We start from the raw sequence: 42,267 nt of genomic DNA on the forward strand, positions 1-42,267 counted from the left end.
ACAGTTGTTCCCTCGGGGACTATGGACATAAATGCGCTCGTAATAAGCGGATCGGACCCGGGGGCGGTACCCGGCGTCTCCACCAAACATCCTTCATTTGGGGATCATGGGGACGAAATAGGATCGACGAACGTCTAAAGGGGTTAGCTTTGTCTCGGCTGTCTGCCACCGTTACCGGCGAAAACTGTACAATTGCAAATGACAATCGTGCTCCGGCAATGGCAGTTGCAGCGTAAGCTGTAAATGTCGCCGAAACTAACTCCTTAGGTTTAGCGACCTAAGGCGGGGTTCGCAGGTACCTGGCAACAGAAACCTGCACTACCTCCCCCCCTAATTAGCTCGCTCTTGGCGCCTTCGGCATATCGCGGAACAAGCAGAAAAATCCGGACGTCGCGTCACTTGATAATGGCCCGCAAAAGTTCATCGAATTTTGACGGTCACCGGCCACAAAAGTACTTATCTAAGAAAGTACTCACATGACTAAAATTGAAATTCTGCAAAGCTGGTATGACGAGGTTTGGAGCAAGGGAAATCTCAACGTCATCGACCATTTGCTTGTCCCGGATATCACGGCCAACGGTGTGCTCACCTCGATTGGACTGACACGAGAAGAGTTCCGCGATCTTGTGGTTGCAGTTCGCGGCCTCTTGCAATCGATCGATGTGACCCTGAAGCAAACTGTTGAACAGGGCGATTGGTTGGCAGCCTTGACCGAGATTAACGCAAAAAGAGATGACAACGGTGAGCCGGTTTCGATTTCAAGCCAGGTTATGGTGCGATTTGAAGGAACCAGATTGGCAGAAACCCACTATCAATTCGACTTTTTCACTATGTTTGAACAGCTTGGACAACTGCCAACAGATTCACTGCCGATTTGTTTGACGGGCCAGCGTCTCGTTTGGAAGTAATGACCGGAGCTTGACAGGCCCGTTGAAAAAGCGTTGTGTCACCGCCATGGGGTTTTCGCGACCGCCCCGTGAGGCTTAGGCCCAAGGTTCGCATCCATTGCTCCGTTTACGGAAAGGATGCCCCATGGCTACTGCATACTCGGAAATTTCACCCACCCAATTGATGCGCCTAATCGGCACACCAGAGGCTCCGGTTTTGATTGATGTCCTCAGTGATGACGACTTCACCCTAGACCCAAGACTGATCCCGTCGGCCCGACGTCACCACCCAGATCAAATCCTGCATTTGTTACCCGAGTTGGCCGGGCGTCGTGTTGTTGTAATTTGCCAGAAGGGCAAGAAACTCTCGCATGGGGCTGCAGCGTTATTGCGCAACCATGGCATCGCGGCAGAGGTTCTTGCTGGTGGCAACTGGGCCTGGCGCGATGCCGGGCTACCGCTGGTGCCTGTGGCCAGCCTGCCCCAGCCGCACAGCGGTGGCCTTTGGGTCACCCGCCACCGACCCAAGATCGACCGTATCGCCTGCCCCTGGCTGATCCGCCGCTTTGTCGACCCCAAGGCCCAATTCCTGTTTGTTCCACCAGCAGAAGTCACCGCGGTGGCAGAGAAATTCAACGCGACACCGTTTGACATTGAAAACACGTTTTGGAGCCATCGTGGTCCGTCGTGCAGTTTTGACGTGATGATGACAGAGTTTGGCCTAACCACACCTGCCCTATCCCGTCTTGCCGCCGTCATTCGTGCCGCCGACACCAACAAGCCGGAACTGGCCCCTCAGGCGGCTGGGTTGCTTGCCCTGTCGGTAGGCCTGTCACGGCAATACAAGAATGACATCGACCAGCTTGAGGCAGCAATGCCCCTGTATGACGCGTTTTATCGTTGGGCGCGCGATGCGCATGACGAGGGACATGACTGGCCAGCGGTGAAAAACTAATGCGCCCTTCGATGAGTGAAATGGTCCGCGTCTTTGGACGCATCGGCCTGCTGAGCTTTGGTGGGCCAGCGGCACAAATTGCGGTGATGCATCGCGAATTGGTTGAGGATCGCCCCTGGCTGAGCGAGCCTGGTTTCCTGCGCGCGCTGTCGTTTTGCATGCTGCTGCCCGGCCCCGAGGCAATGCAGCTTGCCACCTATGCGGGGTGGCGGTTGCGAGGCATCCCTGGCGGGCTATTGGCGGGGCTGTTATTTGTCATACCCGGCGCTCTGATCATCAGCATTCTGGTTGGGTTTTACGCTGTCTATGGTGAACTTGAGCTTGTTCAGGCAGGCTTTCTTGGCATCAAAGCCTCGGTGGTAATCATAGTTCTTCTGGCGTTGCGTAAACTAGCTCGCAAGGCGCTGCACGGCATCAGTGCATGGGTGCTAGCGGGCCTAGGGTTTGTTGGTCTGTTTGCCTTGAACCTGCCGTTTCCACTGATCGTGCTTGGGGCCGGTCTTTATGGATTGCTGCGCGGCGGCGCGGGCGCTGAACCCGAAGGGACGCCCAAGCAGCTGAATGTTTCTTTTGCGGGACGGCAGATTCTGACCTGGGGCGGGCTTTGGATGCTGCCATTGATCGCCCTTAGCCTGTCAGGCGCAACGTTTCTGGCCAATATCGGGTGGTTCTTTGCTAAACTGGCTGTCGTTACATTTGGCGGCGCCTATGCCGTCCTGGCCTACATGACCCAAACCGTGGTTGAGAATTATCACTGGATCTCGACCGAACAAATGATTGACGCCCTCGGCTTGGCCGAAACGACACCCGGCCCGCTGATCCTGGTCACCCAATTTGTCGCCATGTTGGCCGGCTTACAGGCCCAAGGCCCCGCGCTTGGGCTTGCGGCTGGGCTGGTTGCGCTCTGGGCCACCTTCATGCCCTGCTTTCTTTGGATCTTTCTAGCAGCCCCATATGTCGAGCAAATATCCTCACACCCTCGGTTAGGTGCAGCGTTGAAGGCCATCACCGCTTCGGTTGTTGGGGTTATCCTGAACCTGTCGGTCTGGTTCGCGATGCATGTGCTGTTCACAAAGGTCGAGCGTGTTGACCACCAATTGCTATCGATTGCTGTCCCTGTCAGGGCCAGCCTAGACCCTGTGGCACTCGGTTTGGTTTGCCTCGCCGCGGTCGCAACCCAGATTACCCGCGGTAGCATGATGCTGACCCTGTTCCTAATGGCACTGGCTGGAATCGGCACGACCTTACTGCCGGGTGTTGGATAAGTCGTCGACTAATCAAAGAGCAATGCAGCATAGAGCCCGAAGGATAATCACAAATTCTATGCTGCTGCTCTTTTGTTTCTGACCGAATCCCCTATGATTAAGGCAAGGGCTAAAAGGGTGATGATATGTCCCGCGACATCGACTACGGAAATCTTATGCATACAGCCATGCGCGGTCTGATCCGGACCGTGCTGTTGGATATTGCCGATAAGGGGCTTCCTGGAAATCACCATTTTTTCATTACCTTCGATACCGACCACCCCGACGCTGAATTGGCCGATTGGTTGTCTGACCGTTACCCCGGTGAGATGACGGTAGTGATGCAGCATTGGTTTGATAACCTTGAGGTTGGCGACGACGGCTTTGCCATTACGCTAAACTTTGGCGATGCACCCGAGCCGCTTTATATCCCTTATGATGCGATCAAGACCTTTGTTGATCCATCGGTGGAATTTGGTCTGCGTTTCGAATCCGCTGAAGAAGAAGCGGATGAGGAATCAGCCGCAGTGGTGGATGAACTGATCAGCGAAACTCAGGAAGATGCAAAGCCGGACGCGGATGTCGTGTCATTGGATAGCTTCCGCAAATAGAATTCAGTCGCAGAACTATTTCTCTATTTCAGAATCGCACCAAATACGCCGAATCGGCGTTACTGGCGCGCCAAGAATGTCGAAATAAATCTGGTTGGGATGCCATTTCGGTGCGAGTTGAATTCCAGCTGCAGCCCACCGTCTACCAACGTGCGATCATATTGCTGCATCTCGTAGTCACCGTTCGGGGCCACAAACAATGAGAATACCGTTAGTGTGTCGCCTGTGATCCGGCTCCAAACATAGGGCTCCCCCTTCATCGGATCCAATTGCTCAGTGTGCCCAAAAACGTTGCGCTTCATTGCTGCCGCATACACCCCGTCACGGCCCGAAGGCTGAAACTCAATCTCATATGACTTTGCCTTGCGCCGGCCGTCACTCTTTTGGGTGGTCGACGTCCACTTCACGCGGTAGCCATCACTGGTTTCGCCAATGACAACGCTCATGTCTCGAGGTGAGATTTCCCCGGAACGTGTCTCTACATCCGCGCTCCCGGAATACTCGCCCACAAATCGCGAAATATCGGCCAGTGCAGCTTGCCCTGACATGACAACTGCCGCTGCCATGGCGAAAACACCCAGCAGCTTTCTGCGGGAAAACGAGTTCGGATTGCAGAGTTTGTCCACGGGACCTCCTTAGGGCGAGATGCTGCTAGCTCTGCCACTGTAACCTTCCACAGCCGACAAACAATGCCTTAGCGAAAAATTGAACGGCCCTGCCCTCTATACCTTGGGTCACGATCGTCTATGCTGCGCGCAACTGGCCAATTGCACCTATCACACGCACAGGCTAAACGGCATACAATCGCATACCTGACGGAGTAAACGGATGTCCGAGACCCGCACCGAAACAGACAGCTTTGGCCCACTAGAGGTCCCCGCAGACAAGTACTGGGGCGCCCAGACCCAGCGTTCGATCATGAACTTCCCCATCGGTTGGGAGAAGCAGCCCGTCGCCATCGTGCGCGCGCTGGGTGTGATCAAACAAGCCTGCGCCATGGCCAACAAAGAATCCGGAAAGATGGAGGCCGAGATCGCAGATGCGGTTATCCAGGCAGCTGGCGAAGTCTTTGAGGGCAAGTTCGACGACAACTTCCCACTTGTTGTTTGGCAGACCGGTTCCGGGACCCAGTCGAATATGAACTCGAACGAAGTGATCGCAAACCGAGCGATTGAAATCTTGGGGGGTGTTATTGGCTCCAAAGAGCCGGTGCATCCGAACGATCACTGCAACATGGGTCAGTCGTCAAACGACACCTTCCCAACTGCTATGCACATCGCAGCTGCGATGACAGTGCGCGACGTGCTGATGCCCGGCCTGAACAAGCTGCTGGCCGGACTGGAAGCGAAGTCCGACGAGTTCAAAGACATCATCAAAATTGGCCGCACCCATACACAGGATGCAACGCCACTGACACTGGGTCAGGAATTTGGCGGCTATGCTCACCAGGTCCGCATGGGCATTCAGCGCATCGAAGCCGCCTTGCCCGGTATTTATGAGCTAGCGCAAGGCGGTACAGCCGTCGGCACCGGCCTGAACACTCAGCACGGTTGGAGCGAGAAAGTCGCCGCCAACATGGGTGAAATCACCGGCCTGCCTTTTGTCACTGCACCGAACAAGTTCGAAGCTCTGGCCGCACATGACGCTATGGTCTTTATGTCCGGCGCTTTGGCTACCGTTGCCGGTTCGATGTACAAAATCGCCAACGACATCCGTTTCTTGGGCTCTGGCCCACGTTCGGGTCTGGGAGAGCTGATCCTGCCTGAGAATGAGCCGGGTTCGTCGATCATGCCCGGTAAAGTGAACCCAACTCAGGCCGAAGCTATGACCCAAGTTGCTGCCCACGTCATGGGTAACAACGCTGCGATGACTTTTGCTGGCTCGCAAGGCCACTTTGAGCTGAACGTTTATAACCCGATGATGTCCTACAACCTGCTGCAATCCATGCAATTGTTGGGTGACGTCGCCGACAGCTTCACCGAGCGTATGCTGAACGGCATCAAGGCCAATGAGCCACGCATCGACAAGCTGATGAAAGAAAGCCTGATGCTGGTTACAGCTCTGGCCCCAACCATCGGCTATGACAACGCCACCAAGGTGGCCAAGACTGCGCACAAAAATGGCACCACGCTCAAGGAAGAGGCTATTGCCCTCGGCTTTGTTGACGAAGCGACCTTTGACGCTGTTGTCCGCCCCGAGCAGATGGTCGGACCCAAAGACTGATGGCTGAACCGGTCAACCTGAACCGGTTCAAGAAACAAAAAGCGCGGGCCGAGAAAAAGGCCCGCGCTGACCAAAACGCCATCAAACATGGGCGCAGCAAGGCTGAAAAGCAACTGGATCGCTCCACACTTGATAAAGCTAAGCGTGATCTTGATGGACACCAAAGCGACACATGAACAACCGCCCTCGCAAACATTCGCTAACCCTGCGCGGACATCGTACTTCGGTGTCGCTAGAGGATGAGTTCTGGTCAACATTTCGAAAAATCGCCGCAGAGGATGGACGCCCAATCAATGATCTGGCAGCCGAGATCGACGAGTCCCGTGGCACAGATTGCGGCCTTGCGTCGGCAATTCGATTGTTTGTGCTCAGACGTTTAACGGCGAGCTAGCCTAGGACGATCTACGGCTCAGTTTTAGCCAAATTCCATCTTTGGATCTGACCGTTAAGTGAGCCACAGGCACCGGCTCATGCCCCGCGACAAGCTCTACCTTGAAATTGCGAAGCAACATCGACAGGATCAGCGGTCCTTCGACCATCGCGAACCCGGCCCCGGTACAGACCCGAGCGCCGGCCGAAAACGGAATGAACGCATCCCGTTGACAGGCCTTACCATTTTCAGTTCCCCAGCGTTCAGGATCAAATCCATCCGGGTTGTCCCATAGCCTGTCATGACGATGCAGATGCCATGGGCTGACCACAAGTTGTGAGCCCTTTGGCACCTCCCTATCTCGAAAATGTTCCGGGCAGGTTGCCTGCCGGACCATCATAGGAACAGGTGGATACAGCCGCAGGGCCTCGCGAAATACATCCCGGCATATACGCAACTTGGACATCACTGCAAAAGATTGATCCTCAAGTGCCTCTGCCTCGTCAGCAACCTTGTCCTGCCATTCCGGATAAAGCGCCAACAAATACAACGTCCAGGCCAACGCCGACGCGCTGGTCTCATGGCCGGCCAGAAAGAAGATCGCCACCTGATCAACCATTTCTTCCGTAGTGAAGCGCTCGCTCGTAACAGGGTCGGACGTAGTCATAATTTTAGTCGCCAGATCGTCGGGCGCATCGTCGGTTTCAATCATCTGCATGCGTTCGGCGGTCAACCGTGTGATTAGTCGTCGAATTTCTGCCGCATCCCGTTTGGTCGACTTTTTGAAAAACCGCGGCATCCAACGTGGGACAGGAATGAAAGCGGCCAAATTCAGGATTGGCTGGCTTCGCTGATAATCCCTGAAACGAGTAAAGACCTGAGACGCGATTTCGTGCTCGATCGGGATTGAAAACAAGGTTCGGAAGATGACATCTGCAGCGGCATGGCTGGTGTGGGCCTCAATCTCGATAGGCTTATCCAGCTGCCCCTGCAAACGCAGCACCGACGCCTCAGCCGCGTCCCACATTGCTGGAAAGGCATCCTTTAACCGTCCCCCCTCAAACGCGGGGTCAATGATCCGGCGCTGGCGCTTCCAGGTGTCACCATTGGTCAGAAAAACTGAGTTCCCCAACAATGGTCGCAACCCTTCAGCGATGCGATTGGATTTCGGGAAATCATCAGGCCGGTTCTTCAGAACCTCTTTGACCAGATCAGGCTGATTGATCATGAAAGAGCGGAAAAATGGAGTACGAAATTCAGCCATCCAGGCGTGGTACAAGCGTGCAGGCTGTGCAGACAGGATGTCTTGGCGAAACAGGCGAAGATAGCGCCAAAGCGAGACTTTTCCCCGTCGGGATGGTGGTTTAGGTGGGATCATGTCGCGGATACCGCTGTATATTTGGAGACTGCTTGATCAATCCGCGACTGTGACGGTTTGCGATCACGATATCTCTCCTGCAGTGTTACCGGGCCAGCAGTGATTTGAAAATAGTCATAGTCTCCAGGCTGATCAAAGGCGCAAAGATACTGGAAATGCAGGCGAAAAAAGCGCCAGCGTAGCTCGGCCCAGCGTTGCGGACTTAACGTCTGAGTGAATGCAGCTGAGAACACCAAAGGCCAGAGTTTTCCGTCAGCTCCTACCCCGCTGACACTAACCGGATCGCATAGCGCAAAGGCGCAACCGTCACCGGGCGCGGTAACATCAACCCATGCCAATTCATCCCGCTGCGACAGGAATTTCAAATCGCCGCGCAACCGGTACGCCTTTGGCAGAAAGGAAACCATCGGGACCACCTGCCCTAAGCTCAGAAAACCGAGCGTCGGGTGGTCATCCGGCAGCCCCGTCCGGATCATGTCTGACAATACCGACACAGCGATATGAGCCCCAGAGGAATGGCCAACAACCAGCACCTCATCCAGTTGATCGTCATTCAGTGCAGTCCGAATTAATACCGTGAACTCAGCTATACGCCCTTCCAAATCCGGCGAATAGGCCCCCTTGGAAGAGGCTGAATAGGCGTAATCATGCATGAGGTAGTAGGCAAAAAACTTGCCATCCAGTTTCTTGAACCAGCGCAAAACCCCGACACCAAGCAACAGGCCAAGCAATAAGCTTATCGATTGAACAAAAAAGCCAGAGACTGAGAAAAGACCTGCCACGCCGATACACGCCCACGCAGTTCCCCAGACTAACAAACCCGCTAACAACGCCTGTGCAAGCAACATCCCAATGGGATATAATGCTGCAATAACAGGACCTTTACGGAGCGTCATCAACCGACCCAACGCTCCGGTTGAGATATAGATCCAAGCTGTTTGAATCAGTTGCAGGTAGGTCGCCAGTATCGAGTTTTCCATGCTATCGCGAACGATATCGGACCAGACAAGCACATCGACGTCAGTCGTTGTTTTAGCATCCTCGATAGTGGAATGCACCCGCCATCCATAGGAACCCGTTTTCACAGTCTTGGCAGCAAGCTCAATTTCATAGCCAGAAATCTCAGCCTGCGCAGCGCTTTCCTTGCGGTAGAGTTCACGATACCGACGTGGCGGTATTGGGTCGTATCCAGGGATATAAAAAACCCGACGCCGGTGCACTCTAGTGCCTTGCGACTTGTTTTCAATGTTCCCCAAAACCTTGCCCTTTTATTTACTGGGCCTACCGTAGCGTTTCATTCTGGCAAGAGTAAGACCCTGCATCTAAAGAAAAAGGGGCCCGAAGGCCCCTATTCCCTAGCCTAGGCTAGCTAGTGCCGGAAAGGTCTCAAGAAGCCACCAAGAGAAGGTGGAGAACAACCCGGTAACCAGCATCACACCAACGAACAGCAGCAAGCCACCCATGAGCTTTTCTATCAGCCCCATATGACGTTTCATTTTTCCCATCAGAACCATAGACCGGCTGAGGAATATGGCGGCTAGAAGGAAGGGAACACCAAGCCCAAGCGCGTAGATTCCGAGCAGGATTGTTCCTCTGGCGACGGAAGCTTCGGAAGCTGCAAGTGAAAGAATAGCCCCCAATTGCGGGCCAATGCAGGGGGTCCAGCCAAAGGCAAAAGCAAGACCCAGAACATAGGCCCCAACTGCGGATCCACCGGACTGACCTGCCTCCATTCTCATCTCGCGGTCCAAGATCGGAATGCGGAAAACCGACAGAAAATGCAGGCCAAAGATGATCACCACCACGCCTGAGACTTGCGCGAAAAGCTCTTGATTTTGCAGGACAAATGCCCCGAAAACTGAAGCCGTAAAGCCCAGCAGCAAGAACACGGTGGATAGACCCATGATAAAGAACAGGGCAGCCAGAATCGCCTTGCGACGGGCGGCGCCGGGGTTCTGCATATCTCCTATTGAAACGCCGCTCATATAGGCCAGATAGGGGGGCACAATGGGCAGCACACAGGGGGAAAGGAAGCTGATCAAGCCGGCAACCAGCGCGACGAGCATGGCAGGGAGTAGGCCTGCATCGATGATTTCTATACCAAACATATCTCTGCCTTAACGCACCTGTTTTCAAAGGTCACGAGGACATCCGGTCACAACCCTGTGGACAGGATGAAATTTCCGTCATATCTGACAGTTATGAATGAAATTAGCGAAACAGTGGATGCCATTGGCCTGTTGTGCCCCCTGCCCGTTCTAAAGGCCCGTAAGCGGCTGAAGCCACTGCCATCAGGCGCGGTTCTTCAGTTATTGGCTGACGACCCTGCAGCGGTGATTGACGTACCACATTTCTGTAATGAGGCCGGCCACACGTTGGTCGAGATTACCGAAGCTGACGGCCATCAGGTCTATTTGGTCCGCAAGGGCGGCTGAGCCCACCACAGGGGCCCTACAACGTCTGACATCCCCCAAAAGTGCCGGTGATAACTGTGCACCACCTGTGCACCGGGTTCGCGCCGATTTGTTGGAAATGGGATAAAAACGTTTCGCGCGCGAAACAACCTAACGATCTATTAAAAATGATCCGCGGATCCGGCAGGCCAGTTTAAAGCAAAAACGCCGGGGTTTTCCCCGGCGTTTAAAACTTGTTCTAGTTACCCAGCGACCACCAGCCGCGCCGCTTGGGCTTTGGCGGCTGTTCAGGCTCTGGCGCAACCTCTTCGGCTGCTACCAGTTCTGGCTCGGCCTCTGACTTTTCGGCTTCGGGTTCAGCGGCAGTCTCTGGTTCAGCTGCTTCAGGCGCTGCGGCTTCGGCGACTTCCGGTACCGGTTCCGCCTCTGCATCCGCAGTTGGGGCAACCTCTTCTACTTGCACAGCCACTTCAACAGTTTCAGGAGCGGATTTAGCCACGACCTCAGGCTGTTCAGCGACTGGTGCTTCGGCGGTTTCCTCTGCAGCAGTTTCAGGAGCAACCTCAGTTACTGGCTCCGCGTCTGTGGGTGCTGCTGCGTCGGCGGCGGCAGGCTGTTCCGCTTCTGCTGTGTCGATCACAACAACGGTATCAGTCTGTGTTTCTGCAGTGTCGATTATGACAACAGCATCAGCCTGCGTTTCGGCAGTGTCGATGATAACAACGGAATCTGTTGGTGCTTCAGTCGAGGCCACATCATCCGATGTATCAGTTTTAGGCTTACTGTTACGTGAGCGTGAACGAGTGCGTGTCCGCTTTGGCTTTTTCACTTCCTCGGCAGGTTGCTCATCTTCAGCCGCAGGTTCGCCTTCAGCTTCCCCCTCGGTTGTAGTGGCGGCATCCGCAGTACCCTCGGCACCTTCTTCAGAAGTAGCTTCAGCCCCATTTTCACCATTCTCGGACTTGTTTGACCGGCGACGACGACGACGACGCTTGCGCTTGGGCTTTGCCTCACCCTCTTCAGGTGTTGTCGCCTCGGCAGCACTCGAATCTGCGTCCTCGTCACTGGCTTCAGCCTCATCAGCATCCACCTGATCCATCAACGAGGTGTCAACAGACACCACCGGACCAGCTGAAACCGATACGACACGGGTGGCCGTCTTGAACTTCTCCATTGTGAAGTCAGGGCTGACCAGATGCGGGTCACCTTCGATGCGAACCGACAGACCGTAACGGGCTTCGATCTGAGCGATGTGCTCGCGTTTTTGGTTCATCAGGAAGTTGGCGATGCTGACTGGGCAACGAATCAAAACTTCACGTGATCGGTTGCGTGTGCCTTCTTCCTCGATCTGGCGCAGAATGGTCAGCGCCATGTTATCGTCAGAACGGATCAGACCAGTGCCGTGGCAGGATGGGCAAGGTTGAGTTGTCGCCTCGAGCATGCCCGGACGCAGACGCTGTCGGCTCATTTCCATCAGGCCAAAGCCCGAGATGCGACCAATCTGGATGCGGGCGCGGTCGGTCTTCAACTTGTCTTTGATGCGCTTTTCAACAGCGTTGTTGTTCTTACGCTCGTCCATGTCGATGAAGTCGATAACGATCAGACCAGCAAGGTCACGCAGGCGCAACTGACGGGCAACCTCTTCGGCGGCTTCCAGGTTGGTTTTGGTCGCGGTGTCTTCGATCGAGCCTTCTTTGGTGGCCCGACCCGAGTTCACGTCGATGGCAACCAGGGCCTCGGTGACGTCGATCACGATATAGCCGCCAGACTTCAGCTGGACGGTAGGGTTGAACATGCCACCCAGATAGCTTTCGACCTGATAGCGGGCGAACAGCGGCAGGGTTTCATTGTACCGTTTCACGTTTTTGGCGTGCGACGGCATGATCATTTTCATGAAGTCTTTGGCGATGCGGTAGCCGCGTTCACCTTCGACAAACACCTCGTCTATCTCGCGATTATAAAGATCGCGGATCGAACGTTTGATCAGGTCGCCTTCTTCATAGATACGGGCTGGCGCAATCGATTTCAGCGTCAGTTCGCGGATCTGCTCCCAAAGGCGTTGCAGGTATTCATAATCGCGTTTGATTTCGGCCTTGGTGCGTTTGGCACCAGCGGTGCGCACAATAAGGCCCGCGCCAGTTGGCACGTCGATTTCGTTGGCGATTTCTTTTAGTTTCTTACGGTCAGCAGCGTTAGTGATTTTACGAGAAATCCCACCACCGCGCGCGGTGTTAGGCATCAGTACACAGTAACGGCCAGCCAGCGAAAGGTATGTGGTCAGAGCAGCACCTTTGTTGCCGCGCTCTTCTTTGACGACCTGAACCAGCAGAACCTGGCGAACCTTGATGACTTCCTGGATCTTGTAACGCTTTGGACGTGGTTTACGACGTGGGCGAATGTCTTCGCTGTCGTCTTCGTCTGCTACAGATTCGATAGAGCTGTCTTTTGAAGTCGCGTCTGCGCGCTTTTCTTCTTCATCGGCTTCGTCGTCGCCTGCTTCTTTGGCTTCGGTGGGTTCAGCGTCAGCTTCCACTGCAACATCGGCAGTCGCAGCTTCATCAGCGACAGCCTCTGCAACAGGTTCCTTTGCCGCCTCATCCTGAGGCTGCTCTTCAGTCGCTACTTCTTCAGCAGCGGCTTCAACTGCTTCAGCCTCGGGCTGCTCAGTCTCTGCTGTCTCAGCAGGAGCTTCGACCTCTGGCGCCTGTTCATCAGTTGGCTCTTCAACTGGTGTTTCAGCGACAGTCTCCATCGGAGAGCTGCCTTCAGCCGTGCCAAGTACATCCGCAGTTGTGGAGTCGGTCTCATCGCTGAGATCGATAGTTTCCATACCGGAGATTTCAGGGCTGGTGATCTCGACTTCTTTGGTCTCGACAGCATCCTTGGACTTTACGCCCTCAGCCTTGCTTCGGCTACGTGAACGGGAGCGACGCGGCTTGGACGGTTTATTGTCTTCCTCGTCATCCTTGGCACGCATTGCTTCGGCATAGAGGCGTTCTTCCTCCATCAGCGCTTCGCGGTCGGCGACCGGGATCTGATAGTAATCGGGATGAATCTCCGAAAACGCCAAAAAGCCATGGCGATTGCCGCCATATTCAACAAAAGCGGCCTGCAGTGAAGGTTCGACGCGTGTTACTTTTGCTAGATAGATATTACCAGCGAGCTGGCGTTTGTTCTCGGATTCAAAGTCGAACTCCTCAACCTTGTTTCCGTCGACCACCACAACCCGAGTTTCCTCGGCGTGGGTGGCATCAATAAGCATCTTCTTTGCCATGTTTCCTTAGTGCACCATGCCTGTGCGCGCTGGCTCCGGCCGTTACCGGGGGGGGCTGCGCGTTTTGGGTGGTGTCTTGTCAGGGCGATATCTGACGGCGCGCGACGGGACATGGTCGCGGAAAATCTTTCCGTCGGTCCTGTCTCTGTGCTCTGTGCCTGCGCGCGCGTCATCGCGGTTCTTCTCCGACAGGTGGGGGGTATCCCGAACCCTGCCCATTTTTTCCTGCCCCGAAAACTCTCCGGCTCAGGCGCTAAACTACCCCGGATCCCGGGGCCAATCGGTCTGTTTTCACCTTCTCGGATCGTGCCGGACAAAGACGAAAAACAGCGAAACTCATTTGTAGTGACAACATCCTATTGGTGGTGGTCACTTCCTGACAGCATACTGCCTGTGGATAGGTAATGACAATGGGCTTCTTTGACTCGCCCATGGAATTCACCTTCATTAGACGACCAATTCCGCCAAAAGGTTAAAAACAAGCGAATTTCATCGCTTGCCAGCCTGTTTTTTCATCACTTTTAACTGTCTGCGGCCCTAGAAGGGCCTGTGGAGTAATTTCCGCTAGAGATAATCGGACCGTTGCAAGCCGTATTTGGCCATTTTTTCATTCAACGTCCGGCGGGGAAGACACAACTCCTCCATCACCGATGCAATCGAGCCCTTGTGGCGGCGCATGGTGTTGTCGATCAGCATCCGCTCAAAGGCCTCAACGTATTCCTTTAACGGCTTACCTTCGGTTGTCATCACCGGCTGCATCTCTTCGTGGTCCGACATCAAAAGTGACGCAATGGTCCCGGATCCACGTCGCGCCTGCAACACGGCCCGCTCGGCGATATTGATCAACTGGCGGACATTACCCGGCCATGGAGCCTGCAATAATTGAGCCGCCTCCTGTGCTGATACCTTTGGGGCCTCGCAGCCGTATTCTTCCGAAAACTGCTCTGACAGACGCATGAACAGGGTCAGAATATCTTCGCCACGCTGGCGTAATGGCGGAACAGTAATCCGCAGGGCAGCAAGGCGATAGAACAGATCCGATCGCAACGCGTCTTCACAGGTTTTACCGGCTTCTTGCAGGTTGGAAATCGCAACGATGCGGGTTTCGCCTGGGGTTCCCTGCTCGTTGATCACGCTCAGCAGCTTGCCTTGAAGTGGTTCGGTCAGGGCATCAATATCTTCCAGAACCAGCGTTCCGCCACGTGCCTCTTCGATAGCGGGCAGTAGAGAATCTTCGGGCATCATCGGACCAAACAGGCGTTTTGACAGCGCCTCTTCCTCTAGCGCGGCGCAGCTCACCAGTACAAATTTCTTACCTGCCCTGCTGCCGACCGCATGCAGCGCGTGTGCCACCAAGGTTTTTCCGGTGCCGGTTTCACCGTCGATCATCACATGGCCGTCGGCCTGACCAAGGTCCAGAATATCTTCTTTCAGACGTTCCATAACCGGGCTGGCGCCAATCAGCTTTTTCATGATCTGAGTGCCGTCAGACAATTCACGGCGCAACACGCGGTTGTCGAGCACCAGACGGCGGGCCCCAGTGGCGCGCTTGGCGAGCTCTGACATGCGATCTGGATTGAAAGGTTTCTCAAGGAAATCAAAGGCCCCTACCCGCATTGCCTCGACCGCCATAGGTACATCGCCGTGACCTGTGATCATTATCACAGGCAAAGCACTGTCGCTTCCCATGAGTTTTTTTAGGAACTGCATTCCGTCCATGCCCGGCATTTTAATATCCGAGATAACGATGCCGGGGTAATCCGCACTCAGCACTTTCAGCGCATCTTCGGCGCTGGCAAAGGTTTCGGTATCGTAGCCTGACAGGGCCAACCACTGGCTGATTGACTGGCGCATGTCCTGCTCGTCGTCGACAATCGCGATTTTCATGGCCTGTGCCATAACGTATCCTTCCTCAAACACACCGCGCTTATTCAGCGGCTTCGACCCCATCCACCAAGATCGGCAATTGCATTTCAAACACTGCACCGCCGTTCTCGGCATTGCGGGCTGTCAATCTTCCACCAAGGTCGTTCACGATCCCCGACGAGATAGCAAGCCCAAGCCCGACACCATCCCCTGGCAGTTTAGTTGTATAAAACGGCTCAAATAGTTCGCCAAAATCCTTGATTCCCACTCCGTTGTCTCGCACTGCAAGAATTGCAGTCTCCCCGGCAGCAAGAATGATCTCAATCTCGGGGTCTACAACAGATTTGGTGGCGTCTAGTGCATTTCGCAAGAGGTTCACCATCACCTGTTCGATCCGCATCCGATCCCCCATCACGTAGACGGGCATGTCAGGCAACACGCGGGCAATCTTCACGTGACGCTGACGCAGCTGAGGCTCCATCATCGACAGGCTAGACGCAAGTGCATCGCCCATGTTTACTGGGTTCAACGTATCACCACCCTTACGTGCGTAAGACTTCAGCTGGCGCGTAATCGCGCCCATTCGTTCGATCAGGTCATCAATCCGACCAAAGGAAACCAAAGCCTCCTCTGGTCGGTTCCGACCCAACAATAATCGAGCACCAGCCAGATAGGTTTTCATGGCCGCCAATGGTTGGTTCAACTCGTGACTGACAGCTGCTGACATCTCCCCCAGCGCCGCCAGTTTTGAGCTCTGCGCCAGACTTTGCTCGGCCACAGCGAGCGTCTGCTGCACCCTTTCCCGTTCGGCGATTTCCCGCTGCAAGCGAGAGTTCAATACGCGAAGCTCCGCCGATTCCCGCTGAATCAAAGCCATGCGCAGCGCTGATCTACGACTCAGCGTGTAGAAACCTAGCGCCAAGAAAATCGCAAACCCCATGATCTCTAGCGCCAAAACGGCATTCACCCGTTCACGGATCGAGGCATAGGTGGTGTAAGATGTCATGTGCCAGCCACGAAACTGGATGCGGTTGGTAATTCGCATCACGGCCTCGCCCTGCAGATAGGCATCCGCAGGCAACACGGTCCAATCTGTTGTGGCACGGATTGCGCGCTGGATCGCGCCCTGTGGGGTTTGCTGGGTCAGGGCGTCGGCCTCGCTTAGGCCCCGCCAACGTGATTCTGTCGCAAGCACAATGGTGCCCGTACTGTCGCTGACCATGACCGCGTCAGAAATTCCGGCCCAGGCACGCTCGAACTTCTGCAGGTCGACCTCGACCACGATCACACCCAGAACTTCCGATGAATCCTCTATCCTGCGGGCATAGGTAAAACTATAGCCACCAGCCTCTCGCGGGATAACAGAGAACACGGTGGTATTGGCGCGAACAGCGTCCACAAAATAAGACGCGTTGCGGTGTCGTTCTCCCAGACGATGGCGATCAGTTGCCGCGACCGTGCGCCCATCCTGCGCCAACAGCATGATTGATGCGGCGCCGATTTCATCAACAAACGAAATCAGTCTTTGGGTAGACAGCGAGAAGTCACTAGACTGAAGCGCCGAGATCAGTGTCTGGTCCCGCGCCAAAAGTTGCGGAACGATGGCATTTTGTCGCAGCTCACTCAACAGGTTGCCGGAATATAGCGCCAAGCGAAGTTCGGCTTTGTTGCGCGTGGTCTGGGTGAACCGATTGGACAGCAATCGGTTGGTTTGCCACACCGTGACCGACACAACCACCAAAAGTAACGCCAGTGCCAGCCGTACCTTCCACGAGAACGTTCGGGACGGCTTTTTGGCCTGATTTTCCGGAGAAAGGGTATGCGGGGCACTCATAAGCGTAAATCTACGCCGAGTGCCCCGCCATCACAAGTCACGCAGTGGCAACGATTCCTGTCAATGCGCGGAACACTGCCACCCCATCGGTGCCGCCGTGGGCTTCGTCCACAGCCCGCTCTGGGTGGGGCATCATGCCCAGAACCCGGCGGTTGTCGGACAGGATGCCGGCAATATCACCAATTGAGCCATTGGGGTTGTCGCAATAGGTAAAGGCAACCCGATCTTCGCCCTGCAGCTTTGCAACTGTTTCAGCATCAGCAAAGTAGTTGCCGTCATGATGTGCAATCGGCACAGTCATCACGTCACCCACAGAATATTCTGATGTGAACACGCTGTCAGTGGTTGCAACCTTCAGGTCAACCGAACGGCAGATATACTTCAGCCCTGAATTACGCAGTAGCGCACCCGGCAAGACACCAGTTTCGGTCAGAACCTGAAAGCCGTTACAGATCCCGATCGCATAACCACCACGATCCGCGTGGTTCACAACAGCCTTACAAATCGGAGACTGGGCCGCAATCGCACCGCAGCGCAGATAATCGCCATAGGAAAATCCGCCTGGCACACCAACGATGTCTACTCCCGATGGAAGCTCGCTATCCTTGTGCCAGACCATCGAAACATCAAAGCCGGCCGCTTCAAAGGCAACCGCGAGATCGCGGTCGCAGTTTGAGCCCGGAAAGACAACAACCGCCGCCTTCATCACAGAATCTCGATGCTGTAGGATTCTATCACTGTGTTGGCCAACAGCTTTTCGCACATGTCAGTGACATCTGCCTCGCTGGAACCTTCAGCCAGGCTCAGGTCAATCACCTTACCCTGGCGAACACCATTCACCTTATCAAAGCCCATCGCCCCCAAGGCGTGGCGCACGGCCTCACCCTGTGGATCCAGAACTCCATTCTTCAGCATCACATGCACCCGTGCCTTCATCGCGTCATTCCTCGATTGCGGTGGCAAAGCCCTATGGACTTCTTTTTGCTAAAAATACTCAAAACCAGACGCCCACAGCGGGCGCCCGGATTATTAGTTGACCAGTGTCGGCTTGCCGCCCTGTGGCGGTGTGTTGGGCATCACGCCCAAGCGTCGTGCGACTTCGGAGTAGGCATCCGTCAGGCTGCCCAGGTCACGGCGGAACACATCTTTGTCCAGCTTGCGACCGGTTTCGATGTCCCAAAGGCGGCAGCTGTCCGGGCTGATCTCATCGGCAACGACCAAGCGCTGGAAGTCGCCTTCGAAAACACGACCAAATTCAATTTTGAAGTCGACCAGACGAATGCCAACACCCAGCATCACGCCAGACATGAAGTCATTCACCCGCAGGGTCATGCTGAGGATATCATCCATATCCTGCTGGCTGGCCCAGCCAAAGGCAGCGATGTGCTCTTCGCTGACCAAAGGATCACCCAGGGCGTCATCTTTGTAACAAAACTCGACAATCGGACGTGGCAGCTGTGTGCCTTCGTCGATTCCCAAACGCGTGCACAGGCTGCCAGCGGCAAAGTTGCGAACGATCACTTCCAGCGGTACGATTTCACAGGTGCGAACCAGTTGTTCGCGCATGTTCAAACGTTTCAGGAAATGGGTCGGGACACCAATTTGCCCCAAGCCTTCCATGAAGTATTCGCTCAGCAGGTTGTTCAGAACACCCTTGCCTTCGATGACATCCTTTTTCTCGGCGTTAAACGCGGTAGCATCGTCTTTGAAATACTGTACGATGGTGCCGGGCTCGGGGCCTTCATACAATGTTTTGGCTTTGCCTTCGTAGATTTTTTTGCGACGCGCCATGGACAGCCTTTCGAGTAAGCCTGGAGTGGATGAGTGAATCCTGTTTGTGCCGCCCTCATAGAGCAAGCCTGCCAGTGCCGCAAGCAACCCGCGCCCCTTGTACCAGCCGAACGCGATACTAATATCAGAACTATAGGAATTCTTTTATCAAAAAGGTGAAAACGGATGACTACATTTGACGACCGAGAACAGGCATTTGAGGCCAAGTTTGCCCATGACGAAGAAATGCAATTCAATGCACAGGCGCGTTGCAATAAATTGCTAGGCCTTTGGGCCGCGGAGAAAATGGGCAAATCAGGAACTCAGGCAGAAGACTACGCTAAGACTGTAGTCACCGCAGATATAGAAGAAGCAGACCACGAAGATGTCGTTCGTAAGTTGACTGCTGATCTGCAGGGCAACGTGACGTCTGAAGAAATCCGGAAAAAACGTGCTGTATTGCTGCCCGAAGCAAAGGCGCAGGTTCTCTCAGAAGCAGGCTAGATCAATCCGCGTTTGCCTCAGGATTTCTGTGGGAATGCAAAAATTGTTCTTGTTTTGGTGAAGCGTCTGAAGCGTTTTGTTTCAGGCTGGCCAAGATCACATCAGGCGTTTCACTGTTGCCACAGCTGGGTGAGGTCACAAAAGTACACCCTCTATTCAGTCACTTAGCGAGCACCCCCCAATCAGCATCCGGCTCACCGTGTCCGATGCCCGACCACTTCGCTAAACTGTTGCGCTGTATCTCATAATGAAGATGAGCAAAATGGATTTGCCTTGTCGCCCGTTGCATGACACAGGACAAGCAAGACAACTGAACCGTTGATGCGGTCCGGGGCTCTGCCCGGCGTTCACAGGATACCTGACATGACCAATACCTTTATTGACTTGCTCAACAGCAAAGATGTGCTGCTAGCCGACGGCGCCACTGGCACCAATCTTTTCAACATGGGCCTGCAATCGGGTGATTCTCCGGAATTGTGGAATGTTGATGAGCCGAACAAAATCAAAGCACTGTATCAAGGTTCTGTTGATGCGGGCAGCGACTTGTTTCTGACCAACACATTTGGCGGAACAGCTTCGCGACTGAAATTGCATGACGCCCAAGACCGTGTGCACGAGCTGAACAAAATTGGCGCCGAGCTTGGCCGTGAAGTTGCCGACAAATCAGATCGCAAGATTGCCGTGGCCGGTTCTGTTGGCCCAACCGGTGAAATCATGCAGCCGGTTGGAGAACTCAGCCATGCCTTGGCTGTTGAAATGTTCCACGAGCAGGCCGAAGGCCTAAAAGCTGGTGGCGTTGACGTTCTTTGGGTGGAAACCATTTCTGCTCCGGAAGAATTCATTGCTGCGGCCGAAGCTTTTGCTCTGGCCGGTATGCCATGGTGTGGCACCATGAGCTTTGACACAGCAGGCCGTACAATGATGGGCGTCACTTCGGCCGCACTGGCTGACTTGGTTGAAACCATTGAAAACAAGCCACTGGCCTTTGGTGCCAACTGCGGCACTGGGGCCTCGGATATTCTGCGCACAGTTCTGGGTTTTGCGGCTCAGGGAACCGAGCGACCAGTAATCTCTAAGGGTAACGCAGGCATCCCAAAATATGTCGACGGCCACATCCACTATGACGGCACACCTGCCCTGATGGCTGAATATGCGGTGATGGCTCGCAATAGCGGTGCCAAGATCATTGGCGGCTGCTGTGGCACCCTACCCGACCACCTGCGTGCCATGCGCGAAGCGCTTGATACCCAGCCACGTGGCGAGCGCCCGACCCTGGATCAGATCGTCGAAAAACTTGGCGGGTTCTCGTCAGCCAGTGATGGAACCGGTGACGACAGCGGCGCACCAAAGCGTGAGCGCCGCAGCCGCCGTCGCGGGTAATCAATCAAGGCAACCGTAGCGCATTTTTGTTGCGGTTGCTTTTGAGTATTTTAGGCAAAAAGAAGCACTGCCCCCCCAATTTATAGCGTTCTATTTTACGCCATCCTTTGCCGTGGGTGGCAGAGAAGAGGAGTGCACCAGCATCTTTACAGCAGCGACAGCTGATCCCCCACCTGCGGCGGGCAGGCAAACAGATCGCAGCGCAGATCAGGTGTTTTCTCTTGCAGTCCTAGTTTCTTGCACGCTGTCTTAAACCGATGCCCGATCATGCGGGCATATTCTCCCTCTCCGCGCATACGCTGACCCCAGCGGGGATCATAATCCCGCCCGCCATGCATTTCCCGCAGTCGCGCCATCACCTTGGCCGCCCTGCCCGGCTCGTGCTCTGCCAACCATTGCTGCCACAGGTCTGACACCTCGCGCGGCAACCGCAGCATGATCCAACTGGCTGCATCGGCGCCAGCCTCTGCGCCAGCCGCTAACAGCGCCTCGACCTCGTGGTCGGTCAATCCCGGTACTATCGGCGCAATCATTATCCGAACGGGAATGCCTGCATCACTGAGCCTTCGGATGGTCGCTAGTCGGCGGGCGGGCGCTGGCGCGCGGGGCTCCATCCGACGTGATAGACTGGGATCTAGCGTGGTCACCGAGACCCCAACCCGAACCAGCCCCTTAGCCGCCATAGGCGCCAGTATATCGATATCCCGTTCGATCATCGCGCCTTTTGTCACAATGGCCACCGGATGATTAAAGTCGCTCAGCACTTTCAAACAGGAGCGCACGACCTTCTGATCCCGCTCTATCGGTTGGTAAGGATCTGTGTTGGTCCCGATCGCCAGTGGAGCCACCCTGTACTTCTTCGCCCGCAGCTCTTGGCGCAGCAGATCTGCAGCATTTGGTCGCGCGATCAGTTTGGTTTCAAAATCCAACCCGGCAGATAGCCCAAGGTAGGCATGGGTCGGCCGTGCAAAACAATAAATGCAGCCGTGCTCACACCCGCGATAGGGATTAAGGGAGCGATCAAAAGGCAGATCAGGCGACCGGTTGTAACTGATAATCGACCGGGCCAATTCCTCGCGAACTTCGGTTGGAACATGCGTCGGCTCAGGCTCGGGGAACCAGCCATCGTCAACCCGCTCATACGACATCTCAAATCGCCCTGCACCGTTGCTAAGCGCGGCCCGTGCTGTGCGGCGTGTAGTTGTGGTTTGATCTTGTGTTTGCATGGTTGCACCATGGACCACCGATGAGAACAAATAAAGAACAAACTCAACAAACCGAAGATCTCCATGTGAAATCTTCATTATTATTTTGCTGTTTTTGGGCATATACGTCGGTTCACGCCATGGCAATGTCGCAAATATTGCAGTTCGCCTGCGACCTTTTGGCAAAAAGGGACAGGAACACGGCCACACCGGGGCAGCCCCCCGACCTAAGTCAAGGAAGACACCCATGTCAGAAGAAGAAGACATCATCCTGGCAGAACTGGACGATGAAGAACTTGTCCAGCAGATGTTTGACGACCTTTATGATGGTCTGCGCGAAGAAATCGAAGAAGGAGTGAACATCCTTCTGTCTCGTGACTGGGAACCTTACAAGGTCCTGACCGAGGCTCTGGTGGGTGGTATGACCATCGTCGGCGCCGACTTCCGCGACGGAATCCTGTTTGTGCCCGAAGTTTTGCTGGCGGCAAACGCGATGAAAGGTGGCATGGCCATCCTGAAACCGCTGTTGGCTGCAACGGGTGCGCCACAAGTCGGAAAGATGGTCATCGGGACCGTCAAGGGCGACATTCACGACATCGGCAAGAACCTTGTTTCGATGATGATGGAAGGCGCCGGTTTTGAAGTAGTGGATCTGGGGATCAACAATCCTGTCGAAAACTATCTCGAAGCACTCGAGCGCGAAAAAGCTGACATCCTTGGCATGTCCGCTCTGCTGACCACAACCATGCCCTACATGAAGGTCGTTATCGATACGATGGTCGAAAATGGGACACGCGATGACTACATCGTGCTGGTTGGCGGTGCGCCGCTGAATGACGAGTTTGGCAAGGCCATTGGTGCCGATAGCTACTGCCGCGATGCAGCCGTGGCCGTGGAAACGGCCAAGGACCTTGTCGCGCGCAAACACAACCAGATGAGCGCCTAACTTGGCGCGCCGGGGAAGAGCGGCACGCCTGCAGGGCCGTGTCGCTCTTCGCCCAAAATCCAGCGACTCAAAGCCCAGCGATCCGCTGGATGACGACGACCTGACGGAACAAGGCCTGGCCGCACCAGTCGCAAAGCCCGGCCGCATCCTGCTGATCGCCTGCGGGGCACTGGCGAGAGAGATTTTAGACATCAACGCTAGCAACCAGTTGTCTCACATGGACCTGACCTGCCTGCCCGCCAAGCTACACCTTTACCCAGACCAAATTCCTGACGCGGTTACTGCCGCGGTGATAAAACACCGTGCCAGCTATGATCAGATATTCGTGGTCTACGCTGATTGCGGCACAGGCGGCGCGCTAGAACGTGCCTGCGCTAAACTAGGGGTAGAGATGGTCGCAGGACCACACTGTTATTCTTTCTTCGAAGGCAACCAAGCCTTCGAAGAAAAGTCATCAGGCGGAGAAATCACCGCCTTCTACCTGACTGACTTCCTGGTCAGACAGTTCGACGCATTTATCTGGCGTCCGATGGGACTAGACAAAAATCCAGAACTGCGTGACATGATTTTTGGCAACTACACGACGCTGGTCTACCAATCCCAGATCAATGATCCCGCGATGGTAGAACGTGCGAAAAACTGCGCAAAACGCCTGGGCCTTGCCTTTGAACATCGCCATACCGGTTACGGCGATCTGGCGCCAACCCTGCGCAGTTGGGCCGGGTCCGCACCTTCATCTGGCTAAAAATATCCCGGGGTGAATTGGCCTTCGGCCAAGAGGGGCTGGCCCCTCCCATAAACCTTGGGACTTCTAGACTGCCTCGGCAGAAATCGCGCGAATCTTTTCGATCATCGATCGAACACCATTTGAGCGTTGCGCAGAAAGGTGATCATTCAGCCCCAGACGACCAAGCTCGCTCTGCGCATCAACCTGCCCAACGTCAACTACAGGCAGCCCGTTATATAAGGCCCGCAAAACGGCAACCAGACCGCGTACTATCATTGCGTCACTGTCACCGGTAAACGAAAATATCCCTTGGTCCACAGATGGGTGAAGCCACACCTGACTTGCGCAACCATGAACCTTGGTCGACGGCACCTTTAGTGCATCATCCATTGGCTCCATTGCCTTACCGAAATCAATGACATAACGATATCTATCTTCCCAATCCTCTAGGAATTCGAAATCCTCGACAATGTCCTCAAAGGCAGCGCTAGCCATGGTTTAAATCCGTTTTGTTGACGCAAGTGATCTCACTTCGACCTATGCTGAGTGATGTTTTTTTTCAACCGCTTTTCATCATGCTCGCAATCGGGTAATCCCTTGTAAGGACAATTCAAACGGACGGCTTCCATGCGCATTTCAATTGCAGTTCTATTGATCACCGGGATTACCCTTTCCGGGTGCAACAGTTGGCGGGGGTCTAAGGCGAACCCAAGCAACTGGTTCGGAAAGTCAAACAATACCGAGACATCGGATGTCGCGAATGCGGGTGAGATCAATCCTCTCATCCCAGAAAACGCCGACTCTGGCCTGTTTAGCAGTTCGAATGCTCCCGAAGAGGATTTCAGCGTTCCTGTAGCCAGTGTAACTGAGCTAAGAATTGAACGCACTCCTTCAGGCGCCATCATCTATGCAACTGGGCTGGCCAGCCGCCAAGGGGCCTTTGACGTCCGCCTAGACCTAAATGAAGACAGCGATGAAAACACGCTCGAATACAGTTTCCGAGCTGTTTATCCAGAGTATGCAACACCTGCCGGGACAGATTTTAGTCGAACCCTTCGAGTCGCACAAAGCCTGACCCATCAGGATTTGGCTGGCGTGAACCTGATCCGTGTTTCCAGTGAAAGCAATGCGCGCGAAACTCGTCGCTAAGCTGACTTGCATTCGAGCGCCCACTGGGCGCTCGCTTGGTTACTCAACCAGTCGTATCAGAGTTCGACGACCCTGACGGTCTGCCCCTTAGCCGCCAGCGCGATTTGACCGTCACACAGCCTGAGAGCATCAGCCCCAAAAACTTCTAGCCGCCATCCTGACAGGGCCGCGACGTCGCGCTGACCGGCTGCAATTGCATCCAGGTCAGAGCTCGGCGCAATCAGTTTGGCAGCGACACCGGCATTTTCAGTTTTGGATTTCAGCAGGACCCGCAACAAATCAGCCAGTGCGGGATTAACCTGCAGCTTTTCTTTGGTGCGGTCCGGTTTGGGCATTTTCTCTGCCGGGCAGTTCACACCACGAGCCACCGCTGCAAGGATACCTTCGGCAATCGCACCACGGCGGGCCTCGCGTAGCAATAGACGCGATCCGCCCAGATCAGATCCGGTTTTGGGCTTGGTCGAGGCCAGCTCTACAAGTGCGTCATCCTTGAACACCCGATTGCGCGGTACGTTGTTTGTCTGGGCGTAATCTTCGCGAAACGCCGCAAGCTCACGCACCAAAGCCAGGAATTTGGACGAATTGGTCCGCGTTTTGATACGGCGCCAGGCATCCTGTGGCTGAATGTCATAGGTGCCGGGATTGGTCAGCACTTGCAGCTCTTCAGTAACCCAGTGGCCTCGTCCGCTTTTCTCCAGCTCAGCCGCCAAATACTGATACACAACGCGCAGATGCGTGACATCCGCCAGCGCATAGTTCTTTTGCGCGTCAGTAAGTGGGCGACGTGACCAGTCGGTAAACCGAGAGCTCTTGTCGACACCCTCTTTAACAATCTTACGGACCAGTGTTTCATAACCGGCTTGATCGCCGAAGCCACAAACCATGGCCGCGACTTGCGTATCAAACAAAGGTTTGGGAAAGACTTTGGCATCGACCCAGAAAATTTCCAGGTCCTGGCGCGCAGCATGGAAGACTTTGACCACGGATTCGTCACGAAACAGGTCGTACAGCGGATCAAGTTCCAGGCCGTCTGCCAGAGGGTCAACCAGCACTGCGTTTTCATCGCCTTCACCTGGAAAGGCCAGCTGAACCAGACAGAGTTTGGAGTAATAAGTTCGTTCACGCAGGAACTCTGTATCCACCGTCACAAAGGGATGTTTTGCCGCTTCTAGGCAAAACTCTTTTAGCTCTTCGGTGGTGGTCAGAGTTTTCATAAATTGCGTCTTTTCTTGATGTTTTCCTGCATATCTCCCCCCTGATACGCGCTTGTGGGGAGCTTTGCAAACAGCCCCACAAGTTGCGTTGGCTTAGCCCAGAAAAACGGGGGTCCGGTCGCCTGCGGCATAGCGGCGCAAGACAGCTGGGTAAAGAATATGCTCCTGAGTGAGAACCCGTGCTGCTAGTGTTTCAGGGGTATCGTCCGCCAGAACAGGCACCTTGGCCTGACCTAGCAGTGGCCCGTCGTCCAGCACAGCTGTTACTTCGTGAACCGAACAACCATGCTCGGCGTCGCCCGCCTCTAGTGCGCGGGCGTGGGTGTGCAAACCAGTGTATTTGGGCAGCAACGATGGGTGAATGTTCAGCATCCGACCCTGAAATTGTGTCACAAAATCAGAGGTCAGCACCCGCATGAAACCTGCCAGACACACGATGTCAGCACCCGATTCCAGAATTGGCTTCACCAGCTCTGTCTCAAACGCCTGCCGGTCGCCTTTGAACGGGCGGTGATCGACAACAGCAGTTGCAACGCCAGCGTCAGCAGCTTTCTTCAGGCCGCCAGCGTCGGAGTTATTAGATAAAACAAGGCAGGGTCGCGCAGGATGATCGCCGGTCATGCTATTGACCAGCGTCATCATGTTGGAACCGCCACCCGATATCAGGATGGCGACCTTTTTGTGTCCGCTCACAGCAGTGAGCCCGAGTAGCGCATGCCAGCGCCTGAGGTGACGGTGCCAAGGCGCGACACGGTTTCGCCTTCGGCGGTCAGAAGTTCGGTCAGTGCGTCAGCCTTGTCTGCCGAAACAGACAGGATCATGCCAATTCCGCAGTTGAAGGTTTTCAGCATCTCGGATTCTTCGATGTTGCCTGTTTTGGCCATCCACTGGAACACACCGGGCAGTTCCCATGCGTTCAGGTCGATGTCGGCGCCCAGATCATCGGGCAACACGCGTGGCAGGTTTTCGGTCAGGCCACCGCCAGTGATATGGGCCAGTGCGTGAACGCCCCCTTCCCGCACTGCGGCTAGACAGGATTTCACGTATAGGCGTGTAGGGGTCAGCAGAACCTCACCCAGCTTGCCGTCGAAGAATGGGCAATCGTCGTCCCAGCCCAGACCGGACACTTCGACCAAGCGGCGTACCAGCGAGTAGCCGTTGGAGTGAACACCATCAGAAGCCAGCCCCAACAGCACGTCGCCCTCGGCCACGTCAGCAGGCAGCGCGGTGCCGCGTTCCATGGCACCAACCGAGAAACCAGCTAGATCGAAGTCACCTTTGGGGTACATGCCGGGCATTTCAGCGGTTTCGCCACCGATCAGCGCGCAGTTTGAACGTACACAACCCTCCGCGATGCCTTCGATGATGCGGGCAGCGGTTTCGGTTTCCAGCTTGCCGGTGGCAAAGTAGTCGAGGAAGAACAGCGGCTCAGCACCCTGACAGACCAGATCGTTGACACACATGGCAACCAGATCGATGCCGACGCCGTCAACCACACCGGTGTCGATGGCGATGCGTAGCTTGGTGCCTACACCGTCGGTGGCACCAACGAGGATTGGATCGCTATAACCAGCGTCTTTAAGATCAAACAGCGCGCCAAAGCCGCCTAGGCCGCTCATCACGCCCGAGCGGTTTGTGCGTTTGGCAGCCGGTTTGATCCGGTCTACCAGCGCGTTGCCTGCATCAATATCCACGCCTGCATCTGCATAGGTCAGGCCGTTTTTGCCAGTGGTCATCGCCGGGCTCCTTGGTATGAGTTGCGCAGCCTTTAACGCAACGTCTACCAGAATGAAATAAGCGATTCCGCCGCGCCCCTAAAACAAGGCGCGGCAGATGTTATTTTCGCCCTTTATAGGGCGTATTGCCAGGGAGCAGCCTGATAACGATAGGCATCGCCCTCACGATGCACACGGCCCAAGCCGGGAAAATCAATATGCGCACCGGTGACCAGCAGGTTGTCAGCCGCAGCCCGGTCCATCATCTTATGGCGGGTGTCGGCAGTTTGGGCTGGGTCCATATCATAGGCGATGGTCCAGTCTGGATGGGCAAACTGAAGCCCGGTCATATGGATAATATCGCCCCAGAACAGCAGTGAGGAAACACCTGAGTTCAGCATGAAACCGGTGTGACCGGGAGTGTGCCCCGGCAATGGCAGCGATGAGAACCCCGGTGCGACCTCTGCCTCGCCTTCGATCATTTTCAGACGGTTGCTGTAGGGTGACGTGGTATTTCGGGCCATATGAAAGAACGGCTGATTGCCCTCTGGTACGCCTGCCAGAATGGCATCATCATACCAGAAATCCCATTCTGCCTTGGCCACTGCCAGCTCAGCATTTTCAAAGACAGCGTTCCCCTCGGCATCAACCAGACCACCGCTGTGATCTGGGTGCATGTGGGTCAACAGCACAGTGTCAATATCCGCTGGCTTCACACCGGCAGCGGCAAGCCCTGCCCCCAAGTTGCCCAGCGTTGGCCCCATCAGTTGCGCGGTGCCTGCATCAATCAGCGTCAAGCGATCACCGGTATTGACCAAGTAGCCATTCACCGGAATTCGCACCGCATCATTTACGGTTGATTGTATATTCTGCGCCATTGCTGTGGCCGCTTTGTCCGCATCATATCCAGAGATGAGTTGGGTCCCCAGATCAATGTGACCGTCCAACAACGCGGTGACCTCGGCATCTCCGACAGTAAAGCGATAGACCCCCGGGACCTGTTGCCCTGCCTTGGGTGCTGAGGCGCTTGCCTGCTTGGCGGTGGCTGGAACGAGCGCAGCGGCGGCTGGAAGAGCGGCGGCGCCATACAAAAAGTTTCTGCGGTTGATTGTCATAATAGGCTCCAATACCTAGTTCTTGATCATCGTGGTGCAGGACAGGTAGTCAGCCACCCTGCGCGACAACAGCCACAGTTTGGCGATACCGGTTATTAGCAACGCTTATAGGATCAATATGGATCGTCTTGGACTATTGGAAACCTTCGCCAGTGCAATCGATGAAGGTAGCCTAAACAAAACCGCAAAGCGGCTTGGCATTACGCAATCGGCTGTTAGTCAGCAGATCAAACAACTGGAAACCCTGTTCGGCGAGCAGTTGCTGCATCGCAGTTCAAAGGGCGTGCAAACCACCCGTGCTGGGGAATTGGTGGCCAAACATGCACGGTCGATCCAAACCGGATATGAAGTGTTGCAGGCTGAAATGGCGGATATGAAGGACACGATTTCCGGCACCTTCCGCCTGAGTGTCAGCAATATTCTAGGCCGCGCGATCGTTGGCCCTTTGTCCATTGATCTGGATTCACCCTATCCCGATCTCAATATCGTAATGCGGTTAGAGGATCGGCTGGTTGATGTGGTACGCGAGGGTTATGACCTTGCCATTCGTACTGGCCGACTTGGTGACACGGATGGCTTTGGCCGCAAAATCGGAGCGCTGAGTACGGTTCTGTTTGCCAGCCCCGCCTATCTTGATGATATCGGACGCCCAGAGCTGCCCGAGGATCTGCAGCGCCTGAAACTGATCCAACATCACGAAGAGCCAACCCGCCGCCAGTTTTCGGTGTTCAGGGACGGCAAAGAGTACCGAACGCCAGTGAACATTGGTTTCACTGCCGATGACCCGGACCTCATTCAACAAGCGGTGAACAACTGCACAGGTTTCGCACGCGCGCCGCGCTTCCTGATTGCTGACCAACTGGCCGATGGTACATACGAACAGGTGCTGCCAAACTACTCGACAGCCGACAAACCAGTTTATGCGATCTACCCGACGCGTCATTCAGCCAGTCGCCGACATGAGGTTATCCTGCAAAGGGTTGTTGAGAAATTGGCGGTCTTGCAGGCAAAATATAAACAAGTTCAATCACCAACGTTGCAATCACCACTTGACCTCCCGCGAGCCATTGCCTAACCACCGGACTTGGCGGGCCTGTAGCTCAATTGGTTAGAGCAGAGCGCTCATAACGCTTTGGTTGGGGGTTCGAGTCCCTCCGGGCCTACCAAATTTCCGTCTAAATCGTTGTTATAAAGTAATAATTTCGAATAGGGCCAGCAGGAAATCATCGCCTAAAGACATCACTATACGGCCTTGGCCGAGCGAAAATTGCTCGCGACGGTGACCAATTTCATTTCGCCCAGCCCCTTGATATCATGGGTACCAAAATCGCCGAGGCGGAATTCATCAATCAGGTCATAGGTCATTTCTGTTGGGGCAACGATGGTCATCGGCTCGGCCATCATCTGCAAGCGCGAAGCCATGTTCACTGATGGGCCAAAGACATCATAGACATATTTCTGAATGCCGACGACGGACCCCACGACCGAGCCAGTTCCCAGACCGATACGTGCCTGCCATTTGTGCTGGTAGCTCTGGTTGCGCCGGTCTAGAAAACGCAGGAACCGTACTGCGCAATTTGCCACTGAACGGGCATGATCCGGTGTCGCGATTGGCATTCCAGAAACTGCCAAATAAGCATCACCAATTGTCTTGATCCGCTCGCAGCCAAACTGCTCTACAATTCGATCAAAGGCAGTGAAGATATCATTCAGTTCGCTCAGCGTTACTGTCGGGTCGGTGCAGGCCGCAAATTTGGTAAAGTCAATGAGATCCAGCATAACCACTGAGACGTTCTCGTAGAGCTGCGGTGTCACAACGCCAAAGGTTTTGAATTCTTCGTAGACCGAACGCGGCATTAGGTTCAGCAGCAGCCGCTCAACCCGTTCTTTTTCGCGTTCCAATTGGCGAGTATTACGTTCCACCATCGAGGAATAGCTGTCGATCATACCTTCCAGCTCTCGGACACGGGTGATGTTTTGACACTCCACCACAAGTAACGGCTCAAAGCCGTTTTTGGTTACCGAAATACTGACTGCAATCACTAGGGATCGGCGCTTTAGCTTGATCTGGACTTCGCCGTTAAAGGGTTGCCCGTTCTCCAGCACCGAAGCCAAGTTATCTTGATCTAACCCCTCGATGACTTCGGTCAGAGTACTGCCTGATACTGGTTCGCCGAACCATTTAGCAAAAGGTTCGTTGTAGAAGATGAACTCCATCCCTGGCATCCGCGCGATCGCCACACCGACCCCGATGGAGCGCAAGAGCTGCTCATTGATCTCTGCGATGCTCATGATCCAATGCTCACAATCATTTTTCTGCGGGCTTCAATTTCACCGATCACGGTCTCCACATCGTCCCGGGCCATGCCATGGTCCACCAATGTTCCAGCCAGAAGGCTCACCATCTCATCAAAATCCGCATGGCAGATCTCCAGTTGGCGGTGCACGCGATGCAGCTGGTCATCGCTAAAGGAAACCGGCCCACCAAGAAGTGATGAGATGAATTTGGTCTGATGGTCAATGAGTTGCGACAGATCCACATCGACGAAATAGTCGCCGATCTGATCAGAATCGAGAGCCTTATCGTAGAATGCCATTACAATCCTACTGACCGTTTTGAAGCCGCCGTATTTTTCGTAGATTGTTCCAGCCATTGCCACTCACCATCATCAAGTTGACAGAACTTGCCTTCATAGTAGGCCGATAAGCGGCTTCGGACAGTTATGGCCTATTCAAAGTTCCATGAAAGGGATGTTATTGGCGGAAATTTAGGTTGAACTAGAAGATTTCATTGTGCCGCTTCGAGCCCAGTATTCTGCTGAAATGGATTGCAGCTTTTCCGCGTATGCCAGTCCCCCTTTATTCACTATGTCTCGGAAGTCAGCATCTGGTTGCGAAAAGATCAGAGTCGAAGCAACCGAAGAGAAGGAATAGCGGGTGGGAACCACGATCTGCCTGCAAGCGAGATCGGTGGGAAAGTAATAAGAATGCAATTGATGGATGAACTTTTGAATTGGAGAAACTACCATTCACTGTGCGCATCACCAATGGTCGAATAGAGCCGACGAAATCACAGAAGCAGCAAACTCTCTCGAGCCATTACTGTGGTGCCAACTGACATCGGATGGCGCCAAAAATTCGCCACATACTGGCCTGTCTTCACATAAAGTGATTCTACATCGTTGATCTATTCACGACAACAAAAGTGACAATTCGCCCGCATCGTCACGCCTCTGTCAACAATCCCCTGCCAACCAGCCAAACCTAAGCTACTGTCAGAAAACACTTTTCATAAAAACGGCCCAATTATGTTCGTTTTCCCTAAAACTCGTGGCAACTTTATGGCAATTGTTAGTCAAGGATGGGGGCGTCCAATATTCTAGGGATAAGGTGTTCCAAGCTATGCGCTAGGGCACGCACCGGTTTTCGAAGCCTGTAGACAAATAATCCGCATGTTCGAAAGGTGCCTGCGATCACACAATACTGCAGTTTGTTGCCGGTAACGGAGCAAGCAACTTGCCTGATCCGCATCACACGGCTCGGAGAGTTTCTGCAGTGCGCGCGATCTCTTGAATATGGGTTGTTAATGAAGAGTAGGAAATAATTGATGTTTTGGAAGAGCACACACCTTTTTGCAGCCTGTATATTATTGCTTCCCAGCTTCGCCCAAAGCGCAACTGTTGTTCCTTTGACCACGGGAACGGACTGGAGTGAATTCAGGTTCGATATTGGCTTGGGCGGCGGCGAGTGGCGCGATACAAATGATATCCCTAAAGGCGGTGCTCCTGGGGTAGTATCATTTTCGGTAAATCTGCGTTCCGCCGCATATCTTCAGGTTACTGACGCATTCCTATCCGGCGATATTTTCGAAGTATTTTCAAATGGGAAGTCTCTTGGGCACACCTCCTCACCTGTTCGTAGCTTGGTCGATGACTACATAGGAGACGATTATTCAGCCGCCGTAACAAATGCTAGCTATAGTTCCGGCCAGTGGCTTCTTGAGGCAGGGACCCACACGATAACGGGCTTTGTCACCTCTCAACCACAAATGCGCGGGCGCGCAGCGCTTCGAGTCGTCGATGTATCAGCGGTTCCACTGCCAGGTGGCATGGTCCTCCTGCTGGGTGCAGGTGCAGCACTTGGTGCCGCACGCCGCCGTAAATCCAAAGCTAGGGGGGCAAACTCATGATTGCGTTTCAAAAAACAGCAACAGTTGCCTTTGCGCTTGTAGTGTCACTAGGAGCGGCAGACAGTGTGAGTGCGATAGAGAATTCGCAGGTTTGCAACGCTGGATATGCACGCCAAACGCTCAAATCGGGAGATTACACTCAACTGTGCGGCTGCACGGCTGTCTCTACGTCGTTTATCCGCAGAGTTCAGCGACATAGCGGATTTGAAGAGGTCCTGAGTGTCACATCAAGCAGCTGCCCCCCTTTGGCGGATGTCTTGACCAATATTGTCACCGCGACAACCAGACCTTTCCAAGGACCAGGCGGGCGGTCCTGTGACGAAAGTGACGGACCATGTGGCGAAGAAAGGGAGGTTTCCTATCCAACGCCGAACACAACAAGTTCGACACCAGAACCATCCGATCCATCGCCGGAACCGACCGACCCGTCACCTGAGCCAAATGATCCAACGCCGGAGCCAACTGAACCTGAATTGGACAACGGCTGGTAAAAAATGAGGGCAGTGCTAATTCGCACTGCCCTTTTGATTTTGCGGAACCGATAGCTGCACAGTTGAGCGAAGTTCCGGACTGAATAAAGCTCAAAGAAACCTAGGTGGCCGACGCTAGTCGCACCCATCCTGTGGGCTTTTTTGGGTTTTGCATGCGTAGGAAAATGTAGCCTGTGTCTGACCAAGACTTGATCTGGTCAGTCAAGTTGTCGAGCACAAAATCACCTTTGTCGGTCCGCACAATGAGCACCGCGTGGCCACGTCGGTTTGTGTCAAGAACAGTTGCAATCAGCAAGGATTGAGCCGGATACCCCAATCGGATCAAATCCCGTTTCTTGAGAAGTGCGAAATCTTCGCAATCCCCGCCGCGCGCTGTTGGAAGTGTCCATTTCTCTTCAACCCGAAACTGAGTTATGTCAGCGACTTCGCGAGTTCTCCGGTTTACGGATCGATTGACTTTGACAATTTCTGCCATATCCGATTTCAGGATTTTTCCGGTCTTTGGGCTGACCGAACAGGCCCAAGCATTAACTTCGCACAATTGGCGGGCCCCATCTGGAGCCACAACATTACCGCCGGGATTAAGAAAGTTGGACTTCGGCTTTGCCTGCACAGGAGACACCGAAAGGCCTAGAAGCAATGTAACGCTTACAAACTTGGCGATGTCGCGATGGAACCGACAAATGCCTGCCAAACTCCGCGCCACGAGGTGTGTTGTTTGGTTTCTATTCATCACAAATTCCCTATATCGGCGACTGACACCGCCGTTAGATCAATAGAATGTGGCAAAATCCTGCCCACATTGCGGCAGCTATAATTTTATCCAAGTATCTGGCAAACAAATTATCATGACGTAAACAGGTCAACTTTAATGCTGGCGCTACAAGGGCCATGCCCGGTAATCCTGCACTGGTGCTAGCAATACCTCCTTCGCCGGGGCAATTTGACGCCCTAGATATGGAAATCGCGTTTTCTAAATTGCCGCAGCCATTAGCCGATATGTAATCTGAGCTGCTGTAAAATCCCAAGCAGCGTTGCCATCCGGGGCCAGCTCGACCACATCCAGACCAACGCATTTGCGGTCTTTCAAGGCGTGTTCGACAAGCCGTAGTGCCTGGTAGAACCCCAGACCACCCGGGACGGGTGTGCCGGTGGCAGGCATTTGAGAAGGGTCCAGACCGTCGACATCAAACGAGACATAGATCAAATCGGGGAAGTCATCGGGTAGGTCAACGGCAAGCGTGTTGCTTGTCACTAGATCCTCGGCGTCGCGATAGAAGACATTGTTATGCTCGCGGCTGTCCACTTCCTGTTTGCACAGGGCGCGTACGCCAAATTGGGCGATGCGAATGCCCTGTTCGCTGAGCAGATGCATCACTGAGGCATGTGAGTGCTCTTCGCCTTGGTAGGCGATCCGCAGATCGGCGTGGGCGTCGATTTGGACAATACCAACTGGTTTTCCTAACGCCCGCGCGACCCCCATGGCTGCCCCAAACGACAGAGAGTGTTCTCCACCCAGCGTGACCGGGATCTTTCCCTCTGTAATCGCGGCCTCGGTGCGTGCGGCAAGGCGTTCCATAACCTCTGGCAACGGGCCGCCGCAGTCTACTGGACTTTCAGTAAAAATACCGCGTGCGCAAGGTTCAGCCCCGTTGCACAGGCGTTCCAGCTCGTTGCTGGCATCCAGAATGGCCTGTGGGCCATGTTTGGTCCCTGCCCCATACGACACAGTGCGCTCCAGTGGCATCGGGATCACCCGGAACAGAGCGTCTGCGCTGCGTTCTGCGCTGGTCAATTCGCTGTCTAGGAAGATGCTCATATCATGAAAGCCTGTTTCTGAAGTCGTCGTAGGAAAACTCTCGCACCATCGTCAGTGCATCGGTTTCTGAATTCCACAGGGCAATGGTCGGCAGAGCGACGCCGTTGAAGGTATTGGTTTTGACCATCGAGTAATGCGCCTGATCCAGAAATGCGAAGCGGTCGCCGATGTTGAGGGGTTGCGCCCGCGCATAATCGCCAATCACGTCGCCAGCCAGACAGGAAGGGCCGCCAAACCTATACATTCGACCATCTGTGACCTCATCCAGCATCGCCGGACGATACGGGGCTTCGATAACGTCAGGCATGTGGCAGGTGGCCGAGATATCAGTGATGGCGAGGTCGATTTGGTTTTGTGGCAGGTCGAGGATTTCGCCGACCAGAATGCCAGCATCCAGCGCCACCGCCTCTCCCGGTTCCAAATAGATTTCTAGGCCAGTTCGGGCTCGTAAATCGGTAATAAATGTAATCAGCGCGTCGCGATCATAGTCGGCTCGGGTAATGTGGTGACCACCGCCGAAGTTCAGCCATTTCAACTGGCCCAGATAGGGGGTGATGCGGTCTTCGATAGCCCCCCATGTGTGCGCCAAGGGTTCGAAACCTTGCTCGCAGAGCGTATGCATGTGCAGCCCATCGACGCCTTTCAGAGATGCAAGATCAAGCTGGGAAATCGGCATCCCCAATCGAGACCCCGGTGCACAGGGGTCGTATTTGGGGATCTCACCTTCGGAATGTTCCGGATTGATCCGCAAGCCCACATGAACTGGTCGGCCCGAGGCCAGAATATTTGGGAGAAACCGGTCTTTCTGCGCGACTGAGTTGAAAATCAGGTGATCTGAGAGAGAAATGATCTGGTCGATTTCGCTGGCTTTGTAGCCTGCGCAATAGGTGACGACGGTGCCGCCATATTCCTCGCGCGCGAGGCGGGCCTCAAACAGGCCCGAGGCACAGGTGCCACTTAGATAACGGCGCACCAATGGAGCCAATGAGAACATCGAGAACGCCTTGAGCGCCGAGAGCACCTGCGCACCGGATTGGTCGGCAACATCCCTAAGGATCGCGAGGTTGCGTTCGACTGCAACCTCATCGACCACAAAGCAAGGGCTGGGAACACAGCTCAGATCAAAGCGCTTAAACGCTCCTGCGTCCCCAGCCTGGGTTTGCATCACTTCTGCCAAGGTTCAGAACTCTACCGGGCCGTCGAGTTCATGTACCTGCCAAGGCAGACCGTGTTCGTTCAGCATGTCCATGAAGTTGTCTGGGTCCAGCTGTTCCATGTTCCACACACCTGGCTGGTTCCAGTTGCCCTTTAGCACCTGAGCCGCACCAATCATCGCAGGAACACCGGTGGTATAGGACACGGCCTGACTGCCCACTTCGGCGTAACATTCCTCATGATCGCAGATATTGTAGATGTAGTAGGTCTTCTCGCCACTGCCGTCTTTGGACTGCCCTGTGGCGATATCACCAATACAGGCCTTGCCCTTGGTCAGTTCACCCAGATCGCTGGGATCAGGTAGAAGCGTGGTCAGGAACTTGATCGGGATGATTTCCTGACCTTCGTGCATCACTGGCTCAATCCCTGTCATGCCAACATTCTGAAGCACTTTGGCATGCATGATGTAGGCATCACCAAAGGTCATCCAGAACCGTGCGCGTTCGATCTCGGGGAAGTGGGTCGAGAGCGATTCCAGTTCCTCGTGATACATCAGGTACATGTTCTTGGGGCCAATGCCGGGAAAATCGTATTCGACCTTGTGGGTCATTGCCGGGGATGGCTGCCACGCACCATTTTCCCAATGGCGGGCCTCGGCCAAGACTTCGCGCAGGTTGATTTCAGGATTGAAGTTGGTGGCAAAGGCCTGACCGTTGTCACCGCCATTGGCATCCAGAATATCGATCTGGCGGATGGTGTCCAGTTTGTGCTTTCGCAGCCATGTCGCGAATACCGAAGTAACTCCTGGATCGAAACCAGAGCCCAGAATGGCGGTCAGGCCAGCGGCCTTGAACTTGTCCTGATAGGCCCACTGCCAGTGATACTCAAACTTGGCGACATCCTCGGGTTCATAGTTAGCAGTATCCAGATAGTTGATACCGGCCTCTAGACAGGCATCCATCAGTTTCAGATCCTGATAGGGCAGCGCCAGATTGACCAGCAGTTCAGCACCGGTCTCGCGGATCAAGGCCACCACAGCGGGCACATCCATGGCGTCTACTTCTGCTGTGCGGATATCGACACCGGTACGGGATTTCACTGCCGCAGCAATGTCATCGCATTTGAACTTGCGTCGTGATGCCAGCGTGATCTCGGTGAAAATATCCGAGTTCATAGCCATCTTATGTACGGCCGCAGAGGATACCCCGCCCGCGCCGATCACCAGTGTTTTACCCATGGTTTTCTCTCCAGATGAGTGTTTATTCATAGTAGGTATAGCCGTTTATGCTGTCGCGATACGCGGCCATTAGGGTTTTTCGGTCTTTGGCGTCCAGACGGTTTTCCGAAATCGCCTGATCAATCAGCTTGCGAAACGCCGCGACACAGTCACGTGGGTCATATTCAACGTAGGACAGGACCTCGGCAATTGTATCGCCTTCCTGTTCGTGCAGCAGGTCAAAACTGGCATCATTGCGCAGCTCAATCGTGGCGATGTTGGTATCGCCAAACAGATTGTGCAAGTCGCCTAGCGTTTCCTGATAGGCCCCCACGAAAAAGGCCCCGATGTAATAGGGCTGCGTGTCATCCAGCGTATGCACGGGCAAGGAACGCGACACGCCGTCGGCCAGAATAAAGCTGTCGATTTTGCCGTCCGAGTCGCAGGTGATATCGGACAGGACGGCCCGTCTGTCCGGTGTCTCGTTCAATTTTTGTAACGGTACAACCGGATGCAATTGATCGATGGCCCAGACATCAGGCAGCGACTGAAACAGGGAAAAGTTGCAGTGGTAGATATCTGCCAGCTTTTCAAGATGTGCATCAATTTCGGGAGCCGTTCCGACTGCTGGTGCGATTTGCTTTATCTTGGACATCAGATGCAGATAAATCCGTTCGCTCCGCGCCATCTGACGTAGATCTATATAGCCACGGCGAAACAGAGCCCGCAGCTCGTTGCGATAGAATGTCGCGTCATTCAGGCATTCCTGTAGACGATCCTGGCTTAGGTACTCTGCAATTGCGGCAAGGTCCGCGACCAGATGGTGGTCATCGGCATCAGGCTCTGGGGCGGAATGGGCGTCATACAGGGTTGCTTCCAGCACATTGAAGATCAGCATCGAGGAGGTGGCAACAACGGCCCGTCCGCTTTCTGTTACCAGCGTCGGATGCTCTAACCCGGCTTCGTCCAGCGCGTAAGAAACGGTTTCCACAACATTGGCGCAGTATTCGGCCACCGAGTAATTGATCGAATTCTCAGCAGCCGTTTTTTCGCCAGTATAGTCCACCCCAAGACCACCACCCAGATCGAGGTGAGTTAGTGGCACACCTTCGCGGGATAGTTCGATAAAGTACCGGCAGGCCTCTCCGGCGGCGCGGCGTACATCGTTCACATCAGGGATCTGCGAGCCGAGGTGCGAGTGCTGGAGTTTTAGGCAATGCAGCAAGTTAGCTTCGCGGAGGCGATCAACAACCGAAACCAATTGGTCGGTAGGCATGCCAAAGGTGGACCTATCACCAGAGCTTTCAGCCCAATTGCCGCTTATCTGGTTGCTTAATTTGACGCGGACACCCAACAGCGGTTCTTGGCCCAGTTCGGCGACAACCTCTAGAACGGTCTCCAGTTCTTTTGGGCTTTCCAAAACGATGACGGTGTTGAACCCGAGTTTGCGCGACAGAATTGCAAGGCGGATGAATTCGGCATCTTTCACACCGTTACAAACGATTAGCGCATCCTTGGCCAGAGTGTGCGCCAGTGCGATCACCAGCTCTGGCTTTGATCCGGCCTCTAACCCATAGGAATACGGGCGGCCAAATTCAACAATTCGATCAATGACTTGCGCCTGTTGATTCACCTTGATCGGGAAGACCCCACGATATTGTCCCTTGTACCCCGCCCGAGAAATGGCAGCGGCAAAGTTGTCGTTTATGCTGCGGATCCCTTGCTCTAGAAACGAACTGACGCGCAGCAGCAATGGCGAGTGGATACCGCGCTCCTGAAGACCGTGGATGATCGAAGGCAGGCTGACATCCGGTGCATCGGGGGCCAACGGATTTTTAAGAGCCAGATCCCCATTGGGTAGAACCGACACAAGGTCCATACCCCATCTGTCGATCGCGTAAACTGCATGTGGCGCTGTTTCTTGCAATGTCACAGCTGGATCTCCTGAGATGGGATGCAAATGGCACGACTCGTCCGCTGTTTGCTCATATATCTCTGAATATTATTGTCACAAGCGGAAATTCCAGTCGCAGCACTATTCCTGCTGATGTTCGCGGCACCGCTGACCTAAACCTTGGATGCTAAGACGGGTTTGCCTAGGTGGTCGGTTTCATTTGACCGTTATGGGAAATTCGGCCGATCCCCCAATAGCTGATGGAAACCATTATCGCTGCAGTTGCCAAACACAACGGCAGTCCTCCGATCTGATATGTCAGCCCAGACAGGACAGTGCCAGTCAATCGACCCGCTGCATTTGCCATGTAGTAAAAGCCAACGTCCATAGTCACCCGTTTGGCATCAGCAAAGGACAGGATCAGGTAAGAGTGCAGCGAAGAGTTCACGGCGAATACTCCGCCAAACGCCAGTAAACCGATAATAATCGCAGCAGTCAGACCGTTAGATGGACCAGAGGACAAGAACACGGAAACAGCAAGCACAAGTGGGATACCTACCAGCATGCCAGCCCATAGTCTTGCCTGCCACAACAGGTCCCGCTCAGACTTGGATTTGGCATTCAGAATTCGAGGGGCACTGCCCTGAACAAATCCATACAGGATCGTCCAGACCGCCATGAAGCTGCCAATCATGAAGAAGGCCCGTTGATTTCCCGCCTCGGACCCATCTGACAGGACCGCATAGAAATAGATCGGTATGCCGACAACGAACCAGACATCTCTGGCGCCAAACAAAAACAATCGGGCAAAGCTAAGCCAGTTGATGTTGCTGTTCTTTGACAGCACCTCAGAGAATTTAGCATCTTTGCGGCCGCCGGTTAGTCCTGATGGTCGTGCGCTAATCAAGGCAAACAGGATAAGCATCAGAACCGCAGCCATCGCCATGATGGAGGGAACAAAGCCAAAGGCGCCCAGTAGCCCTGCCCCCAGCAAGAACCCCAATCCTTTCACCGCGTTCTTCGATCCGGTTAGAAATGCAACCCATTTGAACAGACCGCCGCCTTCGGCCGGGGCAAGCAGTTTCACGGCACTTTTGGAACTCATCTTGGCCAGATCCTTGGCGACACCTGACAGCCCCTGCACGGACATCACAAAGACAACGGAGGCCGAGATTCCCCATGCCGGATCAAGTTGCGCCAATAGCAACAAGGCAATCACCTGCAGACCTAACCCGGCATAGAGCGTTGTCATCAGGCCAAACCGGGCCGCAATCCAACCAGCCGACAGATTGGTGACAACACCCGCTATTTCGTACAGGACAAACAGATAGGCCAGTTGAACCGGTGAAAAGCCAAGCGTGTGAAAGTGCAGCAGGACCAGCATCCGCAAGGCCCCGTCGGTCAGCATAAAGGCCCAATATGCGGCGGTCACCGCAATATAGGCCTTAACCCCTGCAGGGCGTGTCACAGCGCGTTACCGACCATCAGGGCCACATCCACCAAACGATGGGCATAGCCATACTCATTGTCATACCAGGCATAGACCTTTAGCTGCGTTCCGTTCACCACCATGGTCGACGGCGCATCAATGATACTGCTGCGTCTGTCATTGGTATAATCCGACGACACCAAAGGCCGGGTTTCATATCCCAGAATTCCCTTCAGAGCCCCTTTGGAGGCCTGTTCAAACAGTGCGTTCACCTCTTCCACCGTGGTGTCACGCTCCATCTCAAAAACGCAATCGGTGATGGACGCATTCAGCAACGGCACCCGAACCGCATGACCGTTCAGTTTTCCTGCAAGTTCGGGATAGATCAAAGTGATCGCCGTTGCCGACCCTGTTGTGGTCGGGATCAGGTTGGTTAGGGCCGAGCGCGCGCGCCGCAGGTCCTTTGCCGGGCGGTCAATGATGGTCTGTGTATTGGTCACATCATGGATCGTTGTGATCGAGCCATGCTTGATGCCAATCCCTTCCATCAGAACCTTGACCACCGGGGCCAGACAATTGGTGGTGCAGCTTGCTGCGGTAATGATTTGATGCGTATCAGGGTCAAATTCTCCCTCATTCACCCCATAAACAATATTGGCGGTTGGACCATCCTTGACTGGGGCTGAAACAACTACCTTCTTAACACCGGCGGCAAAATACGGGGCCAGACTCGCCTCCGTCTTGAATGCGCCGGTGCAGTCAATCACCACATCCACGCCATCTAGCGGCAGTTCCGCCAGGTTTCTGGTACAGGTGACGGGGATACGCACATCATCGATCCAGATCGATGTTTCATCGGCGGAAAATTCAGCAGGCCAGCGGCCATGAACACTGTCGAACTCCAACAAATGCGCATGCATTTCCGGGTCGCCGACGGCATCATTTATAAACGCCAGTTCCGCGCCACTTTCCAACAAGGGACGCAATGCAAGTTTTCCCATACGGCCGAGGCCGTTCAAAGCATACACCGTCATGTTCTCAGATATCCCGCATTGATTAAGTCACTCAGCGCCAAGAGGCGTTCAGAACGTATACATTTCACATTCTATGAGTACAGAAATCGCAATTCCAAGACAAATGAAGCTTTTGTAACGCCGCCGCCCCTATCCCTTCATGAGTTTTTGTATGTGTTTAGCGAACCAGTATGTGAGTGGTGCTCCGAGAACCAAGCCGACATATATTGAGTTTACGGGCGAGAGGACTGGCCAACCGATCCATGATGTGATGAGGGAA

At 54.4% G+C, this 42,267-nt stretch carries 40 protein-coding genes, 1 tRNA gene and 1 other RNA gene (1 of these 42 cut by a window edge); 17 read left to right on the forward strand and 25 right to left on the reverse strand.

What is annotated here, in order from left to right:
* From ssrA to DL239_RS14800, 5 genes are all read left to right on the forward strand, one after another.
* Positions 1 to 320: a transfer-messenger RNA gene (ssrA, locus tag DL239_RS14780) on the forward strand; it begins 33 nt to the left of the window's first position.
* A gap of 156 nt (positions 321 to 476) precedes the next feature.
* Entirely contained in the window at positions 477 to 908 is a 432-nt protein-coding gene (locus tag DL239_RS14785; RefSeq protein WP_167684872.1) for an ester cyclase, read from the forward strand.
* 124 nt (positions 909 to 1,032) lie between these two features.
* On the forward strand, positions 1,033 to 1,842 hold the full coding sequence (locus tag DL239_RS14790; protein WP_167684873.1) for a chromate resistance protein ChrB domain-containing protein: 810 nt from the start codon (positions 1,033 to 1,035) through the stop codon (positions 1,840 to 1,842).
* Positions 1,843 to 1,862: 20 nt separating this feature from the next.
* Positions 1,863 to 3,107 carry a chromate efflux transporter gene (gene chrA / locus DL239_RS14795; RefSeq protein ID WP_240931880.1) on the forward strand — a complete coding sequence of 415 codons (1,245 nt, stop codon included), beginning with the start codon at positions 1,863 to 1,865 and terminating at the stop codon, positions 3,105 to 3,107.
* Between the two features lie 125 nt (positions 3,108 to 3,232).
* Positions 3,233 to 3,697: an SspB family protein gene (locus DL239_RS14800; RefSeq protein ID WP_167684875.1), complete on the forward strand. Its 465-nt coding sequence runs from the start codon at positions 3,233 to 3,235 to the stop codon at positions 3,695 to 3,697.
* 59 nt (positions 3,698 to 3,756) lie between these two features.
* Here DL239_RS14800 and DL239_RS14805 read toward each other — a convergent pair whose 3' ends face one another.
* Positions 3,757 to 4,263, reverse strand: a complete 507-nt coding sequence (locus tag DL239_RS14805) for a hypothetical protein (RefSeq protein ID WP_167684912.1) — start codon at positions 4,261 to 4,263, stop codon at positions 3,757 to 3,759.
* Between the two features lie 262 nt (positions 4,264 to 4,525).
* Here DL239_RS14805 and fumC point away from each other — a divergent pair, with 262 nt between their 5' ends.
* From fumC to DL239_RS14820, 3 genes are read left to right on the forward strand one after another with little or no spacing between them, the layout of a single operon-like run.
* Positions 4,526 to 5,920 carry a class II fumarate hydratase gene (gene fumC, locus DL239_RS14810; protein ID WP_167684876.1) on the forward strand — a complete coding sequence of 465 codons (1,395 nt, stop codon included), beginning with the start codon at positions 4,526 to 4,528 and terminating at the stop codon, positions 5,918 to 5,920.
* Positions 5,920 to 6,096, forward strand: coding sequence for a DUF4169 family protein (locus DL239_RS14815; RefSeq protein WP_167684877.1), 177 nt, complete (start codon positions 5,920 to 5,922; stop codon positions 6,094 to 6,096). Before fumC ends, DL239_RS14815 begins: the two co-directional genes overlap by 1 nt.
* Complete coding sequence (locus tag DL239_RS14820; RefSeq protein ID WP_167684878.1) at positions 6,093 to 6,311, forward strand: ribbon-helix-helix domain-containing protein; 219 nt, start codon at positions 6,093 to 6,095, stop codon at positions 6,309 to 6,311. The genes DL239_RS14815 and DL239_RS14820 overlap by 4 nt, the downstream gene beginning before the upstream one ends.
* A 1-nt stretch (position 6,312) precedes the next feature.
* On the opposite strand, the gene DL239_RS14825 is transcribed toward DL239_RS14820, so the two are convergent.
* From DL239_RS14825 to DL239_RS14835, 3 genes are all read right to left on the reverse strand, one after another.
* Positions 6,313 to 7,668: a cytochrome P450 gene (locus tag DL239_RS14825; protein ID WP_167684879.1), complete on the reverse strand. Its 1,356-nt coding sequence runs from the start codon at positions 7,666 to 7,668 to the stop codon at positions 6,313 to 6,315.
* Positions 7,665 to 8,915, reverse strand: a complete 1,251-nt coding sequence (locus DL239_RS14830) for a hypothetical protein (RefSeq protein ID WP_439650871.1) — start codon at positions 8,913 to 8,915, stop codon at positions 7,665 to 7,667. Before DL239_RS14830 ends, DL239_RS14825 begins: the two co-directional genes overlap by 4 nt.
* A 108-nt stretch (positions 8,916 to 9,023) precedes the next feature.
* Positions 9,024 to 9,776 carry a cytochrome c biogenesis CcdA family protein gene (locus DL239_RS14835; RefSeq protein ID WP_167684880.1) on the reverse strand — a complete coding sequence of 251 codons (753 nt, stop codon included), beginning with the start codon at positions 9,774 to 9,776 and terminating at the stop codon, positions 9,024 to 9,026.
* A gap of 93 nt (positions 9,777 to 9,869) precedes the next feature.
* Between DL239_RS14835 and DL239_RS14840 the strand changes: the two genes are divergently transcribed.
* Positions 9,870 to 10,103, forward strand: coding sequence for a sulfurtransferase TusA family protein (locus tag DL239_RS14840; RefSeq protein WP_167684881.1), 234 nt, complete (start codon positions 9,870 to 9,872; stop codon positions 10,101 to 10,103).
* Positions 10,104 to 10,320: 217 nt separating this feature from the next.
* Here the strand turns inward: DL239_RS14840 and DL239_RS14845 are convergent, their stop codons facing one another.
* From DL239_RS14845 to purC, 6 genes are all read right to left on the reverse strand, one after another.
* Positions 10,321 to 13,356, reverse strand: coding sequence for an Rne/Rng family ribonuclease (locus DL239_RS14845; protein ID WP_167684882.1), 3,036 nt, complete (start codon positions 13,354 to 13,356; stop codon positions 10,321 to 10,323).
* 564 nt (positions 13,357 to 13,920) lie between these two features.
* On the reverse strand, positions 13,921 to 15,255 hold the full coding sequence (locus DL239_RS14850; RefSeq protein ID WP_167684883.1) for a sigma-54-dependent transcriptional regulator: 1,335 nt from the start codon (positions 15,253 to 15,255) through the stop codon (positions 13,921 to 13,923).
* A 28-nt stretch (positions 15,256 to 15,283) separates the two neighbouring features.
* Positions 15,284 to 17,056, reverse strand: coding sequence for a sensor histidine kinase (locus DL239_RS14855; RefSeq protein WP_167684884.1), 1,773 nt, complete (start codon positions 17,054 to 17,056; stop codon positions 15,284 to 15,286).
* Between the two features lie 37 nt (positions 17,057 to 17,093).
* Positions 17,094 to 17,762, reverse strand: coding sequence for a phosphoribosylformylglycinamidine synthase subunit PurQ (gene purQ / locus DL239_RS14860; protein ID WP_167684885.1), 669 nt, complete (start codon positions 17,760 to 17,762; stop codon positions 17,094 to 17,096).
* The gene (gene purS, locus DL239_RS14865; RefSeq protein ID WP_167684886.1) at positions 17,762 to 17,992 is read right to left on the reverse strand and encodes a phosphoribosylformylglycinamidine synthase subunit PurS; all 231 of its coding nucleotides are present in this window, start codon (positions 17,990 to 17,992) and stop codon (positions 17,762 to 17,764) included. The genes purQ and purS overlap by 1 nt, the downstream gene beginning before the upstream one ends.
* A gap of 93 nt (positions 17,993 to 18,085) precedes the next feature.
* Complete coding sequence (gene purC / locus DL239_RS14870) at positions 18,086 to 18,847, reverse strand: phosphoribosylaminoimidazolesuccinocarboxamide synthase (protein WP_167684887.1); 762 nt, start codon at positions 18,845 to 18,847, stop codon at positions 18,086 to 18,088.
* 165 nt (positions 18,848 to 19,012) lie between these two features.
* Here purC and DL239_RS14875 point away from each other — a divergent pair, with 165 nt between their 5' ends.
* Positions 19,013 to 19,330, forward strand: coding sequence for a DUF1476 domain-containing protein (locus DL239_RS14875; RefSeq protein WP_167684888.1), 318 nt, complete (start codon positions 19,013 to 19,015; stop codon positions 19,328 to 19,330).
* Between the two features lie 363 nt (positions 19,331 to 19,693).
* Positions 19,694 to 20,710: a betaine--homocysteine S-methyltransferase gene (bmt, locus tag DL239_RS14880; protein ID WP_167684889.1), complete on the forward strand. Its 1,017-nt coding sequence runs from the start codon at positions 19,694 to 19,696 to the stop codon at positions 20,708 to 20,710.
* 146 nt (positions 20,711 to 20,856) lie between these two features.
* On the opposite strand, the gene DL239_RS14885 is transcribed toward bmt, so the two are convergent.
* Positions 20,857 to 21,936, reverse strand: a complete 1,080-nt coding sequence (locus tag DL239_RS14885) for a PA0069 family radical SAM protein (RefSeq protein ID WP_167684890.1) — start codon at positions 21,934 to 21,936, stop codon at positions 20,857 to 20,859.
* A 226-nt stretch (positions 21,937 to 22,162) separates the two neighbouring features.
* Here DL239_RS14885 and DL239_RS14890 point away from each other — a divergent pair, with 226 nt between their 5' ends.
* Positions 22,163 to 22,861, forward strand: coding sequence for a corrinoid protein (locus tag DL239_RS14890; RefSeq protein ID WP_167684891.1), 699 nt, complete (start codon positions 22,163 to 22,165; stop codon positions 22,859 to 22,861).
* 1 nt (position 22,862) lies between these two features.
* Positions 22,863 to 23,606: a DUF1638 domain-containing protein gene (locus tag DL239_RS14895; protein WP_167684892.1), complete on the forward strand. Its 744-nt coding sequence runs from the start codon at positions 22,863 to 22,865 to the stop codon at positions 23,604 to 23,606.
* A 66-nt stretch (positions 23,607 to 23,672) separates the two neighbouring features.
* On the opposite strand, the gene DL239_RS14900 is transcribed toward DL239_RS14895, so the two are convergent.
* Positions 23,673 to 24,083 carry a SufE family protein gene (locus DL239_RS14900; protein WP_167684893.1) on the reverse strand — a complete coding sequence of 137 codons (411 nt, stop codon included), beginning with the start codon at positions 24,081 to 24,083 and terminating at the stop codon, positions 23,673 to 23,675.
* A gap of 132 nt (positions 24,084 to 24,215) precedes the next feature.
* On the opposite strand from DL239_RS14900, the gene DL239_RS14905 reads away from it, so the two are divergent.
* Positions 24,216 to 24,737 carry a hypothetical protein gene (locus DL239_RS14905; RefSeq protein WP_167684894.1) on the forward strand — a complete coding sequence of 174 codons (522 nt, stop codon included), beginning with the start codon at positions 24,216 to 24,218 and terminating at the stop codon, positions 24,735 to 24,737.
* 56 nt (positions 24,738 to 24,793) lie between these two features.
* Here the strand turns inward: DL239_RS14905 and rnd are convergent, their stop codons facing one another.
* From rnd to DL239_RS14925, 4 genes are all read right to left on the reverse strand, one after another.
* Positions 24,794 to 25,951, reverse strand: coding sequence for a ribonuclease D (gene rnd, locus DL239_RS14910; RefSeq protein WP_167684895.1), 1,158 nt, complete (start codon positions 25,949 to 25,951; stop codon positions 24,794 to 24,796).
* A 93-nt stretch (positions 25,952 to 26,044) separates the two neighbouring features.
* The gene (purN, locus tag DL239_RS14915; protein ID WP_167684896.1) at positions 26,045 to 26,644 is read right to left on the reverse strand and encodes a phosphoribosylglycinamide formyltransferase; all 600 of its coding nucleotides are present in this window, start codon (positions 26,642 to 26,644) and stop codon (positions 26,045 to 26,047) included.
* Positions 26,641 to 27,687, reverse strand: coding sequence for a phosphoribosylformylglycinamidine cyclo-ligase (gene purM, locus DL239_RS14920; protein WP_167684897.1), 1,047 nt, complete (start codon positions 27,685 to 27,687; stop codon positions 26,641 to 26,643). The genes purN and purM overlap by 4 nt, the downstream gene beginning before the upstream one ends.
* 113 nt (positions 27,688 to 27,800) lie before the next feature.
* Positions 27,801 to 28,781, reverse strand: a complete 981-nt coding sequence (locus DL239_RS14925) for an MBL fold metallo-hydrolase (RefSeq protein WP_167684898.1) — start codon at positions 28,779 to 28,781, stop codon at positions 27,801 to 27,803.
* Positions 28,782 to 28,899: 118 nt separating this feature from the next.
* On the opposite strand from DL239_RS14925, the gene DL239_RS14930 reads away from it, so the two are divergent.
* Positions 28,900 to 29,856 (forward strand): LysR family transcriptional regulator, encoded by a 957-nt coding sequence (locus tag DL239_RS14930; RefSeq protein WP_167684899.1) that lies wholly within the window; start codon positions 28,900 to 28,902, stop codon positions 29,854 to 29,856.
* Positions 29,857 to 29,870: 14 nt separating this feature from the next.
* Positions 29,871 to 29,947: transfer RNA gene (locus DL239_RS14935), tRNA-Ile, on the forward strand.
* A gap of 76 nt (positions 29,948 to 30,023) precedes the next feature.
* Here the strand turns inward: DL239_RS14935 and DL239_RS14940 are convergent.
* Positions 30,024 to 31,073: an adenylate/guanylate cyclase domain-containing protein gene (locus DL239_RS14940; protein WP_167684900.1), complete on the reverse strand. Its 1,050-nt coding sequence runs from the start codon at positions 31,071 to 31,073 to the stop codon at positions 30,024 to 30,026.
* A complete protein-coding gene (locus DL239_RS14945) occupies positions 31,070 to 31,435 on the reverse strand; it encodes a group I truncated hemoglobin (RefSeq protein WP_167684901.1) in 366 nt (121 codons plus the stop codon). The genes DL239_RS14940 and DL239_RS14945 overlap by 4 nt, the downstream gene beginning before the upstream one ends.
* A 953-nt stretch (positions 31,436 to 32,388) precedes the next feature.
* Between DL239_RS14945 and DL239_RS14950 the strand changes: the two genes are divergently transcribed.
* Positions 32,389 to 32,970 (forward strand): hypothetical protein, encoded by a 582-nt coding sequence (locus tag DL239_RS14950; protein ID WP_206188469.1) that lies wholly within the window; start codon positions 32,389 to 32,391, stop codon positions 32,968 to 32,970.
* Between the two features lie 591 nt (positions 32,971 to 33,561).
* Here DL239_RS14950 and DL239_RS14955 read toward each other — a convergent pair.
* The 7 genes from DL239_RS14955 to DL239_RS14985 all read right to left on the reverse strand — a co-directional run bounded on the left by DL239_RS14955 (position 33,562) and on the right by DL239_RS14985 (position 42,008).
* Positions 33,562 to 34,194, reverse strand: coding sequence for a transglutaminase-like cysteine peptidase (locus tag DL239_RS14955; RefSeq protein WP_167684903.1), 633 nt, complete (start codon positions 34,192 to 34,194; stop codon positions 33,562 to 33,564).
* A 240-nt stretch (positions 34,195 to 34,434) separates the two neighbouring features.
* The gene (speB, locus tag DL239_RS14960) at positions 34,435 to 35,280 is read right to left on the reverse strand and encodes an agmatinase (RefSeq protein WP_167684904.1); all 846 of its coding nucleotides are present in this window, start codon (positions 35,278 to 35,280) and stop codon (positions 34,435 to 34,437) included.
* Between the two features lies 1 nt (position 35,281).
* The gene (nspC, locus tag DL239_RS14965) at positions 35,282 to 36,445 is read right to left on the reverse strand and encodes a carboxynorspermidine decarboxylase (protein ID WP_167684905.1); all 1,164 of its coding nucleotides are present in this window, start codon (positions 36,443 to 36,445) and stop codon (positions 35,282 to 35,284) included.
* A 15-nt stretch (positions 36,446 to 36,460) separates the two neighbouring features.
* Positions 36,461 to 37,672 (reverse strand): saccharopine dehydrogenase family protein, encoded by a 1,212-nt coding sequence (locus tag DL239_RS14970; RefSeq protein WP_167684906.1) that lies wholly within the window; start codon positions 37,670 to 37,672, stop codon positions 36,461 to 36,463.
* Positions 37,673 to 37,694: 22 nt separating this feature from the next.
* Positions 37,695 to 39,578: a biosynthetic arginine decarboxylase gene (speA, locus tag DL239_RS14975; protein ID WP_167684914.1), complete on the reverse strand. Its 1,884-nt coding sequence runs from the start codon at positions 39,576 to 39,578 to the stop codon at positions 37,695 to 37,697.
* Positions 39,579 to 39,747: 169 nt separating this feature from the next.
* Positions 39,748 to 41,013 carry an organoarsenical effux MFS transporter ArsJ gene (gene arsJ, locus DL239_RS14980; RefSeq protein WP_167684907.1) on the reverse strand — a complete coding sequence of 422 codons (1,266 nt, stop codon included), beginning with the start codon at positions 41,011 to 41,013 and terminating at the stop codon, positions 39,748 to 39,750.
* The gene (locus DL239_RS14985) at positions 41,010 to 42,008 is read right to left on the reverse strand and encodes an ArsJ-associated glyceraldehyde-3-phosphate dehydrogenase (protein ID WP_167684908.1); all 999 of its coding nucleotides are present in this window, start codon (positions 42,006 to 42,008) and stop codon (positions 41,010 to 41,012) included. The genes arsJ and DL239_RS14985 overlap by 4 nt, the downstream gene beginning before the upstream one ends.
* Between the last annotated feature and the right edge of the window lie 259 nt (positions 42,009 to 42,267).

This window comes from Parasedimentitalea denitrificans, assembly GCF_011813015.1.
Classification (GTDB): domain Bacteria; phylum Pseudomonadota; class Alphaproteobacteria; order Rhodobacterales; family Rhodobacteraceae; genus Parasedimentitalea; species Parasedimentitalea denitrificans.

What these genes read in the sequence shown, in the direction of transcription:
- DL239_RS14845 (WP_167684882.1), bottom strand. Translation starts at nt 13,356, where the DNA reads ATGGCAAAGAAGATGCTTATTGATGCCACCCACGCCGAGGAAACTCGG.
- purQ (WP_167684885.1), bottom strand. Translation starts at nt 17,762, where the DNA reads ATGAAGGCGGCGGTTGTTGTCTTTCCGGGCTCAAACTGCGACCGCGAT.
- DL239_RS14835 (WP_167684880.1), bottom strand. Translation starts at nt 9,776, where the DNA reads ATGTTTGGTATAGAAATCATCGATGCAGGCCTACTCCCTGCCATGCTC.
- DL239_RS14885 (WP_167684890.1), bottom strand. Translation starts at nt 21,936, where the DNA reads ATGCAAACACAAGATCAAACCACAACTACACGCCGCACAGCACGGGCC.
- DL239_RS14785 (WP_167684872.1), top strand. Translation starts at nt 477, where the DNA reads ATGACTAAAATTGAAATTCTGCAAAGCTGGTATGACGAGGTTTGGAGC.
- DL239_RS14875 (WP_167684888.1), top strand. Translation starts at nt 19,013, where the DNA reads ATGACTACATTTGACGACCGAGAACAGGCATTTGAGGCCAAGTTTGCC.
- speB (WP_167684904.1), bottom strand. Translation starts at nt 35,280, where the DNA reads ATGAGCATCTTCCTAGACAGCGAATTGACCAGCGCAGAACGCAGCGCA.
- DL239_RS14815 (WP_167684877.1), top strand. Translation starts at nt 5,920, where the DNA reads ATGGCTGAACCGGTCAACCTGAACCGGTTCAAGAAACAAAAAGCGCGG.
- DL239_RS14825 (WP_167684879.1), bottom strand. Translation starts at nt 7,668, where the DNA reads ATGATCCCACCTAAACCACCATCCCGACGGGGAAAAGTCTCGCTTTGG.
- DL239_RS14850 (WP_167684883.1), bottom strand. Translation starts at nt 15,255, where the DNA reads ATGGCACAGGCCATGAAAATCGCGATTGTCGACGACGAGCAGGACATG.
- DL239_RS14790 (WP_167684873.1), top strand. Translation starts at nt 1,033, where the DNA reads ATGGCTACTGCATACTCGGAAATTTCACCCACCCAATTGATGCGCCTA.
- nspC (WP_167684905.1), bottom strand. Translation starts at nt 36,445, where the DNA reads ATGCAAACCCAGGCTGGGGACGCAGGAGCGTTTAAGCGCTTTGATCTG.
- DL239_RS14905 (WP_167684894.1), top strand. Translation starts at nt 24,216, where the DNA reads ATGCGCATTTCAATTGCAGTTCTATTGATCACCGGGATTACCCTTTCC.
- purS (WP_167684886.1), bottom strand. Translation starts at nt 17,992, where the DNA reads ATGAAGGCACGGGTGCATGTGATGCTGAAGAATGGAGTTCTGGATCCA.
- purC (WP_167684887.1), bottom strand. Translation starts at nt 18,847, where the DNA reads ATGGCGCGTCGCAAAAAAATCTACGAAGGCAAAGCCAAAACATTGTAT.
- DL239_RS14900 (WP_167684893.1), bottom strand. Translation starts at nt 24,083, where the DNA reads ATGGCTAGCGCTGCCTTTGAGGACATTGTCGAGGATTTCGAATTCCTA.
- DL239_RS14970 (WP_167684906.1), bottom strand. Translation starts at nt 37,672, where the DNA reads ATGGGTAAAACACTGGTGATCGGCGCGGGCGGGGTATCCTCTGCGGCC.
- DL239_RS14800 (WP_167684875.1), top strand. Translation starts at nt 3,233, where the DNA reads ATGTCCCGCGACATCGACTACGGAAATCTTATGCATACAGCCATGCGC.
- bmt (WP_167684889.1), top strand. Translation starts at nt 19,694, where the DNA reads ATGACCAATACCTTTATTGACTTGCTCAACAGCAAAGATGTGCTGCTA.
- DL239_RS14805 (WP_167684912.1), bottom strand. Translation starts at nt 4,263, where the DNA reads ATGGCAGCGGCAGTTGTCATGTCAGGGCAAGCTGCACTGGCCGATATT.
- DL239_RS14950 (WP_206188469.1), top strand. Translation starts at nt 32,389, where the DNA reads ATGTTTTGGAAGAGCACACACCTTTTTGCAGCCTGTATATTATTGCTT.
- rnd (WP_167684895.1), bottom strand. Translation starts at nt 25,951, where the DNA reads ATGAAAACTCTGACCACCACCGAAGAGCTAAAAGAGTTTTGCCTAGAA.
- DL239_RS14820 (WP_167684878.1), top strand. Translation starts at nt 6,093, where the DNA reads ATGAACAACCGCCCTCGCAAACATTCGCTAACCCTGCGCGGACATCGT.
- DL239_RS14840 (WP_167684881.1), top strand. Translation starts at nt 9,870, where the DNA reads ATGAATGAAATTAGCGAAACAGTGGATGCCATTGGCCTGTTGTGCCCC.
- DL239_RS14925 (WP_167684898.1), bottom strand. Translation starts at nt 28,781, where the DNA reads ATGACAATCAACCGCAGAAACTTTTTGTATGGCGCCGCCGCTCTTCCA.
- chrA (WP_240931880.1), top strand. Translation starts at nt 1,863, where the DNA reads ATGGTCCGCGTCTTTGGACGCATCGGCCTGCTGAGCTTTGGTGGGCCA.
- purM (WP_167684897.1), bottom strand. Translation starts at nt 27,687, where the DNA reads ATGACCACTGGCAAAAACGGCCTGACCTATGCAGATGCAGGCGTGGAT.
- DL239_RS14955 (WP_167684903.1), bottom strand. Translation starts at nt 34,194, where the DNA reads ATGAATAGAAACCAAACAACACACCTCGTGGCGCGGAGTTTGGCAGGC.
- DL239_RS14945 (WP_167684901.1), bottom strand. Translation starts at nt 31,435, where the DNA reads ATGGCTGGAACAATCTACGAAAAATACGGCGGCTTCAAAACGGTCAGT.
- fumC (WP_167684876.1), top strand. Translation starts at nt 4,526, where the DNA reads ATGTCCGAGACCCGCACCGAAACAGACAGCTTTGGCCCACTAGAGGTC.
- DL239_RS14855 (WP_167684884.1), bottom strand. Translation starts at nt 17,056, where the DNA reads ATGAGTGCCCCGCATACCCTTTCTCCGGAAAATCAGGCCAAAAAGCCG.
- DL239_RS14985 (WP_167684908.1), bottom strand. Translation starts at nt 42,008, where the DNA reads ATGACGGTGTATGCTTTGAACGGCCTCGGCCGTATGGGAAAACTTGCA.
- DL239_RS14890 (WP_167684891.1), top strand. Translation starts at nt 22,163, where the DNA reads ATGTCAGAAGAAGAAGACATCATCCTGGCAGAACTGGACGATGAAGAA.
- DL239_RS14940 (WP_167684900.1), bottom strand. Translation starts at nt 31,073, where the DNA reads ATGAGCATCGCAGAGATCAATGAGCAGCTCTTGCGCTCCATCGGGGTC.
- DL239_RS14930 (WP_167684899.1), top strand. Translation starts at nt 28,900, where the DNA reads ATGGATCGTCTTGGACTATTGGAAACCTTCGCCAGTGCAATCGATGAA.